52 protein-coding genes (2 of these 52 cut by a window edge) are annotated in these 57671 nt (G+C 51.9%); 49 read left to right on the top strand and 3 right to left on the bottom strand.

All coding sequences use genetic code 11. From position 1 onward, the window contains the following. The 15 genes from R70723_RS18660 to dut all read left to right on the top strand — a co-directional run. Positions 1-3027, top strand: the 3' portion of a protein-coding gene (locus R70723_RS18660) for a PolC-type DNA polymerase III (protein ID WP_039874199.1). 1308 nt of this gene lie to the left of the window's left edge; only the last 3027 of its 4335 coding nucleotides appear in the window; its start codon lies off the left edge, out of view; its stop codon occupies positions 3025-3027. Between the two features lie 177 nt (positions 3028-3204). Next, positions 3205-3672, top strand: a complete 468-nt coding sequence (gene rimP, locus R70723_RS18655; protein ID WP_039874198.1) for a ribosome maturation factor RimP — start codon at positions 3205-3207, stop codon at positions 3670-3672. A 26-nt stretch (positions 3673-3698) separates the two neighbouring features. Beyond that, positions 3699-4796 carry a transcription termination factor NusA gene (gene nusA, locus R70723_RS18650; RefSeq protein WP_039874194.1) on the top strand — a complete coding sequence of 366 codons (1098 nt, stop codon included), beginning with the start codon at positions 3699-3701 and terminating at the stop codon, positions 4794-4796. Between the two features lie 31 nt (positions 4797-4827). Next, the gene (rnpM, locus tag R70723_RS18645) at positions 4828-5136 is read left to right on the top strand and encodes an RNase P modulator RnpM (protein WP_039874190.1); all 309 of its coding nucleotides are present in this window, start codon (positions 4828-4830) and stop codon (positions 5134-5136) included. Beyond that, entirely contained in the window at positions 5129-5452 is a 324-nt protein-coding gene (locus R70723_RS33795; RefSeq protein ID WP_036724725.1) for a YlxQ family RNA-binding protein, read from the top strand. Before rnpM ends, R70723_RS33795 begins: the two co-directional genes overlap by 8 nt. Continuing rightward, positions 5445-8120, top strand: a complete 2676-nt coding sequence (infB, locus tag R70723_RS18635) for a translation initiation factor IF-2 (RefSeq protein ID WP_039874189.1) — start codon at positions 5445-5447, stop codon at positions 8118-8120. Before R70723_RS33795 ends, infB begins: the two co-directional genes overlap by 8 nt. Positions 8121-8137: 17 nt before the next feature. Further along, complete coding sequence (gene rbfA, locus R70723_RS18630) at positions 8138-8488, top strand: 30S ribosome-binding factor RbfA (protein WP_039874187.1); 351 nt, start codon at positions 8138-8140, stop codon at positions 8486-8488. Between the two features lie 22 nt (positions 8489-8510). After that, positions 8511-9488: a DHH family phosphoesterase gene (locus R70723_RS18625; protein WP_039874185.1), complete on the top strand. Its 978-nt coding sequence runs from the start codon at positions 8511-8513 to the stop codon at positions 9486-9488. Further along, positions 9485-10399 (top strand): tRNA pseudouridine(55) synthase TruB, encoded by a 915-nt coding sequence (gene truB / locus R70723_RS18620; protein ID WP_039874182.1) that lies wholly within the window; start codon positions 9485-9487, stop codon positions 10397-10399. The genes R70723_RS18625 and truB overlap by 4 nt, the downstream gene beginning before the upstream one ends. 38 nt (positions 10400-10437) lie before the next feature. Next, entirely contained in the window at positions 10438-11385 is a 948-nt protein-coding gene (locus R70723_RS18615) for a bifunctional riboflavin kinase/FAD synthetase (protein WP_039874180.1), read from the top strand. Positions 11386-11535: 150 nt separating this feature from the next. Further along, entirely contained in the window at positions 11536-11805 is a 270-nt protein-coding gene (rpsO, locus tag R70723_RS18610; RefSeq protein WP_019910460.1) for a 30S ribosomal protein S15, read from the top strand. A gap of 221 nt (positions 11806-12026) precedes the next feature. Then, on the top strand, positions 12027-14129 hold the full coding sequence (gene pnp / locus R70723_RS18605) for a polyribonucleotide nucleotidyltransferase (RefSeq protein WP_039874178.1): 2103 nt from the start codon (positions 12027-12029) through the stop codon (positions 14127-14129). 184 nt (positions 14130-14313) lie between these two features. Next, positions 14314-15303: a polysaccharide deacetylase family protein gene (locus tag R70723_RS18600; RefSeq protein WP_039874177.1), complete on the top strand. Its 990-nt coding sequence runs from the start codon at positions 14314-14316 to the stop codon at positions 15301-15303. 79 nt (positions 15304-15382) lie between these two features. After that, positions 15383-16651: a M16 family metallopeptidase gene (locus R70723_RS18595; RefSeq protein ID WP_039874176.1), complete on the top strand. Its 1269-nt coding sequence runs from the start codon at positions 15383-15385 to the stop codon at positions 16649-16651. Further along, positions 16620-17072 (top strand): dUTP diphosphatase, encoded by a 453-nt coding sequence (gene dut, locus R70723_RS18590; RefSeq protein WP_039874175.1) that lies wholly within the window; start codon positions 16620-16622, stop codon positions 17070-17072. The genes R70723_RS18595 and dut overlap by 32 nt, the downstream gene beginning before the upstream one ends. 94 nt (positions 17073-17166) lie before the next feature. On the opposite strand, the gene R70723_RS18585 is transcribed toward dut, so the two are convergent. Then, positions 17167-18552 carry a S41 family peptidase gene (locus R70723_RS18585; RefSeq protein WP_039874174.1) on the bottom strand — a complete coding sequence of 462 codons (1386 nt, stop codon included), beginning with the start codon at positions 18550-18552 and terminating at the stop codon, positions 17167-17169. Positions 18553-18721: 169 nt separating this feature from the next. Here R70723_RS18585 and dpsA point away from each other — a divergent pair, with 169 nt between their 5' ends. From dpsA to R70723_RS18445, 29 genes are all read left to right on the top strand, one after another. Beyond that, entirely contained in the window at positions 18722-19618 is an 897-nt protein-coding gene (gene dpsA / locus R70723_RS18580) for a dipicolinate synthase subunit DpsA (RefSeq protein WP_039874173.1), read from the top strand. Then, positions 19619-20215: a dipicolinate synthase subunit B gene (locus R70723_RS18575; RefSeq protein WP_039874172.1), complete on the top strand. Its 597-nt coding sequence runs from the start codon at positions 19619-19621 to the stop codon at positions 20213-20215. A 114-nt stretch (positions 20216-20329) separates the two neighbouring features. Beyond that, complete coding sequence (dapG, locus tag R70723_RS18570; RefSeq protein WP_039874171.1) at positions 20330-21550, top strand: aspartate kinase; 1221 nt, start codon at positions 20330-20332, stop codon at positions 21548-21550. 16 nt (positions 21551-21566) lie between these two features. Then, positions 21567-22442, top strand: coding sequence for a 4-hydroxy-tetrahydrodipicolinate synthase (gene dapA, locus R70723_RS18565; protein WP_039874170.1), 876 nt, complete (start codon positions 21567-21569; stop codon positions 22440-22442). 551 nt (positions 22443-22993) lie between these two features. Beyond that, positions 22994-24676: a ribonuclease J gene (locus tag R70723_RS18560; RefSeq protein ID WP_039874168.1), complete on the top strand. Its 1683-nt coding sequence runs from the start codon at positions 22994-22996 to the stop codon at positions 24674-24676. A 158-nt stretch (positions 24677-24834) separates the two neighbouring features. Further along, positions 24835-25332, top strand: a complete 498-nt coding sequence (locus R70723_RS18555) for an RNA polymerase sigma factor (protein ID WP_039874167.1) — start codon at positions 24835-24837, stop codon at positions 25330-25332. After that, positions 25329-26339, top strand: a complete 1011-nt coding sequence (locus R70723_RS32175; RefSeq protein WP_052421381.1) for an anti sigma factor C-terminal domain-containing protein — start codon at positions 25329-25331, stop codon at positions 26337-26339. Before R70723_RS18555 ends, R70723_RS32175 begins: the two co-directional genes overlap by 4 nt. A gap of 108 nt (positions 26340-26447) precedes the next feature. After that, positions 26448-27227, top strand: coding sequence for a ClpP family protease (locus R70723_RS18545; RefSeq protein WP_039874166.1), 780 nt, complete (start codon positions 26448-26450; stop codon positions 27225-27227). After that, complete coding sequence (locus R70723_RS18540; protein WP_039874165.1) at positions 27224-27439, top strand: YlzJ-like family protein; 216 nt, start codon at positions 27224-27226, stop codon at positions 27437-27439. The genes R70723_RS18545 and R70723_RS18540 overlap by 4 nt, the downstream gene beginning before the upstream one ends. An 89-nt stretch (positions 27440-27528) precedes the next feature. Then, entirely contained in the window at positions 27529-30201 is a 2673-nt protein-coding gene (locus tag R70723_RS18535) for an FtsK/SpoIIIE family DNA translocase (protein ID WP_039874162.1), read from the top strand. A gap of 271 nt (positions 30202-30472) precedes the next feature. Further along, entirely contained in the window at positions 30473-31327 is an 855-nt protein-coding gene (sleB, locus tag R70723_RS18530) for a spore cortex-lytic enzyme (RefSeq protein ID WP_039874159.1), read from the top strand. A gap of 212 nt (positions 31328-31539) precedes the next feature. Beyond that, positions 31540-32778: an EF-P 5-aminopentanol modification-associated protein YfmF gene (yfmF, locus tag R70723_RS18525; RefSeq protein WP_179088024.1), complete on the top strand. Its 1239-nt coding sequence runs from the start codon at positions 31540-31542 to the stop codon at positions 32776-32778. Positions 32779-32781: 3 nt separating this feature from the next. Next, positions 32782-34062, top strand: a complete 1281-nt coding sequence (yfmH, locus tag R70723_RS18520; RefSeq protein ID WP_039874155.1) for an EF-P 5-aminopentanol modification-associated protein YfmH — start codon at positions 32782-32784, stop codon at positions 34060-34062. Then, on the top strand, positions 34062-34829 hold the full coding sequence (ymfI, locus tag R70723_RS18515) for an elongation factor P 5-aminopentanone reductase (protein ID WP_039874153.1): 768 nt from the start codon (positions 34062-34064) through the stop codon (positions 34827-34829). The genes yfmH and ymfI overlap by 1 nt, the downstream gene beginning before the upstream one ends. Positions 34830-34983: 154 nt before the next feature. After that, positions 34984-35244, top strand: coding sequence for a DUF3243 domain-containing protein (locus R70723_RS18510; RefSeq protein ID WP_039874151.1), 261 nt, complete (start codon positions 34984-34986; stop codon positions 35242-35244). Between the two features lie 164 nt (positions 35245-35408). After that, positions 35409-36191, top strand: coding sequence for a DUF3388 domain-containing protein (locus R70723_RS18505; protein WP_063837792.1), 783 nt, complete (start codon positions 35409-35411; stop codon positions 36189-36191). Positions 36192-36337: 146 nt separating this feature from the next. Continuing rightward, on the top strand, positions 36338-37306 hold the full coding sequence (locus tag R70723_RS18500; protein ID WP_039874149.1) for a helix-turn-helix domain-containing protein: 969 nt from the start codon (positions 36338-36340) through the stop codon (positions 37304-37306). 80 nt (positions 37307-37386) lie between these two features. Then, positions 37387-37548, top strand: coding sequence for a hypothetical protein (locus tag R70723_RS33790; RefSeq protein WP_167336664.1), 162 nt, complete (start codon positions 37387-37389; stop codon positions 37546-37548). A 268-nt stretch (positions 37549-37816) separates the two neighbouring features. Continuing rightward, positions 37817-38308: a YajQ family cyclic di-GMP-binding protein gene (locus R70723_RS18495; protein ID WP_039874146.1), complete on the top strand. Its 492-nt coding sequence runs from the start codon at positions 37817-37819 to the stop codon at positions 38306-38308. A gap of 92 nt (positions 38309-38400) precedes the next feature. Further along, positions 38401-38988 carry a CDP-diacylglycerol--glycerol-3-phosphate 3-phosphatidyltransferase gene (pgsA, locus tag R70723_RS18490; RefSeq protein ID WP_039874145.1) on the top strand — a complete coding sequence of 196 codons (588 nt, stop codon included), beginning with the start codon at positions 38401-38403 and terminating at the stop codon, positions 38986-38988. Between the two features lie 51 nt (positions 38989-39039). Continuing rightward, complete coding sequence (locus tag R70723_RS18485; RefSeq protein ID WP_039874143.1) at positions 39040-40329, top strand: competence/damage-inducible protein A; 1290 nt, start codon at positions 39040-39042, stop codon at positions 40327-40329. A gap of 299 nt (positions 40330-40628) precedes the next feature. Then, complete coding sequence (gene recA / locus R70723_RS18480; protein WP_039874141.1) at positions 40629-41693, top strand: recombinase RecA; 1065 nt, start codon at positions 40629-40631, stop codon at positions 41691-41693. 154 nt (positions 41694-41847) lie between these two features. Further along, on the top strand, positions 41848-42582 hold the full coding sequence (locus R70723_RS18475) for a regulatory protein RecX (RefSeq protein WP_039874137.1): 735 nt from the start codon (positions 41848-41850) through the stop codon (positions 42580-42582). Between the two features lie 319 nt (positions 42583-42901). After that, positions 42902-44446 carry a ribonuclease Y gene (rny, locus tag R70723_RS18470; RefSeq protein ID WP_039874135.1) on the top strand — a complete coding sequence of 515 codons (1545 nt, stop codon included), beginning with the start codon at positions 42902-42904 and terminating at the stop codon, positions 44444-44446. A 59-nt stretch (positions 44447-44505) separates the two neighbouring features. After that, complete coding sequence (locus R70723_RS18465) at positions 44506-45300, top strand: TIGR00282 family metallophosphoesterase (protein ID WP_039874132.1); 795 nt, start codon at positions 44506-44508, stop codon at positions 45298-45300. A 200-nt stretch (positions 45301-45500) separates the two neighbouring features. Further along, the gene (locus R70723_RS18460; RefSeq protein WP_019910496.1) at positions 45501-45761 is read left to right on the top strand and encodes a stage V sporulation protein S; all 261 of its coding nucleotides are present in this window, start codon (positions 45501-45503) and stop codon (positions 45759-45761) included. A gap of 182 nt (positions 45762-45943) precedes the next feature. After that, the gene (locus R70723_RS18455; protein ID WP_039874128.1) at positions 45944-46912 is read left to right on the top strand and encodes a dipeptidase; all 969 of its coding nucleotides are present in this window, start codon (positions 45944-45946) and stop codon (positions 46910-46912) included. Between the two features lie 190 nt (positions 46913-47102). Beyond that, a complete protein-coding gene (gene pduL / locus R70723_RS18450) occupies positions 47103-47675 on the top strand; it encodes a phosphate propanoyltransferase (RefSeq protein WP_039874125.1) in 573 nt (190 codons plus the stop codon). A gap of 256 nt (positions 47676-47931) precedes the next feature. Then, entirely contained in the window at positions 47932-49524 is a 1593-nt protein-coding gene (locus R70723_RS18445; RefSeq protein WP_039874124.1) for a DEAD/DEAH box helicase, read from the top strand. Positions 49525-50087: 563 nt separating this feature from the next. Here the strand turns inward: R70723_RS18445 and dapA (R70723_RS18440) are convergent. Beyond that, positions 50088-50963, bottom strand: coding sequence for a 4-hydroxy-tetrahydrodipicolinate synthase (dapA, locus tag R70723_RS18440; RefSeq protein WP_039874122.1), 876 nt, complete (start codon positions 50961-50963; stop codon positions 50088-50090). Between the two features lie 118 nt (positions 50964-51081). Here dapA (R70723_RS18440) and R70723_RS18435 point away from each other — a divergent pair, with 118 nt between their 5' ends. The 4 genes from R70723_RS18435 (at position 51082) to htpG (ending at position 55241) form a co-directional block, all read left to right on the top strand. Continuing rightward, entirely contained in the window at positions 51082-51978 is an 897-nt protein-coding gene (locus R70723_RS18435) for a LysR family transcriptional regulator (protein ID WP_039874120.1), read from the top strand. Between the two features lie 63 nt (positions 51979-52041). After that, on the top strand, positions 52042-52494 hold the full coding sequence (locus tag R70723_RS18430; protein ID WP_039874119.1) for a GNAT family N-acetyltransferase: 453 nt from the start codon (positions 52042-52044) through the stop codon (positions 52492-52494). Positions 52495-52517: 23 nt separating this feature from the next. After that, positions 52518-53210 (top strand): MBL fold metallo-hydrolase, encoded by a 693-nt coding sequence (locus R70723_RS18425; RefSeq protein WP_039874117.1) that lies wholly within the window; start codon positions 52518-52520, stop codon positions 53208-53210. Positions 53211-53360: 150 nt separating this feature from the next. Next, positions 53361-55241: a molecular chaperone HtpG gene (gene htpG, locus R70723_RS18420; protein ID WP_039874116.1), complete on the top strand. Its 1881-nt coding sequence runs from the start codon at positions 53361-53363 to the stop codon at positions 55239-55241. Positions 55242-55383: 142 nt separating this feature from the next. On the opposite strand, the gene R70723_RS18415 is transcribed toward htpG, so the two are convergent. Further along, complete coding sequence (locus R70723_RS18415) at positions 55384-56253, bottom strand: LysR family transcriptional regulator (RefSeq protein ID WP_039874114.1); 870 nt, start codon at positions 56251-56253, stop codon at positions 55384-55386. A 153-nt stretch (positions 56254-56406) separates the two neighbouring features. Here R70723_RS18415 and R70723_RS18410 point away from each other — a divergent pair, with 153 nt between their 5' ends. Further along, on the top strand, positions 56407-57671 hold the 5' portion of the coding sequence (locus R70723_RS18410; protein WP_039874112.1) for an ABC transporter ATP-binding protein. It continues 475 nt past the right edge of the window; 1265 of the gene's 1740 nt are visible here — the first part of the coding sequence; the start codon lies at positions 56407-56409; its stop codon lies beyond the right edge, outside the window.

The following is a 57671-nucleotide window of genomic DNA, read 5'->3' as shown; positions in this document are numbered from 1 at the left end:
TTGTCCATCACACGCAATAATATTACTGAGCTTGCCGCCATTAAAATGTGCGAGGGCAAGGAGATCGGCCGTTATACAACCTTCGTCAATCCGCATGAAAAAATCCCGTACCACATCCAGCAGCTGACCAACATTACCGATGAAATGGTTAAGGATGCTCCTGACCTGGAGCCGGTGCTGAAGGAGTTCGTCGAATTTATAGGCGATGCTGTTCTGGTTGCCCATAATGCGCGGTTTGATATGGGCTTTATTCAGGCATCCCTGCGTAAGCTGGGCCAGCCTGAGCTGCCGAACCCGTCGCTCGACACGCTGGAGCTTGCGCGGCTGCTGTATCCGAGCATGAAGAATCACCGGCTGAATACGTTGGCGGATAAATATAAGGTGCTGCTGGAAAGCCATCACCGCGCGGTTGATGATACGATTGCGCTCGGGGGCATCCTGACCGGTCTCCTGAACGATGCCGAGAAGCTGAAGAATCTGACCCGGCTGGAGCGCTTGAACGACTATGTCGGCAATGATTTGTCCAACGTCCGGCCGTTCCACTGCGGAATCTATGCCCTTAATCCGACCGGCAAAAAGAATCTGTACAAGCTGATCTCGATGAGCCATACGGAGTACTTCAAGCGCGTGCCGTGCATCCCGAAATCGAAGCTTGAGCAGTACCGCGACGGGCTGATCGTTATTTCCGGCTGTGAGCGCGGAGAGTTTTTTGAGACGGTGCTTAACAAGACGGTTGAGGAAGCGATGGAGGTTGCCCAGTTCTATGATGTTCTGGAAATCCAGCCGCTGACGATGTATATGCATCTTGTGGATAAGGGTTTTGTTGCAACCGCTGAAGATTTAAGGGATGTTGTGCGCAAAATCTGCGAGATCGGCGAACAGATGAACAAGCCGGTTATTGCCACGGGCAATGTGCATTATCTGGAGCCGCGCCAAAAGCTGTTCCGCGATATCACGATCCACGGGATTACCGGGTTCAGCCCGCTGAAGGATCAGGTCAAGCCGGACGCCCATTTCCGGACAACGGATGAGATGCTGACAGAGTTTGAATTCCTGGGCACGGAAAAAGCGATGGAGGTTGTTGTCACGAACACCGTAGAGCTTGCCGGCCGTTTTGAGGAATACGACTTGTTCCCGAGTGAGCTGTTTACACCGAATATTGAAGGAGCGGACGACGAAATCCGCAGCACCTGCTATAACACAGCCAAGTCAATTTATGGTGAGGAGCTCCCGGAGGTTGTAGTGGCCCGTCTGGAAAAAGAGCTTGCACCTATTATCAAATTTGGCTTCTCCGCCAACTATCTGATCTCGGAGCGGCTTGTTAAAAAGTCTAACCAGGACGGATATCTCGTAGGCTCCCGTGGCTCGGTCGGCTCGTCTGTAGTCGCGACCTTCCTCGGCATCTCCGAGGTTAACCCGCTGCCGGCCCATTACATTTGCCTGAATCCGGAATGCAAGCACAATGAATGGTTTCTGGATGGCAGTATACCGAGCGGTTTTGACCTGCCTGACAAGACCTGTCCGGATTGCGGCGGCAGGCTGAAGGGCGAGGGGCAGGATATTCCGTTTGAGACCTTCCTGGGTTTCAAAGGGGATAAGGTTCCCGATATCGACCTTAACTTTTCGGGGGAATATCAGCCTAATGCCCATAACTTTACCAAAACGATGTTCGGGCCGGATAACGTCTTCCGTGCAGGAACGATCGGTACAGTAGCGGAGAAGACCGCCTTCGGATTCACCAAGAAATATGAGGAGCATCATCAGAAGCGCTGGCGGGGCGCCGAAGTCAACCGTCTGGCCGCCGGCTGTACTGGCGTTAAGCGCAGTACCGGACAGCACCCCGGCGGGATTGTCGTGCTGCCGGATTATATGGAGATTGAAGATATTACTCCAGTCCAGTTCCCGGCGGATGATGTTACAGCAGAGTGGAAAACAACACACTTTGACTATCATGCCTTTGATGCCAACCTGCTGAAGCTTGATATTCTGGGCCACGATGATCCGACCATGATGCGCATGCTGCAGGATCTGACCGGAGTCGACCCGACCACCATTCCGATGAACGATCCGAAGGTTATGAGCATGTTCAACTCAACTGAGGCGCTTGGTGTCCGCCCGGAACAGATTCGGACCCCTGTAGCTACCTATGGGGTACCGGAAATGGGTACCAAATTCGTCCGTCAGATGCTGATCGAGTCGAAGCCGTCCAGTTTCGCCGACTTACTGCAGATTTCCGGACTCTCCCACGGTACCGGCGTCTGGCTGGGCAACGCACAGGAGCTGATCAAGAACAACACCTGCAACATCAAGACCGTAATCGGCTGCCGTGACGATATTATGCTGTATCTGATCTATAAGGCGGGCATGGATGCCAGCCTTGCTTTTAAAATTACGGAAAGTGTGCGTAAAGGTAAGGGGCTGCCTCCTGAATGGATCGACGAAATGAAGAAGTGCAAGGTGCCGCAATGGTACATTGATTCTTGTCTGAAGATCCAGTACATGTTCCCGAAGGCGCATGCCGCCGCATATGTTATTTCCGCGGTGCGCACAGCCTATTTTAAGCTGTATCATCCGATTGAATATTATGCGACATACTTCTCGGTACGCGCAGCCGATTTTGACATTGAGCTCTGCTGCAAGGGCTATGAAGCGATTAACCGTCAGATCAGTGAGATTGAAGCCAAGGGCTTCCAGGCGCTGCCAAAAGAAAAAGCCATGCTGCCGGTGCTGGAGATGGCGCTTGAGATGACGGCCCGCGGCTTCACCTTTATGAATATCGATCTGTACCGTTCCGATGCCAACCGCTTCACTGTGGATGGCAAAAGCCTGATTCCGCCATTCTCTGCGCTTGCCGGAATCGGCGAAAATGCGGCGATCAATATTGCTGCCGCGAAGGATGCGGGCGAGTTCCTGTCCATTGAGGATTTCCAGCAGAAATCCAAAGCAAGCAAGACCGTAATTGAGCTGCTGACAGGCATGGGCTGCTTCCGCGGCCTGCCGGAGAGCAATCAGCTATCATTATTCTAAACAGCTCAGCAGATGCGCTCAAACAGCTAGTCAAGGGCTGGCACTTGTCAGTGCAGATGCACTATGGTATAATTTTTCTTGGTAATAATGAGATAAGTCCGTTGTGTAAAGAGTGGGGAAACCCACTCTTTATCTTTGGTATATAGCAAAAGACAAGTTCGTGGAGGTAATTTTCTTTTGAGCACACCCAAATCCAAAATCAAACAAACGGTAGAGCAGATGCTCGGGTCCTATCTTGAGGACAATGGCTTCGAACTGGTGGACGTTGAATACGTCAAGGAAGGTTCCAATTGGTTTTTGCGCATATTCGTAGATAAAGAGGGCGGCATTGATATCGATGACTGCGGTGTCATCAGCGAATATTTCAGCTCAAAGCTTGATGAGAATGATCCGATTCCTGAGGCTTATTTCCTGGAGGTTTCCTCGCCGGGAGCTGAACGTCCGCTCAAAAAAGCGGCGGATGTAGCCAAAGCCGTGGGTAAAGACGTATATGTAACGGTTTATGAGCCGATTCAGGGCCTTAAGGAATTCGAGGGCCGTTTGATCTCGTTCGAGAATGAGGAACTGCTCATCTCCGCGGGCAAAAAAGAACATGTTGTGCCGTATGCCAAAGTCGCCAGCGCGAGATTGGCCATTATTTTTTAATGTTTTGAAAGGGGGACCGGAATTTCATGAGTATGGATTTTATTGAAGCTATGAATGAACTGGAAAGGGAGAAAGGCATCAGTAAGGATGTGCTGTTTGAAGCCATCGAAGCTGCGCTGATCTCCAGCTATAAACGTAATTTCAATGCGGCGCAGAACGTGCGTGTGGATATGAACCGCAACACAGGCGTTATCAAAGTATTTGCCCGCAAGCTGGTTGTCGAGGAGGTTCTCGACGCCAGAACTGAAATTGCCTTGCCTGCCGCAAGAGAAATCAACCCGCATTTCCAGCTGGAAGACATCGCCGAGCTTGAAGTAACACCGCGCGATTTCGGACGCATTGCCGCACAAACCGCCAAGCAGGTCGTAACCCAGCGTATCCGTGAAGCGGAACGGGGACTTATCTATAACGCTTTTATTGATAAGGAAGATGATATTGTTACCGGTCTTGTGCAGCGCCAGGATATGCGCAACATTTACGTCGACCTCGGCAAAATCGAAGCGGTGCTGCCGCTCAGCGAGCTGATGCCTGGTGAGAAGTTCAAGCAGAGCGAGCGGATCAAGGCGTATATTACCAAGGTGGAGAACACGACTAAGGGTCCCCAAATTATGCTGTCCCGCAGCCATCCGGGCCTTTTGAAGCGTCTGTTCGAGCTTGAGGTTCCTGAAATTTTCGACGGTGTCGTTGAGATTCGTTCTGTTGCCCGCGAAGCAGGCTTCCGTTCCAAGATTGCAGTGTTTTCCCGCAACGAAGAGGTAGATCCGGTCGGCTCCTGCGTAGGCCCAAGAGGTACACGTGTGCAGACTATCGTAACTGAGTTGCGCGGCGAGAAGATCGACATTGTGCGTTACTCCGATGCGGTGCAGGAATATGTGGCCAATGCGCTCAGCCCGTCCAAGGTGCTTGAGGTTCAGGTGTTTGAAGCTGAGAAGATGGCCCGTGTAATTGTGCCGGACTATCAGCTGTCGCTGGCTATCGGCATCAAGGGGCAGAATGCCCGTCTTGCCGCCAAGCTGACCGGCTGGAAGATTGACATCAAGAGCGAGACGCAGGCGGAGCAGGAGTATGGCAGACCGAAAACGTTTAGCGATGAAATGCATCAGGATTCCGTCTCCATCGATTAATTTGGCTGTTGACTGACGGGAGTTGATTAGAGTGAAGCAAAAGAAGGTTCCGCTGCGCAAATGTGTTGCAAGCCAGGAGATGATGCCTAAGAAAGAGCTGATTCGTGTGGTTCGTACACCGGACGGTGAAGTAATGATCGATCTGACGGGCAAGAAGTCAGGCCGGGGCGCTTACATCTGCGGCAAACTGGAATGCTTTAAGCTGGCACAAAAGAACAAAGCACTTGACCGTGCATTAAAATGTCAGGTGAGTCCTGAAATCTACGCCCAGCTGGCCAGGGATTTTGCATCCGTAGAGGACGAATTTCTAGCAGCAAAGGATAGTGAGGACAATGAGTAAAACCCTTTCTTATTTAGGGCTTGCGATGAGAGCAGGCAAGATTGTCACCGGAGATGAGGCTGTACTCAAAGCAGTGCGGTCTTCAGAGGCGAAGCTGGTCGTCCTGGCAGGTGACGCTTCAGATAATACCCAAAAAAAGTTCCGTGATAAGTGCGGAACCTACGATATTCCACTAGTAATCGCATTTCACCGGGATGAACTCGGTGCAAGTATTGGTAAAGACCAGCGCGTTGTGCTGGCCGTTACGGATAAAGGATTCGCGGAAATGATCTCCAGAACGCTTGGAGATACTGTCGGAGGTGGAGTTATTGACTAAAGAAGACAATAAGGATAAACTGCGCGTGTATGAGTACGCGAAATCTCTGAATATGAGCAGTAAAGAAATTATTACAATTCTGAAGCGTTTGAATGTTCCTGTGAATAATCATATGAGTGTGATGGAGGACGGCTCCGTAAATAAAGTGGAGCAATTCTTTAAGGACATTAAATCGAACGCTGCAGCCAAGCGGGACACCGGCACCAGCAGCCGTCCGGTATCAACCGGTACGGTAACCGCCGAACCCCAGAGTGCTCAGAATGCCAACAAAAATCAACCGGAAAAGCAGGTAGGTATGAACAGTAACCAAAACAACAACCAATCGACAACGTCGTCCAGGCCCCAAAGCGGACAAGATTCCCGCAGAACGAACTCAGGCTCCACCCAGAATTCCCGCCCTCAGGGCAGCTCGACCGGCGGTAACCGTCCGCAGGGCAGCTCCACTGGCGGTAACCGTCCGCAGGGCAGCTCCACCGGCGGTAACCGTCCGCAGGGCAGCTCCACTGGCGGCAACCGCCCGCAGGGCAGCTCCACCGGCGGCAACCGTCCACAGGGCGGCTCGACCGGCGGCAACCGTCCGCAGGGCAGCTCCGCCGGCGGCAATCGTCCGCAGGGCAGCTCCACTGGCGGCAACCGTCCGCAGGGCGGCTCCACTGGCGGCAATCGTCCGCAAGGGCAGGGCAGCAGTGCTCCGCGTACAGACAGCCGTCCGCAAGGACAAGGCGGCGGAGGAGATTTCTCCCGTGGCGGCGACAGAGGCCCGAAGAAGAACACTACGGGTAACAGACCGAATAATAACAGCGGTCAAAAACGGTTTGAAGACGGCAGAGGCGGCAATTACCGCGGCCGCGGTAACGGCAAGAACAACCGTGGCGGCCGGAACCAGCCAATGGTACACCGTGAGAAGATTGACAACACCCCGAAGAAGATCATTGTCCGCGGCAGCATGACTGTCGGCGAAACAGCCAAGCTGCTCCATAAGGATGCTTCTGAAGTTATCAAGAAGCTGATCCTGATGGGCGTTATGGCGACCATCAACCAGGAGCTTGATATCGACACCATTCTGCTGCTGGCCGGTGAATTCGGTGTAGAAGTAGAAGTGAAGATTCCTGTTGATGAAGACAGCTTCGAAACGGTGGAAGAGAACGATTCCGACGAGGAATTGATGACACGTCCGCCGGTTGTTACGATCATGGGTCACGTTGACCACGGTAAAACAACATTGCTGGATGCCATCCGTTCGACCAACGTAACCGGCGGCGAAGCTGGCGGTATTACCCAGCACATCGGTGCGTATCAGGTCGAAATCAATCACAAGAAAATTACGTTCCTGGATACTCCGGGTCACGAAGCGTTTACTGCCATGCGTGCCCGCGGTGCCCAAGTAACAGATATGACCATCATCGTCGTAGCTGCTGATGACGGCGTAATGCCGCAGACGGTAGAAGCGATTAACCACGCGAAGGCTGCCGGACTTCCGATCATTGTTGCTGTTAACAAGATCGACAAGCCGGGTGCAGACCCAGACCGTGTTAAGCAGGAGCTTACCAACTATGAGCTGGTACCGGAAGAGTGGGGCGGAGATACAATCTTCGTTAACCTGTCCGCTAAACAGCGCATTAACCTGGAAGAGCTGCTGGAAATGATTCTGCTCGTAGCGGAAGTTAACGAGTACAAAGCGAACCCTGACAAACGGGCACGCGGTACAGTTATAGAAGCTGAGCTTGACAAGAACCGCGGACCGGTTGCCCGTATCCTCGTGCAGAACGGTACGCTGAAGGTAGGAGACGCTTTTGTAGCAGGTAACTGCTTCGGACGTGTCCGTGCCATGGTGAATGACAAGGGACGCAAAATCAAGGAAGCGGGACCTTCCACTCCGGTGGAAATTACCGGTCTGACTGAAGTGCCGCAGGCGGGCGATCCGTTCATGGCCTTTGAAGACGAGCGTAAAGCCCGTGCGATTGCAGACAGACGTTCCATCACCCAGCGCCAATCTGAGCTGAACACGAACACCCGTGTAACTCTGGATGATCTGTTCAAGCACATCAAGGACGGCGAGATCAAAGACCTGAACGTTATCATCAAGGCTGACGTACAGGGTTCGGTAGAGGCGCTCAAGGGCTCCCTGGCGAAGATCGAGGTTGAAGGCGTGCGCGTGAAAATCATTCATAGCGGTGCCGGCGCCATTACAGAATCCGATATTACACTGGCTGCTGCATCCAATGCCATCGTAATCGGCTTCAACGTTCGTCCGGATGCACAGACCAAAGCTGCTGCTGAGCAGGAAAAGGTTGATGTGCGTCTGCACAACATCATCTATAACGTAATTGAAGAGATCGAAAGTGCCATGAAGGGCATGCTTGATCCGGTCTTCAAAGAAAATATTATCGGCCACGCTGAAGTGCGCAACGTCTTCAAAATCAGCAAAGTGGGCAGTGTTGCAGGCTGTATGGTTACAGACGGCAAAATTACCCGCAATGCCGAAATGCGCCTGGTCCGCGGCGGAATTGTCGTCTTCGAAGGCAAGATCGATACCTTGAAGCGCTTCAAGGATGATGCAAAAGAAGTGGCGCAGGGTTATGAATGCGGCATAACTTTGGAACGCTATAATGACCTCCAAGAGGGGGACGTTATCGAAGCGTTCATCATGGAAAAGGTAGAGCGCTAAGCAAAGAGGTGATATAGATGTCTAAAATCAGAGCAGGACGTGTTGGCGAGCAGATCAAGAAAGAGCTGAGCCAGCTCATCCAGAGCGGTCTGAAAGACCCGCGTGTAGGGTTTGTTACAGTAACCGGCGTAGACGTGACAAACGATCTGTCGCAGGCCAAGGTATACCTGAGCGTGTTCGGCGATGCGGAGCAGCAGAATGCCTCGCTCAAAGCGATTGAGAAGGCCAACGGCTTTCTCCGCTCTGAGCTTGGCAAGGCAATCCGCCTGCGCCATACGCCGGAGCTGATCTTCAAGTTTGACGAATCCGTTGCATACGGAAGTCATATCGAGAAGCTGCTGGGCGAAATTAAGCACGAAGAGAGCTAGGAAACATAAAAGGAGACGGCGAATGCAGAGCTATGAACACAGTCTCCAGCAGACCCGTGAGTTTCTGCTGGAACACGACGATTATCTTGTAGTGTCGCATGTTCAGCCGGACGGAGATGCAGTCAGCTCCACCCTTGCGGTGGGCTGGCTTCTCTCATGTCTGGGCAAAAAATACACTATGCTGAATGAAGGTCCGATCCCGAAGCGGATGGAATATTTATGGCATGCCGGTGAAATCGTAAACCTGGCGGAAGGTGAGCTTTCCCGTCAGTACAGCAATATCATTTGCGTCGACTGTGCAGATTTTCAGCGTGTGGGACTTACCCAGCGCCACTTCGCCAGCGATGCGGTCATCGTGAATATTGATCATCATCCAACGAATAACGGTTACGGCTTCATTAAGCTGATTAAGCCGGATGCTGCTGCGACTGCAGAAATTTTGTTCGACCTGCTGAAGACGTTTCAGGTGGAATGGGACCTTGATATTGCCACAGCGATTTATACCGGGCTGCTGACAGATACCGGGGGCTTCCGCTACACGAATACTTCACCGAAGGTAATGGCGGCGGTTTCGGAGCTGCTGGCAATGGGCGTCAATGGTCCTGAACTGGCCGAAAATCTGCTGGAAGAAATGACGCTGGCCCAGGTGAAGGTGCTTAACCGCGCACTAAACACCCTGCAGCTATCCCCCGAAGGGGATATTGCCTGGCTGTATGTTACTCCTCAGGATATGATTGATTGCGGAGCGGCAAATGAAGATCTGGAAGGCATCGTGAATTATCCCCGGAACATCCGCGGTGTAGAGGTAGGCATCCTGTTCAAGGTGATCAATGAGCACGCGGTCAAGGCAAGCCTGCGTTCTGCCGGTAAGGTGGATGTGGCTGCGCTGGCCCAGGTATTCGGCGGGGGCGGACATACCCGGGCAGCCGGGGCGCGTATCGACGGAACACTGGACGAAGCGGTTGCACTGGTACTTCAGGAGGTCAGACGACATCTATGAGTGAGCTTACAGGTGTACTTGCAGTCTTAAAGCCTGCTGGTTTCACATCCCATGATGTGGTCGCCAAAGCACGGCGTATTCTTGGTATGAAGCGGATTGGCCACACCGGTACACTTGATCCCCAAGTGACCGGGGTCCTGCCGCTATGTCTTGGACGGGCCACCCGGGTAGTGGAGTACATACAGGAGCTTCCCAAGGAATATGTAGCTACACTGCGTCTGGGGCTGTCGAGCGATACCGAGGATATGACAGGAACGATTACAGAAGCGGTGGATGAGGTCCGGGTTACCGAGGCCGAAGTGCTGACTGTACTGGAATCGTTCAAAGGAGTTATTTCACAGGTGCCTCCAATGTACTCGGCTGTTAAGGTTGACGGCAAGCGTCTGTATGAGCTGGCCAGAGAAGGCAAGACGGTGGAGCGCAAGAGCCGTGAAGTGGAAATTTATGAGATTGAAATGAAGGATATGGTCTGGAACGCTAATTATCCCGATATTACCTTCCGTGTGCTTTGCTCCAAAGGTACCTATATCCGTACGCTTTGCGTGGATATCGGCCGTGCGCTCGGGCTTCCGGGTGTCATGGTGGAGCTTACACGTACAATGTCTGCCGGAATTTCTGCCAGCCACTGCCTGACGCTCGAACAGATCGCGGAGTACAAGGAAGCCGGAACACTGGAATCACATCTGATTGCAGCAGATGAGGCCATCGCTCACCTGCCGCGGCATACAGTGATCGAAGAGAAGAAGAAGGCTGCCCTGCAGGGACAGCGCCTTTCGGTCCGTTATGTTGCTCCAAGCGTTACGGACAGCGGTGATTTTCGGCTGTACGACAGTGAAGGCGAATTCCTCGGCATATACAAGCTGGATGAGACAGGGGCCATCGCTCCAGTCAAAGTATTCGCCCAGCGCTAATTATTAATTTTATCTGTGAATTGTAGGTGAGAAACAGCGTGAGAACCGTAACCTTAAGCTATCCAATACCGCCGGAGACGGCAGCTTTGTGGGCACAGCCGCAGGTAGCCGCCCTGGGACAGTTCGACGGTCTGCACCGCGGGCATGCCAGCGTCATTACATCCGCTGTAACGCTGGCCCGGCGGCAAGGTGTGCCGGCTGCAGTAATGACCTTTCATCCCCATCCCAAGGATGTTATGGGCAAAGGCGATTATGATGGATATTTGACCCCGCCGAAGGACAAGCAGGAGATCCTGGCAGGTTTGGGCGTCGATATTTTGTATATAATAGAATTTAATGAGCAGCTTTCCCGGGTAAGTCCGCAGGATTTTGTGTCCGTCATGCTATTGCCGCTGCAGATTGTAACTGCCGTAGTCGGATTTGATTTCCGCTTCGGTTATCTGGGCGAAGGCGATGCGGATATGCTGCGCGAACTCGGGCAGGGAATAATGGGGGTGGAAACCGTACCTCCGTTCCTGCTTGAAGGGGAGAAGGTTAGCAGCTCAGGAATCCGCAGAAGCCTGCAGAGCGGTGATCTGGCCCTGGCGAACAGCTGGTTCGGGCGTTGTTATCATCTGCGCGGGGTCGTCGGCCATGGCGAGAAGCGCGGACGGACCATCGGGTTTCCGACAGCCAATCTTCAGCTTGAGGACCGTTATGTGATTCCGGCTAAGGGAGTCTATGCTGTAAAGGTCTATTATGAAGAGGAGACTCTGTACGGAGTTATGAATGTCGGCGTTAAGCCTACCTTTCATGACGGAATGGCAGCGCCGAGCTTTGAAGTGCATCTGTTTGATTTTGCCTCTGACATCTACGGGCAGGAGCTGAAGGTTGAGCTCGAAGCCTTCATCCGTCCGGAACGGAAGTTTGAGTCGATTGATGCGCTGATCTCGCAGATTGCTAAGGATGCGGGGACGGCCAAAGAGCTGCTGGGTTATTCTTCATAAACTTCTGCCGGACATGCGTTTACTTTTGTCTGCGAAGATGCTATACTGATAAACGTTGCTGGAATGACAGCATCATAACCTTAGCTTGGTTGCACGTTCTCACCGACGGTGACGAGGCTACTGGCGATTATAATGAAGGAGGTGAACAGGATGGCATTAACTCAAGAACGTAAACACCAATTGATTGACGAGCACAAAACTCATGAATCCGATACTGGATCCCCTGAGGTGCAAGTTGCTATCCTTACGGAGAACATCGTTAATTTGACTGACCACCTGCGTACGCACAAGAAGGATCATCATTCCCGTCGCGGACTGCTGAAGATGGTTGGACAACGTCGTAAACTGCTGGCGTATTTGAAGAACAAAGACATCAGACGTTACAGCGCCCTGATCGAAAAACTGGGATTGCGTCGCTAATTTCCATAAGAGTAACCTTAAAGCAGCCTGGTTGTATACCGTATGTCCTTCTTACGATCGACAGCGGGACAGCCGGGTTGCTTTTTGAAAATTTACGGAGATTTTTCCAGCTGTCAAAAGGATATAATTATCAAAAACGGCTACTTTACCTTCTATAGGAGGACAAGCCGTTTTTGCTTGTAGAATGAATACAGAAATATTACCAATCAAGGAGGGAATTTATGGAACAACGTGTAGAAATGCAGCTTGGCGGAAGACGCCTTGTGCTGGAAACCGGGCGCCTGGCCAAACAGGCAAATGCCGCTGTTATGGTGCGCTACGGAGATACTGCGGTATTGTGTACGGTTACTGCTTCCAGTGAGCCTAAGGATCTGGATTTTTTCCCGCTTACCGTGAACTATGAAGAAAGATTATATGCTGTAGGTAAAATTCCCGGCGGCTTCATCAAACGTGAAGGCAGACCAAGCGAGAAGGCAATCCTGTCCAGCCGTCTGACTGACCGTCCGATTCGCCCTCTGTTCCCTGAAGGCTTCCGTAACGATGTTCAAGTATTGAACATGGTAATGAGTGTGGATCAGAACTGTGCGCCTGACATCGCTGCGATGATCGGTACTTCTGCTGCCCTGAGCATTTCTGATGTACCGTTTGACGGACCGATCGGCGGAGTGGCTGTTGGCCGCATCAATGGCGAGTTCATCATTAACCCTGATCTTGCCCAGCAGGAAGCCAGTGACATTTACGTTGTGGTTGCGGGAACCAAAGAAGCTATCATGATGGTTGAAGCAGAAGCAAACGAAGTGCCGGAAGACGTGATGCTGGAAGCCATTATGTTCGGGCATGAAGAAATCCGCAAGATTGTAGCTGTCATTGAGGAGCTTGTTGCAGTAGCCGGTAAAGAAAAGATGGCTGTGAAGCTTCATGCGGTTAATGCAGACGTGAATACTGAGGTTCGTGCTTTTGCCGGAGACCGTCTGGTTGAGGCTGTTAAGATTGCTGAGAAGCATGCGCGCCAGGATGCCATCGATCTGGTCAACAGCGAGACAGTGGAGTATTTCGTTGAGAAATACATAGAGACACCAGAGCTGTTGAAGGATGTAAAAGAAGTGCTGCATGATATCGTCAAAGATGAAGTGCGCCGCCTGATCACGCATGATAAAGTGCGTCCTGATGGCCGTAAGCTGGATGAAATCCGTCCGATTGAATGTGATACGGCACTGCTGCCTCGCACACATGGTTCCGGGCTCTTTACCCGCGGACAGACACAAATCCTCAGCGTATGTACACTTGGTGCGCTTGGTGATGTGCAGATTCTTGACGGAATCGATCCGACTGAAACCAAACGCTTCATGCATCATTACAACTTCCCGCCGTTCAGCGTAGGGGAAGCCCGTCCGCTGAGAGCACCGGGCCGCCGCGAAATTGGCCACGGGGCACTGGGTGAGCGCGCCCTCTCCAAGGTTATCCCTAGCGAAACAGAATTCCCGTACACCATTCGTCTGGTATCGGAAGCTATTGAATCCAACGGTTCGACTTCCCAGGCAAGCATCTGTGCCAGTATCCTGGCGATGATGGATGCGGGCGTACCGATCAAGGCTCCTGTAGCCGGCGTAGCAATGGGTCTGATCAAAGACGGGGAGCATGTATCCATCCTGACAGACATCCAGGGTATGGAAGATCACCTCGGAGATATGGACTTTAAGGTAGCAGGTACTGCTGAAGGCGTAACTGCAATCCAGATGGATATCAAAATTGCCGGTATTGACCGCAAAATCCTGAAGGAAGCATTGGAACAAGCCAGAGAAGGACGTATGTTCATCCTCGGCAAAATGCTGGAAGCCATCGCTGAGCCAAGACCTAGCCTGTCCCAATATGCGCCTAAGATCATCATCATTAACATCAACCCGGACAAGATCCGTGATGTTATCGGTGCCGGCGGCAAGATCATCAACAAAATCATCGAGGAAACCGGCGTGAAGATCGATATCGAGCAGGATGGACGCGTATTTATCGGCTCTTCCGATGAAGCGATGATCCAGAAGGCCCGCGGTATCATCGAAGGTATCGTGAAGGAAGTTCAGGTTGGCGAGATTTATGTGGGAACCGTCCGCCGTATTGAAAAATTCGGTGCGTTTGTCGAACTGATTCCCGGCAAAGACGGCCTGGTTCATATTTCCCAGCTGTCCACAGAGCGCGTAGCCAAGGTTGAGGACGTTGTTGCTATCGGTGATACCATCACTGTAAAAGTAACCGAAATCGACCAGCAGGGCCGTGTTAACCTGTCGCGTAAGGCAGTATTGACTGCAGAGAGCGGAGCGAAGGCCTAAGCCTTCACATACCGGTCTAAGGATATGTATGAAGAAGAGACAGAAGCTTATGCATTCTGGCTCTTTTTTGTTGTGTCTTACGTCTATTCTTCTGTTCTTCTTCATAGGCTGGGACAAAGGGTCCTGTCCGTGTATGCGCGCTGGCGGGACTGTGTAGACCGTATCTGGCCGGGGAGGAGAACGCATGAAGACAGACAAAGCGGCGCTTGTGCTGGCCTGTATAGCTATAGTAATCGGAATAGGCAGCACCAGCGGTCCGGTAAAGGAGATGCTGGCTGAGCTCAAGCCGCAGGAGACTCTTGCCGTTACAGCTGCTATACCGGGGAAGCAGAGTGCTAATGAGTTGCGGACACAGGTGGAACAAAAAGCAGCCGAGCTGAACTCACCGCCGGTGGATGCTGCTGTAGACCGTGTATGGAAGGCTATTCCGGGCTATAACGGCCTGGAGGTGGATGTAGAGGCGACTTACCGGAGCACCTTGCTGCAGGGGCCTGGAGAAGGGCTGAAGCTGGTCTACCGCCAGACGCAGCCGAAGGTTTCTTTAAATGACCTGGGAGCCCATCCGATCTACCGCGGCAATCCGGCCAAGCCCATGGTAGCTTTTATGATCAATGTGGCCTGGGGCAATGAGTATATTAAGCCGATGCTGGATATTCTGGACGAGGAACAGGTGAAGGTGACCTTTTTCCTGGACGGAAGCTGGCTCAGCAAGAACAAAGAGCTTGCCGCAGAGATGCTGAAGCGCGGACATGAAATGGAGAACCATGCTTATACGCATCCGAATATGAGCACCTTAAGCCGGGCAAGGGCAACAGCTGAGATACAGAAGACGCAGCTGCTGTTAAAAGAGAGTCTGGGAGTCACCAACCAGTGGTTTGCCCCGCCTTCAGGGGATTACGACCAGGAGACGGTAGAGATTGCAGCAGCCCTGGGGCTGAAGACGGTGCTGTGGACGCTGGATACGGTGGATTGGCGCAATCCTGCGCCAGAATCCGTAGTAGCCAAAATCGGCGCCGGAGCAGAGCCGGGAACCTTAGTCCTGATGCATCCGACAGCCTCTTCCTCTAAAGCGCTAAGGGGCATGATCCGGGCGGTTAAGGCAAAGGGCCTGAAGCTCGGAACTGTGAGCCAGACGCTGTCAGCAGAGCGGATTATACCCGGTGATGTTGAGTGAGCCGTTATTTTCTGGTAGGATTAAACTCGCTTAATAAATAGTCAGAACAGAAACAGGGCTATGCCAGGAGGACGCAGAATTGGACAAAATCGTATTATCAAACGGCCTGCGGGTGGTTACTGAAAAGATTGCCACCGGCCGGTCCGTTTCCTTTGGAATCTGGGTCAGAACCGGTTCCCGTAACGAGAACCCGTTGAACAACGGGATTTCCCATTTCATTGAACATATGCTGTTTAAGGGCACCGAGCGCTTCAGCGCCAAGGATATAGCAGAGCAGTTCGATGCCATCGGCGGCAACGTCAATGCCTTTACCTCGAAGGAATATACGTGTTATTATGCAAAAGTGCTCGATGAGCATCTGCCGATCGCGGTGGATGTGCTTTCCGATATGTTTTTCCGCTCAAAGTTTGATGCTGAAGAGCTGGCTAAGGAAAAAAACGTCATTCTTGAAGAAATCGCCATGTGCGAGGATACGCCGGATGATCTGGTGCATGATCTGATGTGTGCAGCCGCTTACGGTGAGCATCCGCTGGCTTATTCAATACTCGGCCTCAAAGAGCGTTTGCTGGAAATGACGCCCGACGATCTTCGCGCCTACATGAACGAGCAGTATACGATTGAAAATACAGTGATCAGTGTAGCCGGCAACATCGATGACGGTCTTATTGACCTGCTGGAGCGTCATTTCGGCGCCTTCGACAATCACGGCCAGGCTCCAGAGCTGACAGCGCCTGATTATCAGGGCGGACTGCTGTTCCACCGCAAAAAAACCGAGCAGAACCACATCTGTATCTCATTGCCGGGCGTGCAGAGCGGCGGACCGCTGCAGTATCCGATGGTGCTGCTTAACAATACGGTCGGGGGCGGAATGAGCTCACGCCTGTTCCAGGAGATCCGTGAGAAGCGCGGACTGGCTTATTCGGTATACTCGTACCACAGCTCCCAGGCGGACAGCGGCTTGTTCACCGTGTATGCGGGAACTGCGCCCAAGCAGACTAAAGAGGTAACTGAGCTGGTCAAGGAAATGATGCAGGAGCTGGCTGTGAAGGGCATCAGTGAGGATGAGCTGAGAAAAGGTAAAGAGCAGCTCAAGGGCAGCCTGATTCTCAGCCTTGAAAGCACCAGCAGCCGGATGAACCGGATTGGTAAAAATGAGCTGATGCTGGGCAGACATGATACACTTGACGATATGATTGACAAAATCAGCCGGGTGACGATGGACGATGTGAACCGGCTGCTGGACCATATGTTTGCTGAACCTCTCGCACTGGCGATGGTCGGCTCAACAGATAAAGCGATTGCCAATGTTAGGAGAGATGATCTTGTCTTATCACGTTCAAATCAATAAGCTTCCGGGTAACGAAGATGTACAGCTGCCGCGCAAAATGTCGGAGCAGGCTTCAGGCTTTGACCTGCATGCGTCAGTAGCTGAGCCTGTCGTGCTTGCTCCCGGCGAGCGCGCCCTAATTCCTACAGGTATTGCCCTGGCGATGCCGGACGGGCTGGAGGCGCAGATCCGCCCGCGCAGCGGGCTTGCTTTTAAGCACGGCATTACCTGCCTCAATACACCGGGAACGATCGATGCCGATTACCGCGGTGAGATTAAGGTGCTGCTGATCAACCTGGGGCAGGAGCCTTTTACGATTGCCTGCAATGAGCGGATTGCCCAGATGGTGTTCCAGGCTGTTCCGGCGGTGACGCTGGTGGAAGTGGAAGAGCTGTCTGAAACGGAGCGCGGAGCCGGCGGCTTTGGCCATACCGGGAAGTAAGGATTTATTGCACATCTAAAAGCTTGCAGATAACCCGCCTATTAGGGGGCTGTCTGCAAGCTTTTTTCTGCTGCAAAGTCTTTATTTGCCGCTGCTATTTCAGTTTCAGGTCTGCACGCACAATCTCACGCAGCATCTCCAGCTGGGCATCACGCCGCTCGATAATATCTTTGGCTGTTGTGTAGGCTTCAATGTCCGGCTGCAGGGAATCTGCTGGATCACGTTCCGGTGCTGACCGGGTGAACTGCTTAAAAGAAGTCTGAAAATGGATGCCGGAGGCAGGGAGCTGGAAGGTTAAAATATCCCCGTACGATGAAGGCTGGTTGCCCGTTGCCTCACCGATAATCCGGCCCAGGCCGTTATCCTGGACAATGACAGCGAACATGTTGGCTGAGCTAAAGGTATGCGCAGACGTCAGCAGATACAGCTTTCCTTTGTAAGGGGAATCTGTCTTCAGGACGTTCTTGATAAGCTGCCTTGGTGATTGCACTATCCCGCTATCCTGATCCGCCCCGTAAGCTTTTTTAACCTGCGGGGAGTAACGGACAAGAGAGCCGTAGCTGTAATAGGACTCAACATCCGTGTAAGCAAGAAATTCATTGATAACGGATGAGTCACCGCCCCCGTTACTGCGCAGATCCACCGCAACATGCTGGATGCCCCGCGATTTAACCTCATCAAAAAACTGCTGGACCGCTACCTGATACTTTCTGTTATTTACACACGTATTCAGCTGAAAAATGCCCAACGACAGCTCGTCCTCGAATGAATAGGAAAAGGGGACATCGCCTGCAGGATAAGGACGGTACTCCTTATGTGCAAGCTTATCTGCAAGCTCTAGTGTTTCTGAAATCGTTCCGGCTCCCCGTTTTACGGTTACCTCAACCTGATTATCTGCAGCCAGCCCCAGATGGCGGAGCATAAATTCTGCCCTCAGCAGGCTGGTTCCCTGCACTCTGACCCATTGCTTGTTCTCAGCCGGAATAATTCCGGCCAGCTCCCGCTCCAGCTCATCTATGCTGCGTCCGCTCATAGCGGTAACAATGTCGCCGTTGCGAAGTGTTCCCCGGTCTTCCGTTACCACAAGCCCATCCTTGCTCCAGAACAGCGGAAGGTCGAGCAATTTCTGATTCTGCAGCTCCCAGTACATATTCGTGTGCCCGTCGTGCAGCAGTGAAGTGATGGTATTGACGATAAAGTGAAAGGCTTCCTCAGTCTGATCCGTTTGAATCGTTTCATATGCCTCGCTGATTGCCTGCTGCTGTCCGCTGCTCCAGCCGTTTATCAGGGCGGGATGAACCTGAACCAGCGTTTCAGTTAAAAAGTCAAGATCCTGCTTCATCTGCTCCGGCTTTATGAACGCTCCGGCTGCCTGTCCGCCCTTATCCCCGGAATCTGCAAATGTAATATAGATCGATGCGGCTGCCACAACGGCCGCTGATACCAGCAGCAGTGCAGCCAGCTTCCATTTCGCTTTCATGTTCTGGTTTCTCCTTTACCATTTTTAACTAACTATAGGATGATTTCTGGTGATTTTCTGTGACTTATGTGGACCGCCCAGTAATTCTGCTCCGCTCTTCACCCATCCGACGGACCCGGCATAAGATGCTTTATAGTCGAATGTGTATGTGGAAAGGAGCGTCATCCCTATGCTTACTGGCATCAGGATCGTGTTCCTGGGCGGGGACGCGAGACAGCTTGAAGTGATTCGAAAATGTGTGGATATGGATGCGGCGGTCAGCGCCGCCGGATTCGAGAAATGGGATGCCCCTAGCCCGGGGGTTAACCTGGAACAACTGTCGCCTGAGCTGTTAAGCCATGCTGATGTGCTGGTGCTGCCTACAGTAGGCTGTGATGAAGAAGGAAACATCAATGCGCTGTTCTCCTCCGGCCGTCTGCAGCTGCTGGATGAGCATGCTGCGGCCCTGCCGGCGGGCTGTACAGTATATACGGGCATCGCCAAAAGCTATCTGCGAAGCCTGTGCGCAAGGCATAAGCTGAAGCTGGTGGAGCTACTGAACCGGGACGATGTAGCGATCTATAACTCGATTCCGACAGCGGAAGGCGCGCTGGTTATGGCCATTCAGAATACTGATTTTACCATTCATGGCTCTACCTCTATGGTGCTGGGAATGGGGCGTACCGGCTTTACTATGGCAAGGGCGCTGCAGGGCCTCGGTTCCACAGTGAAGGTAGGCGTGCGGAAGCAGGAGCATTTTGCCCGGGCGGCGGAGATGGGCTGGAAGCCGTTTATGACCGGGGAGCTGCTGCAGCAGGTGAGTGATACGGATCTGATTTTTAATACGATACCAAACATGATTATTACGGCACAGATTCTTACCCGGGTTCCCAGGCAGTGCGTAATTATCGATCTGGCCTCAGCTCCCGGCGGCTGTGACTTCCGGTATGCGGAGAAGCGCGGCATTAAGGCGATGCTTGCCCCCGGTCTGCCAGGGATTGTCGCCCCGAAAAGCGCCGGGATGATTATGGGCAATGCGCTGGTGCAGTCGATCTCGGAGGAGATTCTAAACAAGGGGGACCAATAAATGGATTGGCACGGAAAAACAGTAGGTTACGCGATTACCGGCTCACACTGCACCTTTGCTGAGGTGATGCCGCAGATTCAGCGGTTTATGGACGGGGGCGCAAAGGTTGTGCCGATTGTATCCTCCTCTGTACTGAATACAGATACCCGGTTCGGCACATCGGAAAATTGGCTAAAACAGTTGAAAGATATAACGGGGAATGATATCATTTCTACAATTGTTGATGCGGAACCGCTGGGTCCATCCAAGCTGCTCGATGTGCTGACAATAGCTCCCTGCACAGGCAATACGACGAGCAAGCTGGCTAACGCCATGACTGACAGCCCTGTCCTGATGGCTGCGAAATCGCAGATGCGCAACGGTCGGCCGCTTGTGCTGGCCATTTCCACTAATGACGGGCTCGGGCTGAATGCGGCGAATATTGCGAAGCTTCTGGTAGCCAAACATATTTATTTTGTGCCGTTCGGCCAGGATAACCCTGAGGGCAAGCCCAATTCGCTTGTAGCACGCATGGAACTGATTCCTGAAGCCTGCTACGCCGCCCTGCAGGGCAAACAGCTGCAGCCGATGATTATCGAACGGTTTCATTCAGCATAGCTTTGAGGCCTGCGTGGAGCAGGCTTATCATAGGGTTTACTTTTTGCCGTCCTCATTTTGAGGGCGGTTCAACACTTTTTGAGCTTGTTAGAGAAGTAATGGAGGAATTATACAATGGGTATTTTAGTGCAAAAATTCGGCGGCACCTCACTTTCGACACCGGCGGCTAGAGAGCATGTCATCCGTCATGTCAGACGGGAGCTCGCAAGCGGATTCAGCCTGGTAGTAGTAGTCTCGGCTATGGGCCGCAAAGGCGAGCCTTATGCCACAGACACCCTGCTGGACTGGGCTGTGCAGAACGGCAACGCGCTGCCTGACCGGGAGAAGGATCTGCTGATGTGCTGCGGGGAGATTATCTCGGCAACCACACTCTGCGGACTGCTGGAAGAGCAGGGCATCCGTTCCACTGTGCTGACAGGGGCACAGGCAGGCTTTTTGACAGACAGCAATTACGGAAATGCCAGAATTCTCGATGTGCGCACCGAACGGATTCTACGCGAACTGCGCGAGCATAAAGTAGTAATAGTAACCGGGTTCCAGGGTCAGACCGAAGCCGGGGATTTCACGACTCTTGGCAGAGGCGGCAGTGATACGTCGGCAACTGCGCTTGGAGCGGCGCTCCGTGCAGATATGGTCGATATTTACACCGATGTTGACGGAATTCTGACCGCTGATCCGCGGATTGTCGAAGATGCGAAGCCGTTGACCTATGTCAGCTATACCGAAATCTGTAATATGGCTTACCAGGGGGCAAAGGTGATTCATCCTCGTGCCGTGGAAATTGCCATGCAGGCCAATATTCCGGTGCGTGTGCGCTCGACCTTCTCCGAGCTGGAGGGGACGCTTGTCACCCATCCCGAAGGGTTCAATGATGTTTCCAACGGTGTTATAGACCGGTTTGTAACCGGGATTGCCTATGTGAGCAATATTACGCAGATTTCCGTGGAATGCCCTGACGGGAACGGCACAGGCGTACAGCTGCAGATTTTTAAAAGCATGGCTGATAACGGCATTAGTGTCGATTTCATCAATGTAACGCCTACTGAGGCGCTTTATACCGTTAATGACGACAAATCCGAGCGGGCTATTGCTGCACTGCAGGAGCTCGGGCTGCGGCCAAAGAGCCTGTCCGGCTGCGCCAAGGTTTCGGTCATCGGCGGCGGAATCAACGGCGTGCCGGGCATTATGGCCCGGATCGTTGAGGCGCTCAGCTCGCAGAATATTCAGATCCTGCAGTCTGCGGATTCGAATACCACAATCTGGGTTCTCGTGAAAAAAGAAGATATGGTGCAGTCGCTGCGTGCGCTGCATACCAAATTTGAATTGCACCGCTGACAAGGAGGAATTCAAAGTGGATTTCGGAAGACTAATCACTGCGATGGTAACCCCCTTTGACGGGGAAGGAGAAATTAACTGGGAGATGACCTTCCGGTTAGTCGATTATCTGATCGAAGAGCAGAAATCCGAAGCGCTGGTTGTCTGCGGCACGACGGGGGAATCGCCCACCTTAACCGATGAGGAGAAGCTGCGGCTGTTTTCCTTTGTGCTGGACAAAGCAGACGGACGCTGTAAAGTCATAGCCGGAACCGGCACCAACAGCACCAGACATTCCATACATCTTACAAAGGAAGCGGAAAAGATCGGCGTGGACGGTGTCCTGCTGGTCGTCCCTTATTACAACAAACCGAATCAGGAAGGGCTGTATCAGCATTTCTCGGCCATTGCCGCAAGCACCGCCTTGCCCTGCATCCTGTATAATGTTCCCGGCCGTACAGGCGTCAGTATGAGTGCGGCAACAACACTGCGGCTTGCAGACATTCCGAATATCGTTGCCACCAAGGAATGCGCGTCTGTAGACCAGATTACGCTGATCGCTACAGCCTGCCGTGAGGATTTTCATGTCTATACGGGGGATGACTCCGCCGGCCTGGCTACATTAGCTGTCGGCGGGCACGGAATTATCAGTGTGGCAGGCCATATCATTGGCTCGCAGATGTCAGAGATGATCCAGTCGTATGTTTCGGGTGATGTTAAGCGCGCCGGAGAGCTTCACCGTCAGCTGTTCCCGGTATTTAAGGGTCTGTTCGAGTGTCCTCAGCCTTTGCCGAATCCGGCCGCGGTCAAGTATGCACTGTCGCTGCGCGGACTGGACGTTGGCTCTGTAAGGCTCCCGCTGGTCGGACCGGATGAGGCCGAGGCCGCTTTTATCGAGGCTCTGCTGAAATAGCCCGTTATTTGTTCTTAGAATGTAAATGCATTAGCCGGCATCCCTTTTCAGGGGGCCGGTTTTTTATGCCTTTCTGCATTTTTCGTGAGAACCCAGCTTGAACTTTTTCGCAAATAATGCCTGTATTTTAAGGAAAGAATAAGCTTACATAGCGGATGACTTGTCTTTTGCCAAAAAAATCATGTATAATGTTCTTAAGTGACTGGGTGCGGTTAATTAAATATGCGGTAATCTTCCGTCAATGTTTATTTTACATTGTGAGACAGGGTAGGTCCTTGTACAAGTCTGTGCTATTGCTGTTGATTTTTTTGCGCGAGGGGCGCGGCAGTGGCGTTTGACGGATATTATCCGGCTAAAGAAGCTACTCACTGCTTGATTTCGGGATTTTTCGCATTGCACAGCAGAGGCATGATCAGACTTAAGGCGATATCCCTGTTCTTTATGGAAGCTATCGGCAATTTGAACAAAGTGTTCAGCGCCGCTGAAATATGAAGCTTAATGATTTGCCAATAAAAGGGTGACGTCCAACATCATAGGAGGGTTAGATTCATTTGTCCAAAAAAAATAACAACAACGAAAAGCTAACGATTTTCGCTTTGGGCGGGGTCGGGGAAATCGGTAAAAACATGTATGTAGTCCAATATGCTAACGACATTGTGGTCGTGGATGCAGGACTCAAATTCCCGGAAGAGGATATGCTCGGTATTGATATTGTTATCCCAGACATCTCATACCTGACAGAGAACCGTGACAAGGTTAGAGGGATTGTCCTCACTCACGGACATGAGGATCACATCGGCGGACTGCCGTATGTACTCAAGAACCTGAATGTTCCCGTATACGGAACAAGACTTACACTCGGCCTGGTCGAGAACAAGCTGAAGGAAGCCAATCTGCTTGGCGAAACAAAGCGCATTCTGATCAATGAAGATTCGGTTATTGACCTGGGAACTTCCCTGCAGGTAACTTTCTTCAGAACTAACCACAGTATTCCGGACTCTGTAGGCGTATGCATTGAGACACCGGAAGGTAATGTTGTTCATACAGGTGACTTCAAATTTGACCATACACCGGTTAACGGGCAATATGCGAACCTGCACCGGATGGCCGAAATCGGCCAGAAGGGCGTGCTTGCCCTTATGTCAGACAGCACCAATGCTGAGAAGCCGGGCTTTACACCTTCTGAGAAGAATGTCGGCATCGTGCTGGAGGATATCTTCCGCAAGGCTGACCAGCGTGTAGTTGTGGCGACCTTTGCCTCTAACGTGCACCGCATCCAGCAGGTGGTTAATGCCGCTGAATCCACCGGCCGCAAGATTACCGTAATCGGACGCAGCATGGTTAACGTAGTTGCCATTGCTTCCGAGCTTGGCTATCTGCATGTACCGGACGGTATGCTGATTGAGCCTGAGGAAATGAACCGCATGGCTGCTAACCGCGTTGTTGTGCTCTGCACAGGCAGCCAGGGAGAGCCGATGTCGGCACTTACCCGCATGGCCCGCTCCAGTCACCGTAAGGTGGATATCCTGCCGGGAGATACCGTTATCATTGCGGCAACTCCGGTTCCGGGCAACGAGAAATATGTTGGCCGTACCATTGATGAACTGTTCCGCCTCGGTGCCAATGTAATCTACAGCGGCTCGAACTCCGGCGTTCACGTATCCGGCCACGGCAGCCAGGAAGAGCTCAAGCTAATGCTTAACCTGATGAAGCCGAAATACTTCATTCCAATCCACGGTGAATTCCGGATGCAGCGCAGACATGCGCTTCTGGCAGAATCCGTCGGCGTGGAGCCAAGCAATATCTTCATCACCGAAATTGGTGAAGTCATTGAAATTCAGGGCGGCGGAGCCCGCAGAGCCGGTAAGGTTACTGCCGGTAACGTGCTGATTGACGGTCTGGGTGTCGGCGATGTGGGTAACATCGTACTGCGCGACCGCAAGCTGCTGTCCCAGGACGGTATCCTGGTAGTTGTTGTAACGCTGAGCAAGCAGAATGGAGCGATTGTCTCCGGGCCGGATATCATTTCCCGCGGCTTTGTATATGTCCGCGAGTCCGAAGGACTGCTGGATGAAGCCAACCGCATTGTATCCAGCACGCTGCAGCGCCTGATGAGCGAGAAGGTCAACGAATGGGCTTCCCTCAAGACCAGCGTCAAAGATTCGCTCGGACGCTTCCTGTACGAACAGACGCGCCGCAGACCGATGATTTTGCCGATCATTATGGAAGTGTAAGAAGATAGCTTCTTCTATTTAAATAAGCAGGGCTCAAGAGCCCCTTCTCCCCCGGAAATATTGGACGGTTTCCTGGGGAGGAGGGGTTTTTGTTATTTTTTGCAGCAGGTTAACAACATTTCCTCCGTTCAATCGTTATACTGCCAGGGAGGTGCACAATGGGGGCTAAGCTGAAGGAACAGCTGCTGGGGGCCAAGATGGTCGAGATCCGCAGATACCTGATCCGTCTGGGCGCAGCGCCTGAGGATGCGGAGGATATCGTACAGGATACTGTCTGCAAGGCACTGCAGTATATCAGCGGGATTGAAGAGCGTAATTTCAGCGCCTGGCTCTATAAGGTTGCGATTAACCGTTATTATGATTTGTGCCGCAGACATAAACGGTTCCAGTACACCATGGAGGCAGAGGAGCAGGCAGCGCCGGATAGGGAGCAGCCGGAGTCACAGTTATTACAGCGTGAGCAGAAGGAACGGATAGAGGAGACGCTGAACCGGCTGGTTCCGGCGAACCGGCAGCTGATCCTGCTCAAATACGAGATGGGCTTCACGTACAAAGAAATCGCAGCACTGCTGGGAATCAGTGAAGGGACGGTTAAAGCGTCTTTATACCGGGCCAGACAACAGTTTCAACAATTTTACGGAGGTGAGGCACATTGACTGCCCCATGGAATGAAGAAGAGGATAAACAGCTGGCGCAGGTGCTCAAGAAGGCTAAACGCAAAAGTATGGTACGCAGTATTATCATTTCATTAGCTGTTGTCCTTGTGACTTTAACCGCTATATTTTTTGGTGCTGCCCAGATGGTGAACCACAGGTCATCTGAGACCCTGATGAGTGAGTGGAGATACAGGATGATTGCCAGCCCTAATGAATATGAATCAGGGTATAAGGATACGCGGGGATTTCTATCCGGTGTGCTGGAAACCAACACCTATAAAATTATCGAAGGTGTTCCTATTCCCTGGAAGCAAGAATGGATTAACTACAATGAATGGTGGTTTCCATTTACTACAGGCGCATATGGCGGTACATCGCCTCTGACAGTCAGCAATTCGGAGCTGGAGCAGGCCGGCTATGAATACGGCAGACAGTATAACCCTTACAATGGGCAGCGGGAGATGCTGTACTATATTCCAGAGGTGGATTATAACGGTAAGATTTTTAATGATCTTTCGCTGCTTAGTGAAATGGAGCCCGGGAAGCTTGCAGAAATGTCATTGTCATTTGATAAAGCGTATTCGTTTGCGGAGGTACAGGACATGCTGCCTGCAGGAGTAGCACAGGTATGGTATTGGGTGGATACGTACGGTGAACGCAAAGGCTTTCATTTTGAACCCCGGGATGACGGGGACGGCGGAACAAGTTATCCTTTGCCAATGGCCGGGTATGGGGTATACGGCTTCGGAAACAGCCGTGATGGTTACAAGGTGACACCGCAGGACTTTGTCGATAACGTTCGATACGGGTTAGCTGGCAAGGACATATACTATGAGGAGTATAAGGAGATCCATCAGAATCTGAAAAAAGATAAGGCCGAGCCGGATGCAACCGATGTACGTATTCTGGGAGTAGTAGTTACAGGTACGGCTTCCGGCCTGAGCAGCCTGCAGGGCAAGAATTATATCCGCGGCGCAGTGCTCGGGGCAGTTGCAGACAGGTACTAAATGTAAAACACCATTTTTGCATAAGCGGCTAACCGAAAATGTCATACTAAGCTTAGTCAGTATGGCTGCAGCTTCACATAAGCTGTAAGCGGAAAGGGTGAGCTGTAGATGTCAATGATGCAGGGATCAGAAACAGGTAATAATGGTGAGATGCAGCCGGAGGAAACCAAGCCGGCCGTTCCTGAAGCAGTGCCGCCTGCTGTTAATATGATTAAAGAACTGGGCCAGACGGCAGTACCGAGTGCAGAGCCGGATATTTTCTGCATGACCATTATCGGACAGATCGAAGGGCATTTCGTGCTTCCGCCGCACAATAAAACAACCAAATACGAGCATATCATTCCGCAGCTGGTCGCAGCTGAGCAGAATAAGAATATTAAAGGCCTCCTGATCATTCTGAATACAGTCGGCGGCGATGTAGAAGCGGGTCTGGCCATTGCCGAAATGATTGCATCCCTGTCCAAGCCGACAGTTACCGTGGTGATCGGCGGCGGGCACAGCATCGGTGTGCCGATTGCAGTAGCGTCAACCTACTCCATCATTGCCGAGAGCGCAACGATGACCATTCATCCGATCCGGATGAACGGGCTTGTTATCGGTGTGCCGCAGACCTTTGAATATATGGAACGGATGCAGGAGAGGATGGTTCGCTTCGTTACCTCCCACTCCCGGATCAGTGAACAGATGTTCAAGGATCTGATGTTCAAAACGGGTGAGCTGAACCGTGACATCGGTACTGCCGTCGGCGGCTACGATGCAGTCAAGTTCGGGCTGATGGATGAGGTAGGCGGGATTGGTGCCGCCCTTGCCCATCTAAACCGGATGATTGCCGGTTCTTCCATCCAGACTGCAGCCGGTGAATTAGTACAGGGAGGGCTGCCGCAATGACCTTCTATACCGTTGTACCGCTTGAGCAAATGTTTGAGGGGGCCTACAGCAACGGGCAGCAGCTGCAGGAGGTGACAGTCGGTGGAATGCTGATGCAGGTGGAGCCGCTGGAAGGCAGACAGGCAAGGATTATACGGCTGCTGCAGTGTCCGCTGGACAAGTATCTTGATCCGGCGTTCGCTCCCGGTGCAGTTGTTGATTACGATAAATAAGTAAACGGCATGAAGTTGCATTTTTTTACAGAACAGAACATAGGTACGCCACGCCATTATATGGTATAATGTTGCCGGGGGTGGCTGGCGTGGCTAAACGGAGAAAGAGAAAGTCAAAGAAAAAAGCGACAATCGGCAGCGTTCTTAAATATGAAATTTACGGCATTATGCTTATTACTATTTCGGTAATTGCTCTATCCGGCGAAGCAGCAGTAGGGCGTTCTCTGTCCAGTATGGCGGGCTACCTGCTGGGCAGATTTTATTTTGTCCTGCCGCTCGTTGGCATTATCTACGGTCTGATGGTAATGATAAACAGAAAGTGGCCGTCCGGCTGGAACAGCCGTTATACCGGGGCGGTATTGCTGGTGCTGTCGTTATGCCTGATGAGTTCCATATCGGCCATGCAGCAGAAGCTGGGGCCTGTTAACATGCTTCATCCCGGCAATGTGCTGGCACAAATACATAATGATCTTTCCGGCGCGTTGAAGCCGGGTGCAAGCGACAGCAGTGTCTATCTGCTGGGTAAGGATATCAGCGGCGGATATTTAGGCGCGCTGGTATTCGCCGGGCTGCTGTGGCTGTTCGGCACCTTGGGCGCGAAGCTGATTATGATTGTCATGCTGGCGATCAGCTTCATGCTGGTTACCAACCTTTCCTATGTGGAGCTGTTCTCATTGCTGCGGGTACGCTCTGTGAAGCTGCTGGAGAGCCTCCGGCAGCGGGCGGCTAACCGCCCTGCTGCGGTTCCGGTAGCCCCGCGTCAATCAAGAGCGGGCAGAGCCGCAGCAGCGGCTCCTCCTGACATCGAGGAGGACGAGGATGAAGAAGACGAGCCGTCGCTTCCGAGAAGAAGCCAGCCGCTGTTCTTCCGCAGGATAGGAGGATGGCTCAGCGGCGCTTCCAATGCTCCGGATCACACAGAAGGTTCAGAGCAGAGCCTGCAGGCTGACGGAGGAGCTGTCAGCTCAGCTTCGCCTGTACTTCCGGTTATCTCCGGGCTGGAGGCAGATATTACACGTGCAGTATCTGATGATCCTTCCGCTTATGAGCCTTCCGAAGAGGAGGTGGAGCCTGTAACCCCGATTATCCGGGATTTCTTTGAACACATCCGTTCAGAGGGCCTGAGTGAGGAAGAACGGGAAGAGTGGGGCGGGTTTTCCCCGGCTGCCCGTAGCGCAGGAACGCGCAGCCCTGCTGGCTCCTCCGGTCAGGCAGCAGTCGAGCCATCGGGTACATCCGATATTCCGGACGAAGAGGTCACAGTGGAGCTTGATGGCCTGCTTGGCACAGCCGAGGGAGGGGAGCCGGTTCCGGCCCCGCCGCTTCTTCCGCCGCCTAAGCCATACAAGCTGCCGCCCTTCCGCCTGCTGTCCAAGCCTAACGGCGGGGGCAAGGCAGGGGATCAGAATGATTACATGCAGACTGCCCGCAAGCTGGAGGCGACCCTGGAGAGCTTCGGAGTCAGGGCCAAAGTGCTTGAAGTGGTGCGCGGACCTGCCGTAACCCGTTACGAAATTCAGCCGGATATCGGGGTCAAGGTCAGCCGGATTGTCAATCTGACCGATGATATTGCCCTGGCGCTCGCGGCCAAGGATATCCGGATGGAAGCGCCGATTCCCGGGAAGTCGGCAATCGGCATCGAGGTACCGAATCCTGAGGTTTCTGTGGTTACGATGAGAGAGGTTATGGAGACGCAGATCTTCCAGGATGCCGAATCCCGGCTGTCCATTGCTTTCGGACGCGACATTTCCGGACAGACCATTATCGGCAATCTGGCGAAGATGCCCCATCTTCTCGTGGCAGGGGCTACCGGGTCAGGCAAGTCGGTTTGTATTAACGGAATTATCACCAGCATTCTATACAAAGCCAAGCCTGACGAGGTCAAGTTCCTGATGGTTGACCCTAAGATGGTGGAGCTCAATGTTTATAACGGCATACCGCATTTGCTGGCCCCGGTAGTAACGGATCCGAAAAGGGCCAGTCTGGCCCTCAAGAAGATCGTAGTGGAGATGGAGAAACGTTATGAGCTCTTCTCCAAATCAGGAACACGCAACGTGGAAGGCTACAACAATCTGATGAAGGATAACCCGGCGGCTATTCTGCCTTATATTGTCGTTATCGTGGACGAGCTCGCCGATCTGATGATGGTAGCTGCTAATGATGTGGAGGATGCAATCTGCCGTTTGGCCCAAATGGCGCGTGCGGCGGGCATCCATCTGATTATTGCCACTCAGCGTCCGTCCGTCGACGTTATCACGGGGCTGATCAAAGCGAATATCCCTTCCCGGATTGCCTTCGGCGTATCCTCGAATGTGGATTCACGGACGATTCTCGATATGCCTGGTGCAGAGAAGCTGCTGGGGCGCGGAGACATGCTGTTCCTTCCGATGGGAGCCTCCAAGCCGGTCCGCGTCCAGGGCGCTTTCATGAGCGACCAGGAAGTGGAGACCATTGTACAGTTCGTCAGCAGCCAGGGTGAGGCTGAATATGACGAGACGCTGGTACCTGAGGTGGATGATATGGTTTCAGAAGACCAGGAGCCGCAGGACGAGCTGTATGAGCAGGCTGTGCAGATTGTTCTGGAAGCGAAGCAGGCCTCCGTTTCACTGCTGCAGCGGCGGATGCGCGTAGGCTATACCCGTGCCGCCCGGCTGATTGATGCCATGGAAGCCCGGTCGGTCATCGGGCCTTACGAGGGCAGCAAGCCGCGTGAAGTTCTGATGTCTCTGGAGCAGTATCAGCAGAACCGGATCAGCTCTTAGACAGACATATAAATAGTACAGGCAGGGCACTCTTTCTTTTAGCAGAAAGGGTGCTTTTTGCGATTTATAAGTTATGGGGGTCCCCGCAAAGTATCTGAGTCAACATCCGTGATTTTCTACACTTTGTGGGGTTATTTTGCTGTGTCTGTTACTCCCGGAATCATAAGTAAGTGCGCTTACTCTTATGCCCATGCATAGGATGTCCTGCCAGTCGTCATAATAACTTTAGCCATCCATGTTGAACTTACAATAGAAAGGTAGAGCGACTCCAATGAAAAAACAAAAGCAATGGATATTAGCCTTAATGACGCTGGCACTGGCGGCTGCACCGTTTGCAGGGTTATTCTTTAAGGATCAGGAAGCCTATGCAAATCCGCAGACTGAAGCTGTCAGCCCTGTTTCCGGGGAAGAAGAAGCATTGCCGGCTTTCGGGACCACCCCGCTGAAGGTAGGCTCGTCCGGGCAGGATGTATATGAACTGCAGGGCCGGCTGAAGCACCTGGGGTACTACGGCGGGAAGATCGACAGCCAGTTCGGGGCAAAAACCAAAAATGCAGTAACCTGGTTCCAGTGGAAATTCGGAATGAAGGCAGATGGGATCGTCGGGGCTAAAACAAAGCTGAAGCTGTACAATGCGACCAAAGCATGGAAACCGACAGAGCCCTCAACTACCACAGCCAAAAAGAACACCGGGAACACAACCGCCAAAACCGGCAACGCTGCTAAAAAGAACAGCGGTGCTGAGCTGTCGTCAGGCAATACAATGGGCCTGTCCGAAAATGATCTGAAGATCATGGCCAATGCCGTTTACGGTGAGGCACGCGGAGAGCCGTTTGAGGGCCAGGTGGCGGTGGCCGCGGTAATCCTGAACCGGGTAAAATCTCCGAGCTTTCCCAACACGCCTTCCGGCGTTATTTTCCAGCCCGGCGCTTTCACGGCTGTAGCTGACGGGCAGATTTACCTGGAGCCTAATGAACAAGCCCGCAAGGCAGTTCAGCAGGCACTCAACGGCTGGGACCCTTCGGGCGGCTGCCTGTACTATTTTAATCCGAAGACAGCAACCTCTAAGTGGATTTGGACCCGGCCGCAGGTTATGACGATAGGAGAGCATATCTTCTGTATGTAAAATAGGGCTAAACCGCTGCTATCGGCACAGTACTCCGCCACTATACACTGACTCAGAGCAACCGGTAATTCTTCTGCCGGTTGCTTCCTTACTTTGGAATGGTTTAGAATGGATAATACTTCATAAACTTAAATTGTAGAGCATCTATCCACGCCGTAAAGGAGTTTTGGAACTTGACAAACAATGGATTTCAACATGGCAACGCTGCAGGCATGCGTATCCACGTGCTGCCGACCAAGGCGTTCAAAACGTTCGCCATTTCCCTCTATGCCGGAGTACCCCTGGATGAGAGCACAGTGACAGCAACGGCACTTGCTCCTTTTGTCCTCCGCAGAGGCACGGCCACTTACCCGGAAACGACACAGTTCCGCGAACGGCTGGAAGAGCTTTACGGAGCAGGCTTCGGCTTCGACATCTACAAACGGGGCGATTATCAGATTGTCCAGTTCCGGATGGATACGATCAATGATTCTTTTGTACAGAGCAAGGAAAGCCTGCTGGGAGAATCGTTTGCTTTTCTCGGCGAGGTATTGACCCGTCCCCTGCTGGAGGATGGAAGCTTCCGCGCCTCCTACGTTGCTACCGAGCGCGAGACTGTGCGCAAGAAGCTGGAAGCCATTGTGAACGACAAAATCCGTTATGCCGCTGAACGCTGCATTGAGGAGATGTGCCGCCAGGAGCCTTACCGCCTGCATCCGCTTGGCCAAAGAGCCGATCTGGACGGAATCACTCCGAAAAGCCTGTATGAATCGTACACAGCTTGGCTGGACGGGGCGATTCTGGATTTGTATGTTGTCGGCGATACTACTCCGGAAGAAGTCGAGAAGCTGGTCATCCGCCATTTTGGCCGCAGCCATAAGCAGGTGGAGTCTTACACTTCCAACTTTAAGCCAGTAACCGTATCAGAGGTCCGCACGGTTGAGGAGAAGCTGGATGTCAATCAGGGCAAGCTTAACATGGGGCTGCGTACCTCAATCACTTACTCAGACGACAGATATGCCTCAGCGCTGATGTATAACGGAATTTTGGGCGGCTATCCGCATTCCAAGCTGTTTGTTAACGTCCGTGAAAAGGAAAGCCTGGCTTATTATGCTTCTTCGCGCTACGACGGGCATAAGGGAATCGGGACGATTCAGTCTGGTATAGAGAACCAGAATTACGGCAAGGCAGTCGATATCATCCGCAAGCAGCTCGATGAGCTGAAGGCCGGTAATATCAGTGATCTGGAGCTGAATCAGACCAAGGCGATGATCCGCAATCTTTTGTCCGAAATCCAGGATTCCGCCTTTGAGCTGATCTCGTTCGATTTCAACCGCCAATTGTCCGGAAAAGACCGTTCTGCCCAGGAGCTGCTCGCTCAGGTGGACAGCACGGGTGCAGAAGATGTCAAGGCTGCTGCCGGCACCTTCCAGCTGGATACGATTTATTTCCTGACAGGGAAGGGGGAATAGCAGATGGAACAAATCCATTACGATAAGCTGCAGGAGACACTATATTATGAGGTTTTGGACAACGGGCTGAAGGTTTATGTGCTGCCCAAGCCGGCCTTCAAAAAAACCTATGCTACCTTTGCCACCAGATACGGCTCTGTGGACAACCACTTTAAAGTTGCCGGCGGTGAAGAGACTACCGTTCCGGACGGGATTGCCCATTTTCTTGAGCACAAAATGTTCGAAGAGCCGGAAGGCGATATCTTCGCCACCTTTGCTTCCAACGGCGCATCGGCCAATGCATTTACCAGCTTTGACCAGACCGTGTATCTCTTTTCGGCGACTGAAAATATCGAAACCAACCTCAGCACACTGGTTGACTTCGTACAGCGTCCGTATTTCACCGATGAGAATGTCGAGAAGGAAAAGGGAATCATCGGTCAGGAGATCAATATGTATGCCGACAATCCGGACTGGCGTGTCTATTTCGGTCTGATTGAAGCAATGTACTCCAAGCATCCAGTGCATATTGACATCGCCGGTACGGTCGAGTCCATCGCCACGATTACCAAAGAAACGCTTTACACCTGCTACAATTCCTTTTATCATCCGAGCAATATGCTGCTGTTCGTTGTCGGCGGCGTAGAGCCGGAGAAGGTATTTGAGCTCGTCCGCAATAACCAGGCTGCCAAATCCTACGACAAGCAAGGGGAAATCACCCGGATCTTCGAGGAAGAGCCTGCTCAGGTTGCGCAGAAGCATAAAGAGAGCCGGCTGGCTGTCTCGATGCCGAAATGCCTGTTCGGGTTCAAAGAGAAGCCGGAAGGGCTGACCGGAGAAGCGGCAGTGCGCCGTGACCTGACCACCAAGCTTATGCTTGACCTGCTGCTTGGAAGCAGTACGGCGTTATACCAGAAGCTGTATGACGAAGAGCTGATCTCTGACAGCTTCGGCCATGAATTCAACAGCTCTCCGCAATATGCGTTCTCAGCGATTGGCGGAGATACTAAGGACCCGGATCTGCTGCTGAAGCGGATTAAGGAAGAGATCAATGCCGTGCTGGCTTCCGGCTTTGCGGAAAAGGACTTTGAGCGTGCCCGCAAAAAGAAAATCGGCGGCTATCTGCGCATGCTGAATTCGCCTGAGAGCATTGCCCATGAATTCACGCGCTACCAGTTCCGCGGCGCCGATCTGTTTGAGGTGCTGCCCGTCTACGAGTCGATTACACTGGAAGATGTCAATGCCCGGCTCCGTGCCCATGTGGACTGGGAGCAGCTTAGCGTATCGCTTGTGGTGAGCCCTTAATGGCGTTAACGGGAGAGAGCAGCAAACCCATTAAAGAGATGACTGTGCTCATTACGGGAGGCAGCGGGGGGATCGGCGGCGCAATCGCTGAACGCTTTGCCTCCGTCGGGATGAACATTGTCATTCATTATATGCATTCGCATGAAGCAGCCAATGATGTAGCCCGCCGCTGCCTGGCGCTCGGGGCCAAGGTGCTTACAGTGGCTGCGGATATGAAGGACCGCGGCCAGCTGCTGCGCATGGCGGAACGGCTGGAGAGCAGCGGCATGCTTCCGGATATCCTGGTTAATAATGCCGGAAAGGCGCATTACGGTATGCTGGCAGATGTGACGGAAGAAGAATGGGACGATGTGATGTCCGTCAATCTCAAGGGCACTTTTTTGTGCAGCCAGATTTTTATGCCCTATATGGTTTCCCAGCGCTACGGCCGCATCATTAACGTATCCTCAGTCTGGGGAATCTCCGGCGCCTCCTGTGAAGTCGCCTATTCAGCCAGTAAAGGCGGTGTAAATGCCTTCACAAAAGCGCTGGCCAAGGAGCTGGCCCCTTCAGGGGTTACGGTTAATGCCGTTGCACCCGGAGCTGTCAACACGGCGATGCTGAACAACCTGCAGGAGGAGGAGCTGCGGCTGCTGGAGGAAGAAATTCCGGCCGGCCGGCTGGCCTCGCCCGAAGAGGTGGCTTCGCTTGTGTATTTTCTGGCCCTGCCTGAGTCGGGCTATATTACCGGACAGGTAATCAGTCCGAACGGCGGCTGGATTACGTAGCTGTGCTGTGTTTTTAAGCCGCCGGCTTGGAGAAATGCTCCAGCATAAAAGGTCAGCGTACGAGACATATTATTACTGTTGCTTTTAAATCATCACGTAAGGCGGCTGTTGCCCTAACAAGGCTGCGGACCGTAAACATGAAGGAGGATTTAAGATGTCAACAGAATCCGTAGTGAAGAACTTTGATACTTGGAAGAGCTTTTTAGGTGAACGGGTCATCCAGGCGGAAAAAATGGGGATGAGTGAAGAAACCATCACCAAGCTGGCTTTTGAAATCGGGGAATTCCTCGACAAAAAAGTCGATCCGGGCAACTACTCCAACCGGGCGATCAAAGAGCTGTGGGATGTCGGTACAGACGATGAGAAGCACACCATTGCTGCCCTCATGGTCAAGCTGGCGAAGAAAAACGCATAGGCATGCGGATAAGCTCCCCTCGCGGGAGCTTTTCTGCAATTATTACAACAGTGTCCTTGCCTTTCATTTTTATTTTATATATCATTAACATGACCCGTGTTTCAGAAGCTGTGCCGAAGCCGGTTTTTTTGAGGTTATGGCAGTTCTGCAGGGAAAAGGAATCTATGAGGTGCGAATCAGTGGAATATAAACAGTGGTATATGGAGTATAAGATACATAAGAACAGGCCCGGTCTGCTTGGCGATATCGCCTCCATGCTGGGTATGCTCGAAGTGAATATCCTGACGATTAACGGCGTGGAGGGCAAAACCCGCGGCATGCTGCTGGAAACCAGCGATGATGAAAAAATTATGCTGATGGGCGAAATGCTAAAAAAAGTTGACAATATTACGGTTACGGCATTGCGTTCACCGCGCCTGGTGGATAAGCTCGCCGTCCGTCATGGACGATATATAGACCGGGATTCCGACGACCGCAAGACCTTCCGCTTTACAAGGGATGAGCTGGGGCTGCTTGTTGACTTTTTGGGCGAGCTGTTTAAGAGGGAAGGGAATCAGGTTATAGGACTTAGGGGTATGCCGCGGGTAGGCAAAACGGAGTCAATTATTGCAGGGAGCGTGTGCGCCCAAAAGCGCTGGACCTTTGTTTCTTCCACGCTGCTGCGGCAAACGGTGCGGAGCCAGCTTGCTGAAGATGAGATGAGCCTGAACAATGTCTTTATTATTGACGGCATTGTAAGCACGATTCGTTCCAACGAGAAGCATTACAATCTGCTGCAGCAGGTAATGAGTATGCCAAGCACCAAGGTGATTGAGCATCCGGATATTTTTGTGCGGGAATCCGAATACAGCTTTGATGACTTTGATATCATTATTGAGCTGCGCAATAACCCTGCAGAAGAAATATTGTACGAGTCGTTTACGACGAGCTACAGTGATGATCTATAAATAAGCACATGCTTCCGGAGCGGGTTTTGTACGAAGCTGAATCGTGGAAGCAATGCTTACAAAACTAGGCGTATGCTTCCGAAGCGAGTTTTGTACGAAGCTAAATCGTGGAAGTAATGCTTACAAAACTTTTAGGAGGTGATGGTATGTCGGAACTGGGCCGGCATTTGAAAGAGGCGCGTCTGCAAAAAGGGATGAGTCTTGACGATGTCCAGGAAGTAACGAAAATTCGTAAAAAATATTTGGAAGCCATCGAGGCGGGGGATTACAAGGTACTCCCCGGAAGCTTTTATGTCCGGGCCTTTATTAAAACCTATGCGGAAGCAGTCGGGGTAAACCCGGACGAGCTGATGGAAGAGCACGGCAATGTTCCGGCGGCGCCTGTCGATACCACAATGGAAACGGTGATCCAGAAGCGCAGCCGCAGGTCGGAGACAGAGCGGAATGCCAAATGGCTGCCGACAGTGCTGATGTGGACCTTCCCGGTGCTGATCATTGCGGTCATTTACTGGTACGCATCCTCCAATATGGGGAATTCCGATCCCGAAACGGTTGATTCATCAAATGTGACAAATGAGCAGCAGGATCCGTCCAAGATCCAGCCTTCCCCGACTGCGGTCGGCGGAGGAATTGTCAGCAGCGCACCGGGAGCGGGAGGGGACAGCACCGCTACGGCAACAGCCTCTCCTACTGTTGCGCCTACAGCGACACCGGCTCCTTCTCCGACCACTGCTCCGGTTACGGTGACTGAGGACCGCAAATCAGGCAAAACGACGGTTTTCAAAGTGTCTGCACCTTCCGGCGCTGCCGTTGAGGTTAAGATTGCCGCTACAGGCACAAGCTGGCTTGAGGTTTATAACGGCGAGAATTCACAGGGTGAGAAGCTCAGCTTCGGTAATACGTCGTCTGGTGACTCGCTGAGCTTTACGCTGGGTGCCGCAGGCATGTACATTAAATCCGGTTACTCTCCGGCAACTACAATTACGGTGAACGGCCAGGAAATCACGGACGGCAAAACATCCTCACGCCTGCTGCTTGAGCTGGATACCAGTGCATCGGGCGGCACCGCAGGTACAGAAGGAACTGAAGGTACTGAGAGCAATTCCGGCGAGTAGAAGATGGCCTGCATAGACTTTGGCAATTTGGATAACCTAAGAATGATTTACAGTTCTTACGCCAAAGTGAGGTGTATCTCATGACTGTCAGCTGGATTGTTACCGGGCTCGGCATAATTGTCAGCCTCCTCGGGTATTATTTGACACCGGGTGCCTGGGGCTATGGAATTCTGGGTTTTGGACTGGCGCATATTGTGCTGGGGATTCTGGACATGTTCCGGGCTCCCGCACGCAGCAGATAAAGCCAAGGCAGACGTCTCGCGGAACCGCATGATTTCCGGGAGACGGGAAGTGAGTGTCTTATCCTGCACAGAAACGGGTGCCGTCCTAACAGGGCGGCACAACCGTTTCAAGTTCCGGGAGCCTCAGGGTACCGGAGCCAGTATTGATGAAAAGTCCCCACTTTGTGGGGGTATTTTGCATGCCCGGAGGCTTTCTTCCATAATTAGACTTCATGTGCCCTTTCTCATATAATAGAAAAGAATAATTGTAAGCAAAGGACGTGGCAGAATGAGTTCGGAAAGTTCATTTGACATTGTATCCAAGATGGATATGCAGGAGTTAACGAATGCGGTTAACCAGACAGAGAAGGAAATTGATAACCGCTTTGATTTCAAGAACAGCAAGAGCAGTCTGAAGCTGGAGAAGGATGCACTTATTATTGCTTCCGAGGACGAATACAAGCTGAATGCTGTTATTGATATTTTACAGTCCAAGATGGTCAAACGCGGAATTACACTCAAAAATTTGGATTTCGGTAAAATTGAGCCGGCAGCGCTTGGTACAGTCCGGCAGCGCCTGGGCCTTAAGCAGGGCATCGATCAGGAAAATGCGAAAAAGATCAATATTCTTATCCGTGATTCCAAGCTGAAGGTCAAAAGCCAGATTCAGGGCGATACCATCCGTGTAACCGGCAAGAGCCGTGATGATCTACAGCAGATCATCACGATCCTGCGCAAAGCTGATTTGCCGCTCGATCTGCAGTTTAACAATTTAAAGTAAGCTGATGCACCCCGCAGTGTCCGCGAACTGCCGCAGCGGGGTGTTTTACCTACATATTTTTGGAATCAGGATGGATCAGGGGAGGAACTTCAGTGAATTTGCCCAACCGTATTACACTTGCACGTATTTGTCTTATCCCGATTATGATGTTTTTTCTGCTGGTAGACTTTAAGTTCTATCCGGAGCCGATTCATTGGGGCTCCTTCCAGCTTTCTGTGAATCATCTGATCGCAGCTGTAATCTTCCTGCTTGCCGCCAGTACTGACGGTATAGACGGCTACATCGCCCGGAAGTATAACATGGTTACCAATCTCGGTAAGCTGCTTGATCCGCTGGCAGACAAGCTGCTTGTATCTGCAGTACTGATCTCCCTTGTTGAGCTGGGCAGATGCGATTCCTGGATCGCCATCGTTATCATCAGCCGCGAGTTTGCAGTAACCGGGCTGCGTCAGGTTGCGCTGCTTGAAGGAAAAGTGGTGGCCGCGAGCAAATGGGGCAAGATAAAGACAGTAACGCAAATCGTTGCCATCTCACTGCTGCTGCTTAACAATTTCCCTTTCCAGTTTGTCAGCATTCCGCTGGATGATATTGCAATCTGGGCGGCAGCGGTGATTACGATTTACTCCGGGATTGATTATTTTGTAAAAAACAAGGAGCTGCTGGAGCTGCATAATGCTTAGCCGTAATCCGTAATTACTTATCCATACTAGCCTCAGGAGGAGACACCAGCTATGAAAGCAGAGATTATTGCTGTCGGCACAGAGCTTTTGCTCGGACAGATCGTAAACAGTAACGGACAGTTTTTATCGGTAGAGCTGGCTGCAATAGGGGTTGATGTGTACTTTCAGACTGTAGTCGGGGACAATATGAGCCGGATTCAGGAGGCTATCCAAATTGCCCAGGGACGGGCGGATATTATTCTGTTCACCGGCGGAATCGGACCGACTGAGGATGATCTTACCAAGGATGCGCTGGCAGCAGCGCTCGGCCGTTCGCTTCATATCGACCAGCTTGCCATGGACCATGTACAGCGCTTTTTTGATGAGCGTAAAATAGTTATGACCGAGAATAACCGCAAGCAGGCGGTGATTATTGACGGGACAACGCCGCTTCCGAATGAAACCGGGCTGGCGGTAGGCCTGGCATTTGCCCATGAGAGCAAATATTACATTGTTCTTCCCGGGCCGCCGCGGGAGATGAAGCCGATGTTTACAGACAAGGCCAAGCCCTGGCTGCTGCAGCACGCGCTTACGACCGAAATGCCGATTTACTCCAAGATGCTTAAGTTTGCGGGTATAGGAGAGTCGATGCTGGAGGACAAGCTGATTGATCTGATCCGCAATCAGACTGATCCGACCATTGCCCCGTATGCCAAAGAAGGCGAGGTAACGGTCCGCATCTCCACCAAAGCCCCTTCCGAACGTGAAGCTATGCAGAAGCTTGACTTGCTGGAGGAGGAAATTAAAGCGATTCTCCCAGAAAATATGTATGCCAATATTGATGTGCCGCTCGAGCAGCTGCTGGTGGACTGGATGGCGGATGCCGGACTTACACTCAGTGCCGCTGAAAGCTGCACCGGCGGATTATTAATGGAGAGCATTACGAACATTCCGGGCAGCGCCTCAATGTTCAAAGGCGGCATTGTCTGCTATTCCAATGAAATCAAGAAGAAGCTGCTGAATGTGCCTGCCTCTTATCTGGACGGGCCTGATGCCGTCGGGGCGGTCAGCCATGAGGTTGCAGAGGTGCTGGCTGAGCAGGTCAGAATGCTGGGCGATACCGACTTCGGACTATCGGTTACCGGGGTAGCCGGACCTGGATACTCTGAGCGCAAGCCGGTCGGACTGGTATTTGTCGGCCTCGCCGAGCGCGGTCGCAAGACAGAAGTCTATGAGCTTAATCTCAAGGGCACGCGGGAGAACATCCGGCTGCGCTCTGTCAAGGCGCTGCTGTACCGCCTCTGGCGCAGGCTGGAGGAACGTAAGGTGGACACGCCGCTCGAAGGGTCAGCCTTGCAATAGCCCGTCCGGGCAGTATATAATTGTTAATACGGAAGAACCGTGGCATAGTGAACCTTTTGCTGCGGTTTTTTGTATTTGTAACTGCGGCTTTCCTGGCCGGCGGCTCTCCCGGATGTGAGTCTGCTTCTCCGGATGGTTAATGACTATGTACAGTACATAATCAGGAGAGGGGGCTTACAATAAAAGGGAGTATTGCGCCTGCAGTCAAAAAAAAACGAATGTATGTTCGAAAAAAAGCTTGGCAAGACCTCTAAAACACGGTATTATATTACTATAAACAAGTGAAGGAAGTGGTCTGATTGTCAGATCGTCGTGCTGCGCTGGATATGGCGCTTCGTCAAATAGAAAAACAATTTGGTAAAGGTTCGATCATGAAATTGGGTGAATCCAATCACATGAAAGTGGAAGTTGTACCAAGCGGATCCTTGGCACTTGATATTGCCCTCGGTATTGGCGGACTTCCAAAAGGACGTATCATTGAAGTATATGGACCGGAATCCTCTGGTAAAACAACGGTTGCCCTGCATGCTATTGCTGAAGTACAAAGGGTTGGTGGACAAGCTGCCTTCATCGATGCAGAGCATGCGCTCGACCCTAAATATGCCAATGCGCTTGGCGTCAACATTGATGAGCTTCTGCTGTCCCAGCCGGACACAGGTGAGCAGGCGCTGGAAATCGCTGAAGCGCTTGTGCGCAGCGGTGCAGTAGACATTATCGTTGTTGACTCTGTAGCAGCTCTGGTGCCTAAGGCTGAAATAGAAGGTGACATGGGAGATTCCCACGTAGGTCTGCAAGCCCGTCTGATGTCCCAGGCTCTGCGTAAGCTATCGGGAGCGATCAACAAATCCAACACGATTGCTATCTTCATTAACCAGCTGCGTGAGAAGATCGGTGTTATGTTCGGTAATCCCGAAACAACTCCGGGCGGACGCGCATTGAAGTTCTACTCCTCGGTGCGCCTTGATGTACGCCGTGTAGAGAGCATCAAAATGGGAAATGATGTTGTCGGTAACCGTACCAAGATCAAGGTTGTGAAGAACAAGGTAGCTCCTCCGTTCAAACAGGCGGATGTTGATATTATGTACGGTGAAGGTATCTCCAAGGAAGGTAGCCTTGTCGATATCGGAACGGAAATGGATATCGTCAACAAGAGCGGAGCGTGGTATTCCTACGAAGGCGAGCGTCTTGGCCAAGGACGTGAGAATTCCAAGCAATTCCTTAAGGAGCATCCGGAGATTGCTCTGGTAATCGAGAATAAGATCCGTGAAGCAAGCAACCTGACAACGATCGTTGCTGCCCCGACGGAAGCTGAGGCTGCTGCAGAGAAAGAGGAAGAAGATAATCTGCTGCTTGAAATTGAATAATACTTTATATTAAATAGTAGAGCGCCCTGTGTATGACTGCAGCAGGGCGCTTTTTTAGTAATGAAGAGTATAAGTCTTCGGGGTCCCCGCAAAGTAATGGAGTCAGCATCAACGAGAGGCCCCGCTACAGATAGAACAAAGGTGGCGAAATACAATGGTTATTCAACTTAATCCTGAACCGGAAGAGCAGGATGTGCAGGTACTGGCCGGATTTCCGGATGGTGAGCTGCTCGAAATTACGAAGGTAGAGCGGCAGAAGAAAGCGGATCACCGCTATATTATACATTTTGGTGCTTATAACATGACTGTTCATGAGGATGTCATGATTAAATACCGTATGATCTCGGGCAGTTCGTTCATGAAGGCCGACCTGGAGGAGATTGTGGTTGCCGACGAGCGCCAGCGGGGCTATATAGAAGGGCTGAAGTATCTGGGGCATAAGCCGCGGACAGCACAGGAGATGGCCCGCCGTTTAAGGGAGAAGGAAATAGGAGAGACTATTATTGCCGAGGTGCTGGAGCGTCTGCAGCAGGAGCGCTTAATCGATGATCCGCTCTACGCTAAGCAATGGGCAGAGCAGCGCATTAATAATCAGCGAAAGGGCAAGCTGTGGATCCGCCAGGAGCTGCGGGAGAAGGGGATTGATAAATCGCTCATCTCCGAGGCGCTGGAGCATATTTCACCCGAAGAAGAAATGGAGAGCGCTTTGCAGACCGGGCGCAAGAAGTGGAATATGATCCGCGGGGACGTTAATGACAAGCGCCGGAAGACAGGGGCGTTCCTGATGCGGCGCGGTTTTTCCGGCGAAATGGTCCGTCAGGTGCTGAATACTCTGCGTGAGGAAGAACATGCTGAGGGCGGGGATGAAGAGTTTTACGATTATGAGTAATCATCTTGACATTCTCTTGACTTTAATGCCGTTATCGACTCTCTTGACAATGTCTTTTTATAAATAATAAAATATAACATGAATCGGCATAAACTAAGAATCCTTTTTCCTTCCCAAAAAGCTGAATCTTAGGAAACCGGTTCGCGTACAACTCATATGAAATGTAATCGCCGGATAAGGCGGGCAGTGTGCATGTGCAGCATGTGCAGTATGGCAATCGGTGTATTACCGGTTTTTTGTATGGTGATGAACGGATAGTTTAACAACTGCACAATTCCCAAGGCTTGTTCCTTGGAGGAACCAACGAGGAGGTGAACAGATGCCAACAACAGCAATCTGGGTCATAATCGTTCTCGTTGTAGCTGCATTATTCTTTGGATTCGGTTATTTTATTCGTAAATCCCTTGCAGAAGCTAAGATTCAAAGCGCAGAGAAGGAAGCGGTCGTCATCGTGGAGAACGCGAAGAAGGACGCTGAGGCGCTGAAGAAGGAAACGGTACTCGAAGCTAAGGATGAAGTACACAGAATCCGTACTGAAGCTGAGAAAGAAACTCGTGAACGCCGGAATGAAATCCAACGGCAAGAGAGACGTTTGCTGCAAAAGGAAGAATCGCTGGATAAAAAAATGGAATCGCTTGAACGAAAAGAAGAACAAGTAGCTAACAAAGAGAAACGAATTGACGAAACGCAGCAGCAAATTGATGTTATTTACAAGAAACAGGTTACCGAGCTGGAGCGTATCTCCAACCTGAGCATCGATGATGCCAGAAGTATCATTTTGAGCAATGTAGAGCAGGAAGTTCGCCATGAAACCGCGCAAATGATTAAGGAAATTGAACAGCAGGCCAAAGAGGAAGCGGACAAGAAGGCCCGCGAAATCATTACACTGGCTATCCAGCGCTGTGCAGCTGATCATGTTGCCGAAACAACGGTATCTGTTGTAACCTTGCCGAATGAAGAGATGAAGGGCCGGATTATCGGCCGTGAAGGCCGTAATATCCGTGCACTGGAAACTCTTACAGGTATTGATCTCATTATCGATGATACGCCGGAAGCCGTTATTCTGTCGGGCTTTGATCCGATCCGCCGCGAAGTGGCCCGTACGGCACTTGAGAAGCTGGTTGCTGATGGACGTATCCATCCGGCACGGATTGAAGAAATGGTTGATAAATCCCGTAAGGAAGTGGATGAACGGATTCGCGAGTACGGTGAACAAGCTACCTTTGAGGTTGGCGTTCACGGTCTGCACCCTGATCTGATCAAGATCCTGGGCCGTCTGAAATTCCGTACGAGCTATGGTCAGAATGTACTTAAGCACTCCATGGAGGTTGCTTATTTGACTGGACTTATGGCCGGTGAGCTTGGGGAAGACATCGTGCTGGCAAAACGTGCCGGGCTGCTCCATGATATCGGCAAAGCGCTGGATCATGAAGTGGAAGGCTCGCACGTTGAAATTGGCGTTGAGCTTGCAAAGAAATACAAAGAGCATCCGGTGGTCATCAACAGTATCGCATCCCATCACGGAGACTGCGAAGCTACATCGGTTATTGCGATGCTGGTTGGAGCAGCTGACGCTTTGTCGGCAGCACGTCCGGGCGCACGCCGTGAGACACTGGAGACTTACATCAAACGTCTGGAGAAGCTGGAAGAGATCTCCGAAAGCTTCGAGGGCGTTGAGAAGTCTTATGCCATCCAAGCGGGCCGTGAGGTTCGTGTAATGGTGCAGCCTGAGAAGATTGATGATGCGGAAAGCTTCCGTCTGGCACGCGACATTACGAAGATGATCGAGAGTGAGCTGGATTATCCGGGTCATATCAAGGTTACCGTTATCCGCGAGACACGGGCTGTAGAATACGCAAAATAAGCAAGGAAATTGGCCCCCCTGCGGGGCCTTTTTTCTTTTCTAACTAGGAGGAGAAGAACATTAAAGTTTTATTTATAGGTGATATTGTAGGCAATACCGGCAGAAAGGCACTGCGTGAAATGCTGCCGACGCTCAAGAGCAAGTACCAGCCCCATATTATTATCGTAAACGGTGAAAATGCGGCCGCTGGCAGAGGAATTACCTCAGCAATTGCCAATGAATTTTTTAATTGGGGTGTACATGGCATTACATTGGGTAATCATACTTGGGACAATAAGGATATTTTTGAATTTATCGACGACGAGCCGCGGATGATCCGTCCGGCCAACTTTCCGCCGGGAACGCCGGGCAGAGGGTATACGGTTGTTAAAGGTAACGGCAAACAGCTGGCTATTGTGAATCTGCAGGGCCGTACCTTTTTACCGGCGATTGATGATCCGTTCCGGATCGGGGAAGAGATCGTGGAGGAGCTGCGCCGCAACCACAAGTGCATTCTCGTTGATTTTCATGCCGAAGCGACCTCAGAGAAGATTGCCATGGGTTATTTTATGGACGGCATGGCGTCTATTGTAGTCGGCACCCATACGCATGTGCAGAGCAACGATGATGTCATTCTGCCCGGCGGAACGGCTTATCTGACCGATGCGGGTATGGTTGGTTCAAGGGAAGGAATTCTGGGTATGGAAAAGGATGCAGTCCTTTATAAATTCACTACCCAGCTCCCGTCGAGGTTTGTGGTAGACGAAGGTAAATGGCAGTTGAACGGGTTATTCGCGGAGATTGACGAGGCCACAGGTAAAGCGACACGTCTGGAGAAGATTCGTTTGCGTGAAGATGAATGGGTTATGAGCTAGGCCCGGATACATGTAAGGGGTGCATTCGGGAAAAATCATCGTTTTTGGATAAAGTGTGATCTTTTTTATATCGAAAAAGAGTATCTTTTGTACCAATTTCTCCAGCGTAGTCCGCAAAAAGAAGGAATTATTTCTTCTCCCGCGAATAACATCTACAGTAGTGGAAGAACACCATCATTTTCCCAGGGGAGGTACTTACTATGGATGTATTAAAAGTATCAGCTAAATCCAATCCGAATTCCGTTGCCGGTGCATTAGCAGGTGTTCTTCGTGAACGTGGATCGGCCGAGCTCCAAGCTATTGGAGCAGGAGCACTGAACCAGGCAGTCAAAGCAGTTGCCATCGCCCGGGGATTTGTCGCGCCAAGCGGTGTTGATCTGATCTGCATTCCAGCCTTTACGGATATCGTAATTGACGGGGAGGACCGGACGGCGATTAAACTGATTGTTGAACCCAGATAATATTTGGACTAATACTGATGAACCTGTTTACTTATGTAAACAGGTTTTTTGCTGTGCAGGGAAAAGCGGCATATTGGGGGCATAAGCTGTTATATAAGGCTGCTGGCGGCAGCTGGCTTTTGAAGTACTAGTGATCCTGCAAACAGGCTAACTAAGTTATTTGGAAGAAAGGCGGGGACGAGATGAAGACAGCAAACGGGCTTAAGGTTGCGGATTTTCACTGTGATGCTTTGAGCAAGCTGCAGGCGGCACCGGATATTAATTTTAAGAACGATAGCCGGATGGATGTTACGGCAGAGCGGCTGGCGGCAGGGAATGTGGGGCTGCAGGTGTTTGCCATTTATTTGTCTGAGGCCAGGGGGAAACCGGGATTTGACAGTGTGCTTGGACAGCTGGAGCTGTTCCGGAAGCGGATCATCGGCGGTGATGGGGGGCTGCGGTGGCTGCGCTGGAAGGAAGAAGCGGTATTACCCGCTGCTGCTGAACCTCCCTTGGGAATGCTCTCGCTCGAAGGTGCGGAGGGTCTGGAAGGGAATTTATTTTATGCAGAGCTGCTGTTTGAGCTGGGTGTGCGCTTTCTGGGGATTACCTGGAATGTTGCGAACTGGGCGGCTGACGGGGTGCTGGAGTCAAGAAATGGCGGATTTACGGAAAAGGGCAGGGCGCTTATCGAATGGTGTAATACCGGCGGAATGCTGCTGGATGTGTCACATTTGGCCCCGGCCGGTTTCTGGGAGCTGACTGAGCGCAGTACCCGCCCCTTTATTGCATCCCACTCCAATGCAGCTGCTGTATGCGGGCATCCCCGGAATTTAAGTGATGAGCAGATTAAAGCGTTGATTGCCATGGATGGACGGATCGGGCTGACCTTTGTCCCGTGGTTTGTCCGCACAGGAGGAGGGGCCAAAGCAGAGGATGTGCTGAAGCATATCGAGCATATCTGCGCGCTTGGCGGATCAGGGCAGCTGATGTTCGGCTCGGATTTTGACGGTATAGATGCCTGGGTTGAGGGGCTTGAGCATCCCGGAAAATATACGGCGTTCGCAGAGTTGCTGCTGAAGCATTATCCTGAAGATCAGGTGAGGGGCTGGCTGCATGGCAATGCGATGAGCTTTTTGAGTGCTTACTTGCCTTCCCGTCCAATGCCTTAATAAGAGAATTCTGGAAAAATATAAAATGGAGAAAACGTGACTGAAACGGAGAAGAAGCGGCAAATTGTCGAAGAAATGTCGAAAAAGAAAGGCTGAATGTGAGTGGGACCTTTTTATTTTCGGGTAAGAAGATGTATAATGTTTAGTGGCTTGTACAGATACTAGAGAAAATACAAGGAGTGACTTACAAATGAGCAAGACTGTACCCGTAGGTGTGTCGGCCCGGCATATTCACCTTACGCAGGAGCACGTGGAAGCATTGTTTGGCCCAGGCTACCAATTGACTGAGTTCAAACCGCTCTCCCAACCAGGACAATTCGCAGCAAACGAGCAAGTAGCCGTAATCGGCAGCAAAGGCAAGTTCGACAAAGTAAGAATTCTCGGACCTGCGCGTCCGGCATCCCAGCTTGAAATTTCCCGTACGGACTCTTTCAGCCTCGGCGTGAAAGCACCTGTCCGTGAATCCGGAAATATCGAGGGAACACCAGGCATTACGCTTAAAGGACCAGCCGGTGAAGTGGTACTGGAGACTGGTGTTATCATTGCAGCCCGTCACATTCACTTCCACACTTCCGAAGCAGAGGCTTGGGGCATTGCTGACAAGCAAATGCTCAAGGTACGCCTTGGCGGCGAACGCGGCCTGGTGCTGGAGAACGTGCTTGCACGTGTATCTGACAGCTTTAAGCTTGACATGCACATCGACACCGACGAAGCGAATGCTGCAGGTGCCAACAACGGCGATACCGCAGAAATCGTAGACTAGTTTTATCTTTATAGCATGGAAGGGCGGGGGAATATTCCTCCGCTCTTTTTATTGTCATCAGGGGTGCAGCGGCATGTTCCGCAGGATCTGAATCAGCTTTATCGAAAAGCTGAGATTGCGGGGTTATTTTATATGCGGATATGTGGTATCATTATGCGTTATGACTTAGCTCTGCGCCCTGTGGAAACGTAAGGATAAGCGTAATCCCGCAAGTCCGGGTAATTTGACAATATGTGTTTGATATAAGGAGACAATTATGACTTTTAATGACTTGGGTCTGAGCCCGGCAATTTTGAAGGCGCTTGACCTTGCTAACTATACATCACCTACACCGATTCAAAAGGAAGCTATTCCCGCAGCATTGACCGGAAGAGATGTGCTGGGCTGTGCGCAGACCGGAACGGGGAAGACGGCAGCTTTTTCTCTGCCTATTATTCAGCTGCTTGCCAAGCAGACGGTTAACCGGAACGGCAAACGCCCAATCCGTTCACTGATTCTGACCCCTACCCGTGAGCTGGCGCTGCAAATCTATGAGAATATTCAGGTCTACAGCAAGTATACCGGCATCCGCTCTACGGCTGTTGTCGGCGGTGTCTCCCAGAGATCCCAGGAACGTGCTTTGGCACTGGGTGCGGATATCCTGATTGCTACTCCAGGCCGTCTGATTGATCTAATCTCTCAAAAGCATGCCGATCTGCAGCATGTGCAGATGCTGGTGCTGGATGAAGCGGACCGGATGCTTGATATGGGCTTCATCCATGATGTGAAGCGGATCATCGCCAAAATGCCGGCGAAGAAGCAGACCCTGTTCTTCTCTGCGACAATGCCGCAGGAGATTTCACAGCTGATCAAAACCCTGCTTGTCAATCCGGTGAAAATCGAAATCACTCCCGTTTCTTCGACAGTAGACCGGATTGAGCAGTCCGTCTATCTGCTGGAAAACGGCTTTAAGCAAAAGCTGCTGAACCGGCTGCTGGAGGATAAATCCATTGTGTCTGCACTTGTCTTTACCCGTACAAAACGCGGAGCAGACCGGGTAGCACGTGATTTGGCCAAGGTTAATATTACCGCCCAGGCGATACACGGCAACAAGTCGCAGAATGAACGGCAAAATGCGCTGCGCAATTTCAAAAGCGGGGTAACCCGTGTGCTGGTGGCTACCGATATCGCTGCCCGGGGAATTGACATTGACGAGCTGTCGCATGTGATCAACTTCAACCTGCCGAATATTCCGGAGACGTATGTACACCGGATTGGCCGGACCGGCCGTGCAGGCATGAGCGGTATCGCTATTTCCCTGTGCGAAGCGGAGGAGCTGCCGTACCTGAAGGATATCCAGAAGCTGATCGGCAAAACGATCCCTGAAGTGAAAAATCATCCGTATCCGATGATTAAGGTGAATCCGGCGCTGGCGGCAGAGGTTGCCAAGGCGAGTAAGGCGGCCGGCTCTGGAAAGGCTGCTGCACCTGCAAAACCAAAGGCAAAAACCAACCCGGCACGCAAGCCGAAGGAAGAATGGTTCACGCAGGGCAGCCGCCCGCGCAGCGGACAGGGTGGCTCCAAGGGCAACGGTGCAGGCGGCAGACAGCATGCCGAGCCTAACGCAAGCGGCAGCCGCAGTGCTGGCGGAGCGCGGGCTGTAGGAGCTGGCAGAGAGCAGACTGGCGGAGCGCGGGCTGCTGGAGCTGGCAGAGAGCAGACTGGCGGAGCGCGGGCTGCTGGAGCTGGTAGAGAGCAGAGCGGCGGAGCGCGGGCTGCAGGAGCTGGTAGAGAGCATAGCGGCGGAGCGCGAACTACTGGAGCTGACAGAGCGGCAGGAAGCCGCGCCGGCGGAAGCGGACGAAACTAGTTCAGGCATGGTGTGAATGTTAACGGGAGCTAGACGAATAAAGTTCATTAGCAGCATCCCGGGAGGAAGAGCATAGCGGAGTTTTCATACACGCAGATTTTCTTCCCGGTTACTGCCCAGTTAAATGTCAAACCCGTTACGCGCTGTCAGCCAATACTCTTTGGAGTAACTTTTTATTGTATGCTGATCAAGATAACTGTATTTCGTACAATTAAAAACAGTAAAATGGGCTGCAGACGCGAGATAAGTGTATTTTGTGCAACTATAAAACGCCAATTTGCTCGAAACAGCTATTTACAGGCGTTTTAGTTGTATGGAATACAGCTAAACGGATAATTGGACGGAAAACAGGCGTTTTAGTTGTACAGAGTGCAGTTAAGCCATTTGGGCCACCAGAGCCGTCCGAAAGCCAGCTGGAATGCAGCGGACGTGAGGTATCGGCGTTGTAAGCACAAAATAGCAGCTACAAAACAGCAAACACAAAACCCCGTATTGCACACTCAGCAGAGAGTACAATACGGGGTTTTGCGTCTACAGCGTCAAGCCGGTGTAATCTGGCGGGATTAGCCGGCGAGATGGGCGCCCAGCTCCTCGCGCAGCGCGTCGCTGATCGAAGTCATCGGCAGGCGCAGCGTGTCCGAGGAGATCTCGCCTGTAGCGCTGAGCAGCCATTTGATCGGTGCAGGGTTGGATTCCTTGAACAGCAGCTTCATCAGCGGCACCAGCCGGTCATACTCGGCTCTGGCAGCCTCAAGCTGGCCGGCTCTGTACTGCTTGTAGATGCCGAGGAATCTGGCGGTATGCACATTGGCGGAAGCGAGCATGCCGCCCGCCGCGCCGCAGCCCAGCATATCAAAGAAGGAAAGGTCGTCGCCGCAGAGAACAGGCTTCGAGCCGTGGCGTGACAGCTCGGAGACAAGCAGCGGTGAGCCGGAGCAGTCCTTAAGTCCGACGACGTTGTCCAACTCGAGGATGGTGCGCGCGGTATCTACCGTCATGCCGACTCCGGCGCGGCCTGGGATATCATAAGCGATGATCGGAATGCCGACCTCGGCGGCTTTGCGGAAGTGTGCGATGATCCCCTGCTGGGATGGGCGGCTGTAATAGGGAACAACAACGAGCGCAGCATCGACTCCGGCATTGGCGGCAAGCTCCGTGCGTTTGACGGTAGACATCGTATCATTGGTGCCCGTACCGATGACGAGCGGGATATCGCTGCCCTGCAGCAGCTGTTTAGAGGCATCAATTAGCAATTCTAATTCTTGTATACTGACTGTCGGCGATTCTCCAGTGGTTCCATTTACGACCAGACCATGAATGTTGTTCTTGATGATGTTCTGCACATACCGCTGATACGAAGCCAGATCAATCTCGCCTGCTGCATCGAACGGTGTTACCACGGGAACATAGATTCCATAAATCTGTTCTGCTGTTAACATGAATATCGTCCTCCAAATTTGTATAACCGTTTATTATACTGTAGCATGGAATAATTCATCGGCGTTAGCTATAATAAATGATATGGGTCATCAATATTATTGATGTTAGGGTGATAGCATGGATTTAACATATATGAGAACCTTCCGCGAGGTGGCGAAGCGTCAGAGCTTTACGAGAGCAGCGGAGGAGCTGGGATATGCCCAGTCGAGTGTAACAATGCAGATTCAGAAGATTGAAAAAGAATACGGAGTAACCCTTATGGAGCGCCATGGCCGCATTTTGCGCCTGACTCCGCCGGGAGAAGAGCTGCTGAAGCTGTTTGTGGAGATTCTTGATCTGTACGACAGGTCAAAAGAAACCATTGCCCAGCAAATCGGCGGTACGCTGACTATCGGGACAATCGACTCGCTGGCTGCATTCTATCTGCCGCCGTTCCTGCAGCAGCTGCGGACGACCTTTCCCGGGCTGAATATTCATCTGCAGACTGAGCAGGAAGCGAATCTCGTATCCAAAATCCGGGACGGCGAGGTGGACATCGGACTGATGCTGGACCGCTGCACTACGGATTCAACGCTGGAGCGGACGATTATCCGGGATGAGCCCCTGGTGCTGGTCGCTCCCTCCAGTCATCCGCTGGCGAAGCTCAACAAGGTATCCCTGCAGGATTTGAACAACTGTGAGCTGATAGTCTCCGAGGAAAGCTGTATCTACCGCAGCATGTTCGAGAACCTGCTCCGTGAGCACGGTATTGTGTTCCGGATCGGCTTTGAGCTGTCCAATCTGGAGGCGATCAAGCGCTGTGTACGCAACGGCCTGGGCATTGCCCTGCTGCCGAGAATAGTGGCTGAGGAGGAGATCGAGCGCGGGAATCTGGCTGAGCTGCCTTTTGCCCACCCGGAGATCCACTTTGACCTGCAGCTGCTGATCCATCCGAAGAAATGGAAGTCGCTGCCGCTGCAGTCGCTGATTCAAATGCTGTTGACTGATGCTGAGGCAAAGAAGGCTGTGATGTAAAGCGGGCATTAGCGGTTCTGCTGCTGCCTTTACACCGAAAATTACCCATATACAGGAGGTATCATGATTCATTGCAGAGTAGCGACAGTAAAGGATCTGGACATCATTGTGCAAATGCTTGCGGACGACGAATTAGGCAGAACAAGAGAGCGTTACGAGACCCCGCTTCCGGAGAGCTACTCTGCAGCCTTCCAAGCGATTGACACTGATCCGAATAATGAGCTGATAGTGGCTTGTTTAGGTGATGAGGCTGTAGGCGTACTTCAGCTTACATTTACCCCTTATTTAACCCATCAGGGCAGCTGGAGAGCGACAATTGAAGGGGTCCGCACTGCTTCATCCGTAAGGGGAAAAGGAATTGGAAGCAAACTGATTCTATGGGCGGTTGAGCGTGCCAAAGAGCGGGGCTGTCACATGATTCAGCTGACGACGGATACAACACGCGGTGATGCTTTGCGCTTTTATGAGCATCTGGGCTTTAAAGCAACTCACACCGGACTAAAAATGAAATTATAAAACGATAACGCTTGGAGGGTACAATGAACATTATCGAGCTTCCGGTTGAATTCACGTATGAAGAACACCATTATCACCTTTATCCGAGTCTAATTGAACTTAATAATGAGCTCATTCTGGTTGACACGGGCTATCCCGGGTTCCTGCCCCTTATTGAAAACGCTATAGAGAAAAAGGGGTATGACCTCAGGCGGCTGAAGTATATCGTGATCACCCACTACGATGATGACCATATTGGGGCTTTACATGATTTTAAGAAAAAATACCCGTGGGTGACGGTAATCTCCAGCGAACGGGAAGCCGTCTATATCAGCGGCGAGGAGAAATCAGAAAGGCTGGAACAGGCAGAGGCTTTGCTTGCCCAAATGCCTGAGGAGCAGAAGGCCTTCGGCCAGTCGTTCGTTGACCTGCTGACAAGCCTGCAGCATATTCCGGTCGATCAGACTGCCCGGGACGGGGAGTGGCTGTTTGGCGGGGCATGCAAGGTAATAGCAACACCCGGACACACGTCAGGCCATATCTCCCTGCATATACCGGAGCTGGACAGCGTGATTACAGGTGATGCTGCCTACATAGAGGACAATGGCACAGAGCTGCTGGTAGCGAATCCTCAGTACTGCCTCGACCTGCCGCAGGCGGAGAAATCCCTGGAGCTGCTGAAAAGCCTTAAGGCGAAGCATTATTACTGCTATCATGGCGGATCGTTACATATATAAAGAAGCTTTTTAAGCACCGATATGCAGCAAGATATTGACATCAAAAACGACAATATGGTATATAAAAGGAAGTGTTAGCACTCATCCTTATGGAGTGCTAATCATCCGGAAGCAATCAGCAGGCTATTTTTGAGAGGAGATTCTATATTCATGTCTAAAAAAGAGTTCAAAGCCGAATCCAAACGACTACTGGAAATGATGATTAACTCCATCTATACACAGCGGGAAATCTTCCTGCGGGAGCTGATCTCCAACGCAAGCGATGCTATCGACAAAATCTATTACAAAGCACTAGCTGACGACAGCCTGGTGTTCAATAAAGAGGATTACTACATCAAAGTGACTGCCGACAAGGACAGCCGCACGCTGACCATTTCCGACACAGGGATCGGGATGACACAAGAGGAGCTGGAGAACAATCTGGGGATTATCGCGAACAGCGGCTCCTTTGCGTTCAAGAAGGATAACGAAGCCAAGGACGGCCATAACATTATCGGGCAGTTCGGGGTCGGCTTCTATTCTGCTTTTATGGTGGCAGAGGATGTTACGGTTATCAGTAAGGCACTGGGCAGCGAGCAGGCCTACAAGTGGGAATCCCAGGGGGCAGACGGTTATACGATCGAGCCTGCAGAGAAAGACAGCGTGGGTACTGAAATCACCCTCAAAATCAAAGCCAACACTGAAGACGACAACTACGACGAGTTCCTGGAAGAGTACCGCCTGAAAGCGATCATCAAGAAGTATTCCGACTTCATCCGTTTCCCGATCAAGATGGACATCACCGGCAGCAAGCCTAAGGAAGGCAGCGAAGGGGAGTTTGAGGAAACGAAGGAAGAGCAAACCGTCAACAGCATGGTGCCAATCTGGCGCAAGAACAAAAGCGAGCTGACTGAAGAGGACTACACCAACTTCTACAACGAGAAGCGCTACGGCTTCGACAAGCCGCTTAAGCATATCCATATCAGCGCCGATGGTGCGGTGGTATACAATGCGATTCTGTTCATTCCGGAGAACACACCTTTTGACTACTACACTAAGGAGTACGAAAAAGGCCTGGAGCTCTACTCCAATGGCGTGCTGATTATGAACAAATGTGCGGACCTGCTGCCGGACTACTTCAGCTTTGTTAAAGGGATGGTGGATTCCGAGGACCTGTCGCTCAACATCTCCCGCGAGCTGCTGCAGCATGACCGCCAGCTGACGCTGATTGCGAAGAACATCAAGAACAAGATTAAGAGCCAGCTCCTCAGCCTGCTGAAGGACGAGAGAGAGCAGTATGAGACGTTCTATAAATCTTTTGGCAGACAGCTGAAATTTGGCGTGTACAATGATTACGGTATGGAAAAAGAAACCCTTCAGGACCTGCTGATGTTCTACTCCTCCAAGGAGAAGAAACAGGTTACGCTGGCTGAATACGTGGAAAGAATGCCTGAAGACCAGAAGTATATCTACTATGCTTCCGGTGAGTCGGTAGAGCGGATCGAGAAGCTGCCGCAGACCGAAATCGTGCTCGACAAGGGCTATGAAATTCTCTACTTCACTGACGATATCGATGAATTCGCGATCAAGATGATCATGTCCTATAAGGAAAAAGAATTCAGAAACGTCTCGAGCGGCGACCTGGGCATCGAAGAGGATGCTGCGGACAAGCCGTCGGAAGAGGAGCAGAACGAGAACAAGGACCTGTTCGAAGCGATGCAGGGCATCCTGTCCGGCAAAGTGAAGGCAGTTAAAGCCTCCAAGCGCCTTAAGTCCCATCCGGTCTGCCTGTCCACTGAAGGCGAGCTGACCATTGAGATGGAAAAAATCCTCAAAGCAATGCCTAACGGCCAAGAGGTTCAGGCGGACAAGGTACTGGAAATCAACGTCAACCATGATGTCTTCAAATCACTCAAGGCTGCGGCTGACAGTGACAAAGAGAAGCTGGGCCTGTACACAAACCTGCTGTACAACCAGGCGCTGCTGATCGAAGGCCTGCAGGTTAATGATCCGGTACAGTTTACTAATGATATCTGCAAAATCATGGTTTAATGCTTAATCGGCAGTTATAGGCTGCTGTAAAGTGGCTGTAAAAGATAAAACCCGCTTCCGGCGTTAGCCGGGGCGGGTTTTTGCGCATTTCGCAGCGGCGGTATTCCGCCACAGTTATGCATACGGCAGTCCATGGCCGGATTTACCCCTGCCGGAAATTCTCTATAAACTTCACGGCCTGGGCGGACAGGTATTTATCCTTCATCCAGACAGCCGCAACCCGGGTATTCAGCGAATCGCTGCGGAGCTCCTTGAGGACAAGATTGCTGTTGGCGGCAAGGCTGTAGGCGGATCTGGGGATAATACCGACACCGAGCCCCGCGTTGGCCCATAGCAGGGTCGTACGGGCATCATCATTCATGCAGAAAAACTGCGGATCAAAGCCGTGCTCCAGACAGGTCTCGCGGATCAGCTGCTCAAACCGGCGGTAGACAATAAGCGGCTGGTTCTGCAGCTCGCCTATCTCAATGTCTGATCTTCCATCCGTCCAGTCATAAACGGGTGACATCACGGCAATCATAGGTTCAGATGCCGTATAAATACATTCCAGCCCGGTGCTGCTGAATGGGGTACGGATGATGCCTATTTCGACGATGCCTTTGCTCAGCAGGTCGAGTATCCGGTACGTATTGCCTTCATGGATCTCGAATTTTACACCTGAATAAAGCTGGTGAAACTCCAGCAGCCGCTCCTGCAGCAGCGTGGCGGCAGAGGAAGAGACTGTGCCGATAGAGAGCGTGCCGGACACGCCTTCTACATAATCCTTCAGCTCGCGGGTGGTGGAATCCGCCAGCTCCAGAATCTGCTGAGCCCGTACGCGCAGCATCATTCCGGCTTCGGTAAGCTGTACGCTGCGCGGACCGCGCTCTACCAGCTTGACTCCCAGTTCTTCCTCCAGCAGCTTAAGCTGCTGGCTGAGCGGCGGCTGGGCCATTTGCAGCCTGCGTGCCGCTGAGGTAATTTGGCCTTCCTCGGCAATAGCCAGAAAATATTTGAGTTGGCGGATATCCATAACTAACCTCCGGTATGTTCGTGTTGACATATGCAGTACGTATCGCAGAGATATGAAACCAATATTATTAATATGGTTGCAGATATGACATAATCATAACGGGTCTTTTAGTTATTGCATAGAGATACATACTGTATAGGCTGGTGAGTAGTTATGTTTAAAATTGCTGTTTTTCTGAAACCGTACAAAAAAGAGGTCATTCTCGGTCCAATCTTCAAGCTGCTGGAAGCGATGCTGGAGCTGCTGCTCCCGACCATCGTGGCGCTGATTGTCAACAACGGCATCGGCAATCAGGATAGCGGATATGTGTACCGGATGGGCGGGCTGATGCTTCTGATGACCTTGCTTGGCTTCGGCTGCTCCATGGTCTGCCAATATTATGCCGCCCGTGCTTCACAGGGCTTCGGCACATCGCTGCGCAACAAGATGTTCAAGCATGTGTCCTCGCTCTCGTATGCGGAGCTGGATAAGCTTGGAACGCCCTCGCTGATCAACCGGATTACCAATGACGTGAACCAGCTGCAGCTGGCCGTAGCGATGCTGATCCGGCTGGTTGTCCGTGCGCCGTTCATCTGCATCGGGGCGATCATTATGTCGATGATTCTTGACTTCCGGCTGTCGCTCATACTGCTGGCGGCAACACCGGTGTTCGGGGTAATCCTGTATTTTATTATCACCCGCAGCAGCCCGCTCTACCGCAAATACCAGCAGAAGCTTGATCATCTGGCGCTGGTGCTGAGCGAAAATCTGTCCGGTATCCGCGTTATCCGCGCCTTTGCGAAATCGCGCCGCGAGAAGCAGCGTTTTGCCGCTGCGTCGGACGATCTGACTGCGACAGCGATCCGGGTCGGACGCATCGCCGCCTGGCTCGGACCGATGACGACACTGGTGGTCAATGCGGCGATTATTGCCATCCTCTGGGCAGGCGGCTGGCACATCGACGCCGGACGCCTCTCGCAGGGGGAGATTATCGCTTTTATCAACTATGTGACCCAGATTTTGCTGGCACTGATTGTCGTATCGAATCTGGTGATCCTGTTCACCAAGGCCTCATCCTCTGCTAACCGGGTTAATGAAGTATTGGCCGCAGCCACCTCGGTTCCGGATAAGGGGAATACCGCGATTACTGCGACAGCAGCCGCTGACGTTCCGCTTATCTCCTTCGAGCAGGTCTCCTTTGGTTATAACCGTACCGGCGAGCTTGCACTGGAGGACATCACGGTAAAGATAAACCAAGGCCAGACCGTCGGTCTGATCGGCAGTACCGGCTCCGGCAAGTCAACGTTTGTTAACCTGATCCCGCGTTTTTATGATACCGTTCAAGGGGATATCCGGATTAGGGGCGTGAACGTAAAGGATTACCCGCTGGAGCAGCTGCGGAGCCTGATAGGCATCGTACCGCAAAAAGCGCTGCTGTT

Origin of the sequence: Paenibacillus sp. FSL R7-0273, assembly GCF_000758625.1 — a bacterium.
Taxonomy (GTDB): domain Bacteria; phylum Bacillota; class Bacilli; order Paenibacillales; family Paenibacillaceae; genus Paenibacillus_AQ.
The sequence above is the reverse complement of the archived record's forward strand: the minus strand, read 5'-3'. Positions and strand labels throughout refer to the sequence as shown.

Bases quoted from the DNA above. Each gene is read 5' to 3' on its own strand.
- nusA (WP_039874194.1), top strand. From the start codon at position 3,699: ATGAGTATGGATTTTATTGAAGCTATGAATGAACTGGAAAGGGAGAAA.
- R70723_RS33795 (WP_036724725.1), top strand. From the start codon at position 5,129: ATGAGTAAAACCCTTTCTTATTTAGGGCTTGCGATGAGAGCAGGCAAG.
- rbfA (WP_039874187.1), top strand. From the start codon at position 8,138: ATGTCTAAAATCAGAGCAGGACGTGTTGGCGAGCAGATCAAGAAAGAG.
- R70723_RS18625 (WP_039874185.1), top strand. From the start codon at position 8,511: ATGCAGAGCTATGAACACAGTCTCCAGCAGACCCGTGAGTTTCTGCTG.
- truB (WP_039874182.1), top strand. From the start codon at position 9,485: ATGAGTGAGCTTACAGGTGTACTTGCAGTCTTAAAGCCTGCTGGTTTC.
- rpsO (WP_019910460.1), top strand. From the start codon at position 11,536: ATGGCATTAACTCAAGAACGTAAACACCAATTGATTGACGAGCACAAA.
- pnp (WP_039874178.1), top strand. From the start codon at position 12,027: ATGGAACAACGTGTAGAAATGCAGCTTGGCGGAAGACGCCTTGTGCTG.
- R70723_RS18600 (WP_039874177.1), top strand. From the start codon at position 14,314: ATGAAGACAGACAAAGCGGCGCTTGTGCTGGCCTGTATAGCTATAGTA.
- dut (WP_039874175.1), top strand. From the start codon at position 16,620: ATGATCTTGTCTTATCACGTTCAAATCAATAAGCTTCCGGGTAACGAA.
- R70723_RS18585 (WP_039874174.1), bottom strand. From the start codon at position 18,552: ATGAAAGCGAAATGGAAGCTGGCTGCACTGCTGCTGGTATCAGCGGCC.
- dpsA (WP_039874173.1), top strand. From the start codon at position 18,722: ATGCTTACTGGCATCAGGATCGTGTTCCTGGGCGGGGACGCGAGACAG.
- R70723_RS18575 (WP_039874172.1), top strand. From the start codon at position 19,619: ATGGATTGGCACGGAAAAACAGTAGGTTACGCGATTACCGGCTCACAC.
- dapG (WP_039874171.1), top strand. From the start codon at position 20,330: ATGGGTATTTTAGTGCAAAAATTCGGCGGCACCTCACTTTCGACACCG.
- R70723_RS18555 (WP_039874167.1), top strand. From the start codon at position 24,835: ATGGGGGCTAAGCTGAAGGAACAGCTGCTGGGGGCCAAGATGGTCGAG.
- R70723_RS18545 (WP_039874166.1), top strand. From the start codon at position 26,448: ATGTCAATGATGCAGGGATCAGAAACAGGTAATAATGGTGAGATGCAG.
- R70723_RS18540 (WP_039874165.1), top strand. From the start codon at position 27,224: ATGACCTTCTATACCGTTGTACCGCTTGAGCAAATGTTTGAGGGGGCC.
- sleB (WP_039874159.1), top strand. From the start codon at position 30,473: ATGAAAAAACAAAAGCAATGGATATTAGCCTTAATGACGCTGGCACTG.
- yfmF (WP_179088024.1), top strand. From the start codon at position 31,540: ATGCGTATCCACGTGCTGCCGACCAAGGCGTTCAAAACGTTCGCCATT.
- yfmH (WP_039874155.1), top strand. From the start codon at position 32,782: ATGGAACAAATCCATTACGATAAGCTGCAGGAGACACTATATTATGAG.
- ymfI (WP_039874153.1), top strand. From the start codon at position 34,062: ATGGCGTTAACGGGAGAGAGCAGCAAACCCATTAAAGAGATGACTGTG.
- R70723_RS18510 (WP_039874151.1), top strand. From the start codon at position 34,984: ATGTCAACAGAATCCGTAGTGAAGAACTTTGATACTTGGAAGAGCTTT.
- R70723_RS18505 (WP_063837792.1), top strand. From the start codon at position 35,409: ATGAGGTGCGAATCAGTGGAATATAAACAGTGGTATATGGAGTATAAG.
- R70723_RS18500 (WP_039874149.1), top strand. From the start codon at position 36,338: ATGTCGGAACTGGGCCGGCATTTGAAAGAGGCGCGTCTGCAAAAAGGG.
- R70723_RS33790 (WP_167336664.1), top strand. From the start codon at position 37,387: ATGACTGTCAGCTGGATTGTTACCGGGCTCGGCATAATTGTCAGCCTC.
- R70723_RS18495 (WP_039874146.1), top strand. From the start codon at position 37,817: ATGAGTTCGGAAAGTTCATTTGACATTGTATCCAAGATGGATATGCAG.
- R70723_RS18485 (WP_039874143.1), top strand. From the start codon at position 39,040: ATGAAAGCAGAGATTATTGCTGTCGGCACAGAGCTTTTGCTCGGACAG.
- R70723_RS18475 (WP_039874137.1), top strand. From the start codon at position 41,848: ATGGTTATTCAACTTAATCCTGAACCGGAAGAGCAGGATGTGCAGGTA.
- rny (WP_039874135.1), top strand. From the start codon at position 42,902: ATGCCAACAACAGCAATCTGGGTCATAATCGTTCTCGTTGTAGCTGCA.
- R70723_RS18460 (WP_019910496.1), top strand. From the start codon at position 45,501: ATGGATGTATTAAAAGTATCAGCTAAATCCAATCCGAATTCCGTTGCC.
- R70723_RS18455 (WP_039874128.1), top strand. From the start codon at position 45,944: ATGAAGACAGCAAACGGGCTTAAGGTTGCGGATTTTCACTGTGATGCT.
- pduL (WP_039874125.1), top strand. From the start codon at position 47,103: ATGAGCAAGACTGTACCCGTAGGTGTGTCGGCCCGGCATATTCACCTT.
- R70723_RS18445 (WP_039874124.1), top strand. From the start codon at position 47,932: ATGACTTTTAATGACTTGGGTCTGAGCCCGGCAATTTTGAAGGCGCTT.
- dapA (WP_039874122.1), bottom strand. From the start codon at position 50,963: ATGTTAACAGCAGAACAGATTTATGGAATCTATGTTCCCGTGGTAACA.
- R70723_RS18435 (WP_039874120.1), top strand. From the start codon at position 51,082: ATGGATTTAACATATATGAGAACCTTCCGCGAGGTGGCGAAGCGTCAG.
- R70723_RS18430 (WP_039874119.1), top strand. From the start codon at position 52,042: ATGATTCATTGCAGAGTAGCGACAGTAAAGGATCTGGACATCATTGTG.
- R70723_RS18425 (WP_039874117.1), top strand. From the start codon at position 52,518: ATGAACATTATCGAGCTTCCGGTTGAATTCACGTATGAAGAACACCAT.
- htpG (WP_039874116.1), top strand. From the start codon at position 53,361: ATGTCTAAAAAAGAGTTCAAAGCCGAATCCAAACGACTACTGGAAATG.
- R70723_RS18415 (WP_039874114.1), bottom strand. From the start codon at position 56,253: ATGGATATCCGCCAACTCAAATATTTTCTGGCTATTGCCGAGGAAGGC.